Source organism: Enterobacter cloacae complex sp. S3, from assembly GCF_014930495.1.
Taxonomy (GTDB): Bacteria; Pseudomonadota; Gammaproteobacteria; order Enterobacterales; family Enterobacteriaceae; genus Enterobacter; species Enterobacter asburiae_B.
On sequence record NZ_JADBRD010000016.1, the window covers coordinates 55915 to 113289 of the forward strand.

Here is a 57375-nt window from a genome sequence, read left to right on the forward strand (position 1 = left end):
ATTCTGATTCCGACTGTAAACGACGTAAAAACCGAGCATGAAGTGGCGTTAGGTCGTATGCTGACGGTGGCTGCCAGAATCGCTGAACAGGAAGGGATTGCAGAAGACGGTTACCGTCTGATCATGAACTGCAACCGTCATGGTGGCCAGGAAGTTTATCATATTCACATGCATCTGCTGGGTGGACGTCCTCTGGGGCCGATGCTGGCACATAAAGGTCTTTGACATGCTGAAAGGGCGTATTGCAGCGCTGGTAATGGCGATGATGATTGTGGGGTGCAGCTCGCGTCCGGCGATCCCCGTGAATGATGAACAGACGCTGGTCATGGAGTCCTCCGTGCTTGCCGCGGGCATCACGGCGCAACAGCCCGCGTTGACCATCAGTGAAATCAACTCATCTGCCTCCTCTACGCTCTTTAATGAAAGACATGAACCGGTGACGGTCCACTACCGTTTTTTCTGGTATGACGTAAGAGGTCTTGAAATGCATCCGCTGGAGGCGCCGCGCAGCGTCACCATTCCGGCCAGGTCGTCGGTAACGCTCTATGGCAGCGCCAACTATCTGGGTGCGCATAAGGTGAGACTTTATCTTTATCTCTGAGGGGTGAACCTTGATTAAAAATTTGAGCCGCTATGCGCTCGTGACAGCTTTCGCTCTGTTTCTTGCAGGGTGTGTGACCCGAACTGAACAGCCTGCGCCTGTGGAAGAGGCTAAACCGGGTACTGAACAGCCGACACCGCCAACGCAGCAGCAGCCAACCGTGCCGTCTGTACCGTCTATTCCGGCGCAGCCAGGCCCGATTGAACATCCGGACCAGACGTCACAGCCCACGCCGCGCGTGCGCCATTACGACTGGAACGGGGCGATGCAGCCGATGGTAGGCAAAATGCTGCAGGCGCAGGGCGTGACGGCGGGCAGCGTATTGCTGGTCGACAGCGTGAACAACCGTACCAACGGTTCGCTGAACGCGGGTGAAGCCACGGAAACCCTGCGTAATGCTCTGGCTAACAACGGCAAGTTTACGCTGGTCTCGGCTCAGCAGCTCGCCGTCGCCAAACAGCAGCTGGGCCTGTCGCCGCAGGATAGCCTCGGTACCCGCAGCAAGGCGATCGGCATTGCACGTAACGTTGGCGCGCAGTATGTGCTTTACTCTAACGCCACCGGTAACGTGAATACCCCAGCCCTGCAGATGCAGCTGATGCTGGTTCAGACAGGCGAAATTATCTGGTCAGGTAAAGGTGCGGTTACGCAACAATGACGGCACGCGTGAAGAGATTCTGACGCGCTATTTTCCTCAGTACCGCCTTATCGCGCCGCAGGCCCATTCCGGGCTTGGCGGCGCGAGTTGCATTATAGAACAGGGCGAACGACGTCTGGTCTTGCGGCAAAATCACGACCCCGACGCGCCTGCCTCCCATTTCCGTCGTCAGTTTCGTGCCCTGAGACGTCTTCCGGCGGATCTCGTACCTGCCCCTCGTTTTTTCAGACAGGGCTGGATGGCCGTCGACTATCTGGAAGGTGAAGTTAAAAGCGCGCTGCCGGACACGCCGGAGCTTGCGGCGGTGCTGTATCATCTGCACCGGCAGCCACGTCTGGGATGGCGAATTACGTTATTCCCACTGCTGGAACATTACTGGCAGCAAGCCCTGCCTGACAGGCGTACTCCAGTGTGGCTGGCACTTCTCAGGCGGTTGCGTAAAACGGGCGAGCCGCAGCCGATTCGGCTCACGCCGCTGCATATGGATGTTCATGCCGGGAATATTGTTCATACGCCAGCGGGGATCAGGCTTATCGACTGGGAGTATGCCGGAGATGGCGATGTGGCGCTGGAGCTGGCGGCCGTCTGGACGGAGAGTGAAGCCGCGCGGCAGATGCTCATCAGGGAATACGCCCGGGTGGCACATATTGACCCCGACGCGCTGAGGCGTCAGGTCAGGCGCTGGCGACCCTGGGTCATCATGTTAATGGCTGGCTGGTTTGAAATGCGCTATCGGCAGTCCAGAGACAAACAATTTATTGCGCTGGCGGACGATGCCTGGCGTCAGTTACAAACGAAAGGATAAGAGAGGTGGATGTGGGTCCAGTCATGTTGGATGTTGAAGGGTTTGAGCTGGATGCGGAGGAGCGTGAAATTCTGGCGCATCCGCTGGTGGGTGGCCTGATCCTGTTTACCCGCAACTATCACGATCCGGCGCAGCTGCGCGAGCTGGTGCGTCAGATCCGCGCCGCGTCGCGTAACCATCTGGTGGTAGCCGTCGATCAGGAAGGCGGGCGCGTGCAGCGTTTTCGCGACGGTTTTACCCGTCTCCCGGCAGCCCAGTCATTCGCCGCGCTGCTCGGCACGGAAGAGGGTGGAAAACTGGCGCAGGAGGCCGGCTGGCTGATGGCCAGCGAAATGATTGCTATGGATATCGACATCAGCTTTGCACCGGTGCTGGATGTAGGGCATATCAGCGCTGCCATTGGCGAGCGCTCATACCATGAAGACCCGCGTATTGCGCTGGCAATGGCGACCCGGTTCATCGACGGCATGCACGACGCAGGCATGAAAACCACCGGGAAACACTTCCCGGGTCACGGGGCGGTGACGGCGGATTCTCACAAAGAGACCCCGCGCGATCCGCGCCCGGAAGCGGAGATTCGCGCCAAAGATATGTCGGTTTTCCAGTCGCTTATCACCGATAACAAGCTGGATGCCATTATGCCCGCGCACGTGATTTACAGCGACGTCGATCCGCGTCCTGCCAGCGGCTCTCCGCACTGGCTGAAAACCGTTCTGCGCCAGGAGCTGGGCTTCAACGGCGTGATTTTCTCTGACGATTTGTCGATGGAAGGGGCCGCGATCATGGGCAGCTACGCTGAACGCGGTCAGGCATCGCTGGATGCGGGTTGCGATATGATCCTGGTCTGCAATAATCGTAAAGGTGCCGTTAGCGTGCTGGATAACCTGTCGCCGATCAATGCAGAGCGTGTTACGCAATTGTATCATAAAGGTTCATTTAGCCGTCAGGAGCTGATGGATTCGGCGCGCTGGAAGACGGTCAACGCCCGGCTTGAAGACCTGAATGAGCGCTGGCAGGCACATAAAGCCAGCCTGTAAACCCTCCCGGAAGGCGTAGCGTGGTGAGAAGACGATGATCATCTATTTACACGGTTTTGACTCAAACAGTCCTGGTAATCATGAGAAGGTGCTGCAGCTGCAGTTTATCGATCCGGATGTACGGTTGATCAGCTACAGCACGCGTCATCCGAAGCATGATATGCAGCATCTGCTCAAAGAGGTGGACAAGATGTTGCAGCTCAACGTCGACGATCGCCCGTTGATTTGCGGCGTAGGGCTGGGCGGCTACTGGGCGGAGCGGATTGGCTTCCTGTGCGACATTCGCCAGGTGGTGTTCAATCCTAACCTGTTCCCGAACGAGAACATGGAAGGCAAAATTGACCGTCCGGAAGAGTATGTCGATATTGCGACCAAGTGCGTGAGCAACTTCCGTGAGAAAAACCGCGACCGCTGCCTGGTGATCCTTTCCCGTAATGATGAAGCGCTCAACAGCCATCGGGCAGCAGAGCTCCTGCATCATTACTATGAGATCGTCTGGGACGAAGAACAGACCCACAAGTTCAAAAACATCTCCCCGCATCTGCAGCGTATCAAAGCGTTTAAAACGCTGGGTTAATCAATTTCCCGCATGCATCAAAGCCCGGCCGCGAAAGCGTGCCGGGCTTTCTTTTTGACCAGAATTGTCTACTTTTAAGCCATCAAAACTTGATGCATATCAATTTTGGTATGACCAATGCGCCTGACGTGGTATTCTCAATGCACCTGAATGGTTTCAGTGCTGTAACCTGTTGTTAATTAAGGGTTATTTTTATAACTTTTAATTAACAATTGGTTAATAATTTGAGGGGGTCACGTTGACTACGCCATTGAAAAAGATAGTGATTGTAGGCGGTGGTGCTGGCGGGCTGGAGCTGGCTACACAGCTGGGCAAGAAGCTGGGTCGCGGTAAAAAAGCCAAAATTACGCTGGTGGATCGTAACCACAGCCACCTGTGGAAACCGCTGCTGCACGAAGTGGCGACCGGTTCTCTGGATGAGGGCGTGGACGCGCTCAGCTATCTGGCGCACGCGCGCAACCATCATTTCCAGTTCCAGCTGGGCTCGGTGGTGGACATCAACCGTGAAAGCAAAACCATCACCCTGGCAGAGCTGCGCGATGAAAAAGGGGAGCTGCTGGTTCCCGAGCGTAAACTGGCGTACGACACGCTGGTCATGGCGCTGGGCAGTACCTCCAACGACTTCAACACGCCGGGCGTGAAAGAGCACTGCATCTTCCTCGATAACCCGCACCAGGCGCGTCGTTTCCATCAGGAAATGCTGAACCTGTTCCTGAAGTACACCAGCAATATGGGTGCGAACGGTAAGGTGAATATCGCTATTGTCGGCGGCGGCGCGACGGGCGTTGAGCTGTCAGCGGAGCTGCACAATGCGGTGAAGCAGCTGCACAGCTACGGCTACAAAGGGCTAACTAACGAAGCGCTGAACGTGACGCTGGTTGAAGCCGGTGAACGGATCCTGCCTGCGCTGCCTCCGCGTATTTCCGGTGCGGCGCACAATGAGCTCACCAAGCTGGGCGTGCGGGTGCTGACGCAAACCATGGTGACCAGCGCCGACGAAGGCGGCCTGCACACCAAAGACGGCGAGTATATCAAAGCGGATCTGATGGTCTGGGCGGCTGGTATCAAAGCGCCTGACTTTATGAAAGAGATCGGCGGTCTGGAAACCAACCGCATTAACCAGCTGGTAACCGAGCCAACGCTGCAAACCACGCGCGATCCTGAAATCTTTGCCATCGGTGACTGTGCCTCCTGCGCGCGTCCTGAAGGTGGATTCGTGCCGCCGCGCGCGCAGGCCGCTCACCAGATGGCAAGCCTGGTGCTGCACAATATTCTGGCGCAGTACAAAGGCAAGCCAATGAAAGCCTATGTCTACAAAGACCACGGTTCACTGGTGTCATTGTCAAACTTCTCTACCGTCGGCAGCCTGATGGGCAACCTGATGCGCGGCTCAATGATGGTAGAAGGGCGCATTGCCCGCTTCGTGTATATCTCCCTGTACCGCATGCACCAGATTGCGCTGCACGGCTACTTCAAAACCGGGCTGATGATGCTGGTGGGCAGAATCAACCGCGTGATCCGTCCGCGTCTGAAGCTGCACTAATCTTTCACTCCCTCCGGGCCCTCCGGAGGGAGTTTTTAGCATTTCATGCTGTAGATCACAGTTTGACTGCTTAAGAGTTCTCCTAAATACAATATATCTCCTCTCAACGCCCCTTTTTTGATCCTTTATCTTATTGGCGAAGCCGTGCCTCCATTGCAAAATTGTTACCAATAGCAACAAAGGAGGAAGTCCCGTGAATAAATCAATGTTGGCGGGTATAGGGATTGGCGTCGCGGCTGCGTTAGGTGTGGCTGCCGTTGCCAGTCTCAACGTATTAGATCGCGGCCCGCAGTATGCACAGGTGGTTTCTGCTACACCGATTAAAGAAACCGTAAAAACGCCTCGTCAGGAGTGCCGTAACGTCTCCGTGACGCACCGTCGTCCGGTGCAGGATGAAAACCGCATTGCCGGTTCTGTTCTGGGGGCAGTAGCGGGTGGCGTTATTGGTCACCAGTTTGGCGGCGGCCGGGGTAAAGACGTGGCGACCGTGGTCGGCGCGCTGGGTGGCGGCTATGCCGGTAACCAGGTGCAGGGCGCGATGCAGGATAATGATACCTACACCACGACTCAGCAACGCTGCAAAACCGTCTATGACAAGTCGGAAAAAATGCTGGGCTATGACGTGACGTACAAAATTGGCGATCAGCAGGGCAAAATCCGCATGGATAAAGACCCGGGCACGCAAATTCCACTGGATGGAAACGGCCAGCTGGTTCTGAATAACAAAGTGTAAAAAAGATGTTCTCTGAATTTAGCTCCTCATGCGCTCAGGCTGAGGAGCTTTTTTTTTGCTTCAGATTTTCAGTAGCTCAGGCCACAGCCGCAGCGTGGTTTCGCTAATATGCTGCAGTTTTTCCAGCGTGGCTCCTTCACGGGCGCTGATCGACATCCCCTGCAAAATACAGCTCAGGTATTGCGCCAGCAGCTGAGGGTTGCATTGCGCCGGGATTTCACCGCGCTGCTGGCGCTGAGCCAGAAATGCGCTGAGGGTCTCTTCCTGCATGGCATGCCGTGATTTCACCGTATTGGCAATCTCTTTAGAGGACGCCGCAAGGGTGGCAGAGGTGTTAATCATAAAGCAGCCCGCAGGCGTCTCTTTACTGGTAAAGCAGGTCGCGACGGCGGTGAAATAGTCCCGGAGCGCCTGTTCAACGCTTTTCTCTTCGCAGAACAGCTGGGCTTCGTGTTTCGCCGCAAAGCGCGAAATGTATCTGTCCAGCACCGCCCTGAACAGCCCCTCTTTATTGGTAAATTCGGCATACAGCGTCGGCGCTTTGGCTCCGGTGGCTTCTACCAGATCGGAAAGCGAGGTTGCTTCATACCCATGTTGCCAGAAGAGAGTCATGGCCTTATCAAGCGCTGCATCCCTGTCAAACACTTTTGGTCGGCCACGGCTTTTCTTCGCACAACTCGTGACATCGGTTGTCATTTGCCGTTGGTCCTCTATTGGTTTGGTGAATGACCATTATAAAAATAAACGCAACCCACCACCAGTGCAGAATGCTTAAAAATAAATTAATCATATATGTATGAAAAATAACAATTTTAAAATTAAGTTAACGATCGTTATAAAATTATGTTGACGCGTGACATGGATCACATTTATGATTTACCTATCGATCGTTAACTAAATGATTAACGACCTCCAAATTCATCTGCTAAAGGTAAACATCATGAAAAACGTAAAAACTCTCATCGCTGCCGCTGTCCTGAGTTCACTCTCTTTCGCAAGCTTTGCTGCTGTACAGGTGCAATCCACCCCAGCCGACCAGCATAAAGTCGGGACAATCTCTGCGTCTGCAGGTACTAACCTGGGTTCCCTGGAAGATCAGCTGGCGCAAAAAGCGCAAGAGATGGGTGCAAAATCTTACCGCATCACCTCAGTGACCGGTCCTAACACTCTGCACGGCACTGCGGTCATCTACAAATAAGCCGGGCATAAACCCTCATTTATGCCGCTGCAATAAAAAACGCCCTGCTGAGCAGGGCGTTTTTTATTTCCGATTTACATCGACTGCGGGACGACATCGTGATGCCGGGTGACATCGGTCGGCATGCCTGACCGGGCTTCCATCGCACGCTCCATCACCACGCTGTTGGTATTCGCATTCGTTTTGAAGCTTACCATCGCGGCATTCAGGTTGATGGGCAGCGTCTGCGGATCGTCGCCGATATTTTTCGATAACGGCTGATGGATCTCAACCAGCCGCACGCCGCCGGGCTCCTCTGAAACTTTAATCGGCGTATTGATAATATTCACTTTGGTTCCCGGCGTAACGACGTTAAACAGCGTTTTGATATCGTCATCGCGCAGACGAATACAGCCGGAGCTGACGCGCATGCCGATGCCAAAGTCCGCATTCGTTCCGTGCAGCAGGTAGACGCCGCCGTATGCCGCGAGGCGTATCGCGTGGTGCCCCATCGGGTTATCCGGACCAGCCGGCACCACGGCAGGAAGATCGATCCCCTGGGCCTTATAGCGGGCACGAATGTTCGCCGTTGGGGTCCAGGTTGGATTCGCGCGTTTATCCGAGACGGTGGTGACCATCGTCGGCGTCAGCGTGTCGCCGCCCAGCTGACCAATACCGATAGGGTAGACGGTGACTTCATTTTTACCCGGCGGGTAATAGTACAGACGCAGCTCGGCCAGGTTTATCACCATCCCCTCGCGCGGGGCATCCGGCAGGATAGTCTGTAACGGGATGGTCAGTACGCTGCCCGCGCGCGGGACATACGGGTCGACGCCGGGGTTCGCCTGCAGCAGGGCCAGAAAACCGACGTTATATTTTTTGGCAATCGCTTCCAGTGAACCACCATTGTTTTCAACCACATGAAAGCGGTTTTCCCCCACCACCTTGCTGCCGGGAGGGGGAAGGGGCCAGGTGTTTGCCCGGGCGGGAAGCGCCACCGCGACGGTGGCTGCCAGCGCCAACAGGGTCATCCAGCGAGTAAAACGCGAAGAGGTCATCATCACCATAATCCATGCAAATGATAAGGTTATTGTTTTATAAGACGTTAAACATAATTATGGCGAATGGGTATGTCGGGAAGATCGGGTGAAGTGCAAAGAGTTTGTAAATTGTCCCCCCGTAGCGCCGGGCTAACAGGGGGAAGGGATCCCCATAAAATAATGCCTGAACGGACGACCCCCTCTCCCTTGAGGGAGAGGGTTGGGGTGAGGGGGAACATACGGCTCTGGTGGTCATTCCGTTCACTTCATGTTCCTTGCTACTCTTTAACGACATAACCGGTGAACGTGCCAGGGGGCTCAATCGCCACCACCCTGGCGACCCAGGCTCCCGGCGGTAAATCGCCGCTTCGCGGTGCCCTCGGCTTATTCCTTCCGGCTTATCGGGGACGGGCGGAGGCAACGTCCATGTAAAGCCCGCCCTCTCGGCGCATCCCTGCGCCTCGCCCCGGCCTACAGGAAACGCCTCAGCGATTTACAGCCGGACCAGGGTGTCGCTGTAAGCTGTTCATTCCCGGAAGCAACTTTCATCGCTTCCGGTTAATAAACTACATGAAACTCCTCAGCTAACAGGGGGAAGGGAGGTTATGCGATCGCGTTCTCTTCCAGCTGGCGCATAAAGTTACGCACCCAGTCCATACGGGTTTTGCGCTCCGTCAGCTCCTGGGTAAATTTCAGACGGGTTGGACCATCCAGACGGAAATGCTGCGGCTGTTTTTGCAGCAGGCCGATCAGCCACATCGGGTTGACGTGATTCTTCTCGGCGAATTCAATCACGCCGCCTTTTTCATTGCCTTCAAGCTTGCGGATCCCCAACTTTTGCGCCTGCTGGCGCAGCCTCGCGATATCCAGCAAATTTCTCGCCGGATCGGGCAGCAGACCAAAGCGGTCAATCAGCTCCACCTTAATCTCTTCCAGCTCGTTCTCCTTCTTCGCGCTGGCGATGCGCTTGTAGAACGACAGTCGGGTATTCACGTCCGGAATGAAATCGTCCGGCAGCAGGGAAGGCATACGCAGCTCGACCTCGGTCTGCTGGCTGGTGAGATCTTCCAGCGACGGCTCGCGTCCGTCCTTCAGGGCATCAACCGCGTTTTCCAGCAGCTCCATATAGAGCGAGAAGCCGATGGTTTCCATGGAGCCGCTCTGGTCTTCACCCAGCAGCTCGCCGGCACCGCGGATCTCGAGATCGTGCGTGGCCAGCGCAAAGCCTGCGCCGAGGTCTTCCAGCGAGGCGATGGCTTCCAGACGCTTTTGCGCGTCGGTGGTCATCGCTTTCGGATGCGGCGTCAGCAGCCAGGCATAGGCCTGATGGTGCGAACGCCCGACGCGGCCGCGCAGCTGGTGAAGCTGCGCCAGGCCAAAGTGATCCGCACGCTCAATGATGATGGTGTTTGCCGTCGGAATGTCGATCCCGGTCTCAATGATGGTGGTGCACACCAGCACGTTAAAGCGCTGGTGGTGAAAGTCGTTCATCACCCGCTCCAGCTCGCGCTCGCGCATCTGCCCGTGACCGATAGCTATGCGCGCTTCCGGCACCAGCTCCGCCAGCCTGTCCGCGGCTTTCTGGATGTTTTCCACGTCATTGTAGAGATAGTAGACCTGACCTCCGCGCAGCACTTCACGCAGAATGGCCTCACGCACCACCAGATTATCGTACTCGCGAACAAAGGTTTTCACCGCCAGACGGCGCGCCGGCGGCGTGGCGATAATCGACAGATCGCGCATGCCGCTCATCGCCATGTTCAGGGTTCGCGGGATTGGCGTTGCGGTCAGGGTGAGGATATCGACGTCGGCGCGCATCGCTTTGATTCGCTCTTTATGACGCACCCCGAAGCGGTGCTCTTCGTCGACGATCAGCAGCCCCAGATCTTTCCACTTCACGTCGCTTTGCAGCAGCTTGTGGGTGCCGATCAGAATATCGATTTTGCCTTCGCTGGCCTGTTCGAGGATCTGCGTCTGCTCTTTAGTGCTGCGAAAACGCGAGAGCATCTCGATACGTACCGGCCAGTTGGCGAAACGGTCGCGGAAGTTATCGAAGTGCTGCTGAGCGAGCAGGGTGGTCGGCACCAGCACCGCCACCTGCTTGTTGTTTTCCACCGCAAGGAAGGCGGCGCGCATCGCCACTTCGGTTTTGCCGAAGCCGACGTCGCCGCAGACTAAGCGGTCCATGGCCAGCGGCTGGCACATGTCGCTCAGCACGGCGTTGATGGCCTGGGCCTGATCCGGCGTGGTTTCAAACGGGAAGCTGTCGCAGAACAGCTGGTACTGTTCTTTATCGTGCTTAAAGGCGAAGCCCTGTTTGGCCGCGCGCTGGGCGTAGATATCCAGCAGCTCGGCCGCCACGTCGCGCACTTTTTCCGCCGCCTTCTGGCGCGCGCGCGCCCAGGCATCGCCGCCCAGCTTGTGCAGCGGCGCATTTTCTTCGGCGCCGCCCGCGTAGCGGCTGATCAGATGCAGGGAGGAGACCGGGACATACAGTTTGGCGTCGTTGGCGTAGGTGAGCATCAGGTATTCACCTTTGATCCCGCCCGCTTCCAGCGTGGTCATCCCCTGATAGCGCCCAACGCCGTGTTCCAGGTGAACAATCGGCTGGCCCGGGTGCAGCTCGGCCAGGTTACGGATCAGCGTGTCCGGGTTGATGGTCCGACGGTTGTCCTGACGGCGGCGCGCGACGCGCTCGCCCAGCAGGTCGCTTTCGCAAATCAGCGCCAGGTTGTTGAGCGTGTCGATGAACCCGTGCTCGGCGGCGCCAATCATCAGATAACGACCGTTTTCGGTCGCTTCGCTCAGACGCAGGATGCGCTTCGGCGCCACCTTAATGCGTCCCAGCAGCTCACCTAACGCTTCGCGGCGGCCTTCACTCTCAACGGAGAACACCACCGGGCCGGTGAAGGACTCCAGGAACTTGCGCAGATTATCCAGCGGGGATTTCTGCTGCGCCTGAACGGCCAGGTCCGGCAGCGTCCGGAAGGCGAGGTTGGTATTGGCGGCCTTGTCGGCAAGCGAATCGGTTTTCAGCTGTATGCGCGGCCAGCGCTTCAGCTCGGCGTTGAGCTCGTCGGTGCGCAGCCACAGCGCTTCCGGTGGCAGCAGCGGACGCATTGGGTCAACGCCACGGTTTTCAAAGCGGGCGCGGGTTTCGCTTTCAAAGCGGCTGGCGCTGGCGTCGATATCCCCGGTGTTGACAATCAGCGTATTCGCCGGGAAGTAGCTGAACAGGGCAGGCAGCGGCTCGTTGAAGAACAGCGGCTGCCAGTATTCGATCCCGGCAGGAAGCGTGCCTTTACTGACCTGCTGATAAATATGTTCCGCGTCGCGCTTCACCTCGAACTTATCGCGCCACTGGCTGCGGAACAGCTCGATAGCGGTTTTGTCCGTGGGGAACTCATGCGCGGGCAGTAAATTGATCGACTCGACTTCCTCCAGCGTGCGCTGCGTGTCGGCGTCGAATACGCGCAGGCTGTCGATTTCATCATCAAAGAAATCCAGACGATACGGCTGGTCGCTGCCCATCGGGTAAAGGTCGAGCAGCGCGCCGCGGGTCGCGTATTCCCCGTGCTCCATCACCTGGTCGACGTGGCGATAGCCGGCACCGTCAAGCTGCGCGCGGAGGGCATCTCGGGAGAGGCGCTGGCCTTTTTTCATCACCAGCGCGTGACCGTGCAGATAGCTGTGCGGACAGACGCGCTGCATCAGGGTGTTCACCGGCACAATCAGCACGCCGCGCTGCATGGTCGGCAGCTGATAGAGCGTCGACAGGCGCGAGGAGATGATCTCCTGATGCGGAGAGAAGCTGTCATACGGCAGCGTCTCCCAGTCGGCCAGGCTGAACACCAGGCTATCGGTGAACTGGCGAATTTCGTCGTGCAGGCGCAGGGCGTTTTGCATATCCGGGGCAACCAGAATCACCGGGCCTGGATGACGCTCGGCGATTTCCGCCACCAGCGTGGCGCACGCCGCGCCCGTGAGTTCACCCAGCTGGCGCTGGTCGCCCGCTTTGACAGGCAAGGAATAACGATAGTGTTCAGGCATGGCTATGTCAGAGTCTCTTATGGATATACCAACAGTATTGGGGCATATCACTGATACGCAATGTCTTTATTATCCTCGATCGTTTTACATAAGCAAATCGTAACCGCACGGCGGGGCTAAACGCCCCCGAAACGGGGGCGGAGAGGGCATTAACGCGTTGAAGGTGACAGGGTTAGCGTAGACGGAGGAGAGAAGAAAACGTCCCCAAACAGCGCGGTGGAGATTTTACGCACTCCGAGCCCGGCAAGGGTACAGATAAGCAGGCTGGCAAACGGGTAGACCAGCACCAGGGTGAGCTCTGCCCAGACCGGCCACGAGGCGGCATTCATTTCGCCAATCAGGAACAGGCTAAAGGCCTCAATCAGGATGCGGTGGGTGGTATAAATCGCAATGGTATTGGAGCCAATCACGTTCAGCAGATTGTTCGGGTTAACGGCGTAGCGCTGCTCAAGGCTGTAGAACAGCTTCATGATCAACACAATCGACAGCAATGAGAGGAGCAGCGGAACGTTAGCAAACCACAGCACCACGGAGACGGCGGCGAAAGCGCCGGTTGCCAGCCAGATGCGGCGCAGGTTGACGCTTTTCATCCACGTCATCAGCGCTGCGCCATACCACGCCCCGAGGCTGTAGTAGATCATGTTGCGGACCACGCTGTTCATTCCCCACCACGGCAGCGGCAGGAAGTTAATCGCGATGCTCGCCAGCGCCAGCAGTCCCAGAACCGGCAGCTTCCAGCGGCTCAGCAGTTTACACAGCGTGAAGTAGACCACCAGGGCATACAGATACCACAGGCTGGTGCTGGCGGTGAGCATACCCCGTACAAATCCTGAGAGCGAGTCGGCGTAGGCCGCGTTCGACGCGGTGGCAAGCTCACGCTCGGGCGCCAGCCAGGCGTTCAGGTGGGTCAACGCCTGCCATTGCAGAACGCCCCACAGCGCCAGGACCCAGACAATGCTCCAGATCCGTTTATCGAGACTGGTTCGCCAGTCCACTTCGTCAATATAACGACGGATCAGATAGCCGGAGATAAAGAAGAAGACCGGCATACGAAACGGTGCGAGATAGAGGTTAAAATAGACCCAGCATTTGGCGAGAAGGCCGGAGAGCGGGTGCTGCAGCCCGATCAGATGCGGATAAAACGTGATAACCGAATGATAGATAACCACCAGGCAGATACACAGCCCTTTTATCTGGTTAATCCATAATGCTTTTTGCTTCATTGTTCGCCACTACCTTATTGCCATAAACGAACGAGCAATTGTTGTAAAACGAAGCCGGGATGTAATGGGTAACAGTCTGTATCCGGCGGTTTTTCGGAAAAGGTGGAGGTTGCGAGGTGGGTATTCAGACAATAGTACCCTGATTTATCTGAATTTTTCGGAAGAATGATTACCAAAGCTTACTGTTTCAGTCATTTACGCTTAACGGATTCGCTTATATACTCGTGGGTCTGCTATCAGCAAACAGACGGATTTCATGTATCAACCTGTCGCACTCTTCATAGGCTTACGTTACATGCGTGGGCGCGCCGCGGACCGCTTCGGTCGCTTTGTCTCCTGGCTTTCGACTATTGGCATTACGCTTGGCGTGATGGCACTGGTGACGGTACTTTCCGTCATGAATGGCTTTGAGCGCGAGCTGCAAAACAACATCCTGGGGCTGATGCCGCAGGCCGTTCTTTCATCATCCAACGGTTCGGTTAACCCGCAACAGCTGCCGGAAAGCGCGGCGAAGTTACAGGGCGTCACGCGCGTCGCGCCGTTGACGACCGGCGACGTGGTGCTGCAAAGCGCCCGCAGCGTGGCGGTCGGCGTGATGCTGGGTATTGACCCGGCGCAAAACGATCCGCTGACGCCGTATCTGGTTAATGTGAAGCAGACCGATCTGGAAGCCGGGAAATACAACGTGATTCTGGGTGAACAGCTTGCCGGACAGCTTGGCGTCAACCGTGGCGATCAGCTGCGCGTGATGGTGCCTTCTGCCAGCCAGTTTACGCCGATGGGGCGCCTGCCAAGCCAGCGCCTGTTTAACGTGATTGGTACCTTTGCCGCCAATAGCGAAGTCGATGGTTACCAGATGCTGGTTAACATTCAGGACGCTTCACGCCTGATGCGCTACCCGGCAGGGAACATCACCGGCTGGCGCCTGTGGCTCGATGCGCCGCTGAAGGTCGATACCCTCAGCCAGCAAAAACTGCCGGACGGCACCAAATGGCAGGACTGGCGCGAGCGTAAAGGCGAACTGTTCCAGGCCGTGCGGATGGAAAAAAACATGATGGGGCTGCTGCTGAGCCTGATCGTGGCCGTGGCCGCATTTAACATCATTACCTCGCTGGGCCTGATGGTGATGGAGAAGCAGGGCGAAGTCGCCATTCTGCAAACCCAGGGGCTCACGCCGCGCCAGATTATGGCGGTGTTTATGGTGCAGGGAGCCAGCGCAGGCATCATCGGCGCGCTGCTCGGCGCCGTGCTGGGGGCCTTGCTTGCCAGCCAGCTTAATAACTTAATGCCGATCATCGGCGCTCTTCTCGACGGCGCGGCGCTGCCGGTGGCTATCGAGCCGCTGCAGGTGGTCGGTATTGCGCTGGCCGCGATGGCCATTGCGCTGCTTTCTACGCTTTATCCTTCCTGGCGCGCTGCCGCCACTCAACCCGCTGAGGCTTTACGTTATGAATAAGATCCTGTTGCAATGCGACAACCTGTCCAAACGCTATCAGGAAGGCACTGTGCAAACCGACGTGCTGCACAATGTGAGCTTCAGCGTGGGCGAAGGCGAGATGATGGCGATTGTCGGCAGCTCCGGCTCGGGTAAAAGTACGCTGCTGCACCTGCTGGGCGGGCTGGATACGCCAACTAACGGCGACGTGATTTTCTCCGGCCAGCCGATGAGCAAAATGTCCTCCGCGGCGAAGGCCGAGCTGCGCAACCGCGAGCTGGGCTTTATCTACCAGTTCCACCACCTGCTGCCGGATTTCACGGCGCTGGAAAACGTGGCGATGCCGCTGCTGATTGGCAAAAAGAAACCGGCAGAAATTAACGCTCGCGCCAGCGACATGCTGAAAGCGGTAGGGCTGGGCCATCGCGGTAACCATCGTCCCTCTGAGCTTTCCGGCGGCGAGCGCCAGCGCGTGGCGATTGCCCGTGCGCTGGTCAACAACCCGCGTCTGGTGCTGGCGGATGAGCCTACCGGTAACCTGGATGCCCGCAATGCGGACAGTATTTTCCAGCTTCTGGGCGAGCTGAACGCCTCGCAGGGCACCGCGTTTCTGGTCGTAACCCACGATCTGCAGCTGGCAAAACGCATGGGGCGTCAGCTTGAGATGCGCGACGGCCATCTGAACGCGGAACTGACCCTGATGGGAGCAGAGTAATGGCGTCACCGTTATCGTTACTCATCGGTTTACGTTTTAGCCGCGGCCGCCGTCGCGGCGGCATGGTGTCGCTGATCTCCGTCATCTCGACCATCGGTATTGCGCTCGGTGTGGCGGTGCTGATTGTGGGCTTAAGCGCCATGAACGGTTTTGAGCGCGAGCTGAATAACCGCATTCTGGCGGTAGTGCCGCACGGGGAGATCGAGCCGGTTAACCAGCCGTGGACGAACTGGAGCGATGCGCTCGCCAAAGTCGAAAAGGTGCCGGGCATTGCCGCGGCCGCGCCCTACATTAACTTTACCGGGCTGGTGGAGAGCGGGGTAAACCTGCGCGCCATTCAGGTAAAGGGGGTTAACCCCGCCCAGGAAGCGCGTCTCAGCGCGCTGCCAAACTATGTGCAGAACGGCGCATGGGCCAACTTTAAGGCCGGCGAGCAGCAGATCATCATGGGTAAAGGCGTGGCCGATGCCCTGAAGGTGAAGCAGGGCGACTGGGTGTCGATCATGATCCCGAACGCCAGCGCCGACCACAAGCTGCAGCAGCCTAAGCGCGTGCGCCTGCACGTCACCGGTATTCTTCAGCTGAGCGGTCAGCTTGACCATAGCTTTGCGATGGTGCCGATGGAGGATGCGCGCCAGTATCTCGACATGGCCGACAGCGTGACGGGCATTGCCATCAAGGTGAACGACGTCTTTAACGTCAACAAGCTGGTTCGCGACGCGGGCAGCGTGACCAATAACTATGTCTACATCAAAAGCTGGATCGGCACTTACGGCTATATGTACCGTGATATCCAGATGATCCGCGCCATCATGTATCTGGCGATGGTGCTGGTGATTGGTGTGGCGTGCTTTAATATCGTCTCGACGCTGGTGATGGCGGTCAAGGACAAGAGCGGCGACATCGCCGTGCTGCGTACGCTGGGGGCGAAAGATGGTCTTATTCGCGCCATCTTCGTCTGGTACGGTTTGCTGGCGGGGCTGTTCGGCAGCCTGTGCGGCGTGGTGATTGGCGTGGTGGTTTCCCTGCAGCTGACCCCCATTATCAACGGGATCGAAAAGCTTATTGGTCACCAGTTCCTGTCGGGTGATATCTACTTTATTGACTTCCTGCCGTCTGAACTGCACTGGCTGGACGTTTTTTATGTGCTGGTTACAGCACTTTTACTGAGTCTGCTGGCAAGCTGGTATCCGGCGCGTCGCGCAAGCCGAATTGATCCGGCGAGGGTATTAAGTGGCCAGTAATTACGTCATGATCTAGCGGCTTTCTGGCCGCCAGGTTAAAAGAGGAATGCGTTATGTATTACGGATTTGATATTGGCGGCACCAAGATTGCGCTAGGCGTGTTTGATAAAGACCTCAGGCTGCAGTGGGAAACCCGCGTTCCCACGCCGCGCGAAAGCTATGACGAATTTTTAACCGCGATTGCCGCGCTGGTGGCTCAGGCCGATGAACGCTTTGGCGTGAAAGGCAGCGTCGGCATCGGCATTCCGGGTATGCCCGAAACCGACGACGGCACGCTGTATGCCGCCAACGTGCCTGCCGCCAGCGGTAAACCGCTCCGCGCCGATCTCTCTGCCCTCCTTGAACGCGACGTGCGTTTAGACAATGATGCTAACTGCTTTGCGCTCTCCGAAGCCTGGGACGATGAGTTCCGTCAGTATCCGCTGGTGATGGGGCTGATCCTCGGTACCGGCGTCGGCGGGGGAATTGTGATCAACGGGAAGCCAATCACCGGGCGCAGCTACATCACCGGCGAGTTTGGTCATATCCGTCTCCCGGTGGATGCCCTGGAGGTAGTGGGGCGCGATTTCCCGCTGACTCGCTGCGGCTGCGGCCAGTACGGCTGTATTGAGAACACCCTCTCCGGCCGCGGGTTTGCATGGCTTTACGAACACTTCTATCATCAGAAACTTGAGGCCCCTCAAATCATTACCCTGTGGGAGCAAGGGGATGCGCAGGCGCGTGAGCACGTCGAGCGTTATCTGGATCTGCTGGCGGTGTGTCTGGGAAATATTCTCACCATCGTCGACCCGGATCTGCTGGTGATCGGGGGAGGGCTGTCAAACTTTACCGCGATTACGGAACGGTTGTCCGGGCGTTTGCCCCGACATTTATTGCCGGTTGCCCGCGTGCCGCGTATTGAACGCGCGCGACACGGGGACGCAGGAGGCATGCGCGGAGCCGCATTCCTTCATCTCACCGATTAGTTTACGAGGTTTCTATGCTGTCGCGTCGCCAGGGTCGACTCAGCCGTTTTCGCAAAAACAAACGCCGCTTGCGTGAGCGCTTGCGCCAGCGGATCTTTTTCAGAGACAGAATGATGCCAGAAGCGATGGATAAACCCAGAGTGGTGGTGCTGACCGGGGCGGGGATCTCCGCCGAGTCAGGAATTCGAACCTTCCGCGCGGCGGACGGGCTGTGGGAAGAGCACCGCGTGGAGGATGTGGCCACGCCGGAAGGCTTTGCCCGCGATCCGGATCTCGTGCAGGCGTTTTACAACGCTCGCCGCCGTCAGCTTCAGCAGCCTGACGTCGCGCCGAATGCGGCGCATCTGGCGCTGGCGAAGCTGGAAGAGGCGCTGGGCGATCGTTTTCTGCTGGTGACGCAGAATATCGACAACCTGCACGAGCGGGCCGGTAACAAGAACATCATCCATATGCACGGCGAGCTGCTCAAGGTTCGCTGCGCCTGGAGCGGTCAGGTGCTGGACTGGCAAGAGGACGTGCTGCCTGAGGATAAGTGCCACTGCTGCCAGTTCCCGTCGCGCCTGCGTCCGCACGTGGTCTGGTTCGGTGAAATGCCGCTGGGAATGGATGATATCTACAGCGCGCTGGCGATGGCCGACGTATTTATCGCCATCGGCACATCCGGTCATGTTTACCCGGCGGCGGGGTTTGTCCACGAAGCGCGCCTGCACGGTGCGCATACGGTAGAACTCAACCTTGAGCCAAGCCAGGTGGGCAGCGAGTTTGAAGAGAAACACTACGGTCTGGCAAGCACGGTCGTCCCGGAGTTTGTCGACAAGCTGCTGAAAGGGCTGTAACGGCAATCGCCTAAAAGGCACCCGTCCAGCGGGTGCCTTTTTATTTATGAATGGAAGAACGCCAGCGTCTTCTCGAGCGATTTAGCCTGCTCATCCAGCGAGAGCGCCGCCGCAGAGATCTGCTGAACCAGAGAGGCGTTCTGCTGGGTCGTGCTGTCCATCTGGTTAACGGCGGTGCTGACCTGGCTAATCCCGCGATTTTGCTCGTCCAGCGCCTGAACGATATCGTTGATGACCAGATGCACATGCGACACCGCTTCAATCACCTGTTTCATCATCACGCCGGTTTCATTGACCAGCTCAACGCCTTTGCTCACGCGCCCTGAGGACTCGGCAATCAGCTGAGAGATCTCTTTTGCCGCGTTAGCGCTTCGCTGGGCAAGATTGCGCACTTCCCCTGCGACGACCGCGAAGCCGCGCCCCTGTTCGCCTGCCCGTGCCGCTTCAACGGCAGCATTCAGCGCCAGGATATTGGTCTGGAAGGCGATGCCATCGACAATGCTGTTAATCTCGCCGATCTTACGCGCGCTCTCATCAATCTCCCCAATCACCACGACCACGTCGTTCACCAGCGTTTCGCCATGCCCGGCGAGGCTCGCGGCGCGATCGGTCAGCGTGGTCGCCTTGTGGGCGTTGTCGGCGTTATTCTTCACCGTGACCGAAATCTCTTCCATGCTGGCTGCCGTTTCAACAATCGCAGCCGCCTGTTCCTCGGTTCGCGAGGCGAGGTCAAGGTTGCCCGCCGAAATTTCGCTGGTGCCGCCGTGTACGGAGTGGCTGGCTTCGCTGATATTGTCGACGATGCGCTTGAGCTGCATCTGCATGGTGTGCAGGGCATAAAAAATGCTGTGGGTATCTCCGGAACGCACCGGGATGGTGTTGTTCAGGTCTCCCCGGGCAACGGCCAGGGCGATCCCGGCCGCCTCCGAAGGTTCTCCCCCAACCGGACGGTCAACTTTGCGGGTGAAGATCTGTGCCATGACCAGGCTAACCGCCACGATGCTTAGCACCATCATGATGATGGCTTTCAGTAAAAATGCGCGCGCTTCGGCCATCACTTCGCTGACCGGCGTGATAATGGCAAGTTTCCACGGCGTCTGGCTGTTACCGACGGCGATGTCCTGCCAGGTGATAAACACGTCCTCCTTCAGCAGCGGATCGTTAATGCGGGTGACGTCATGACCGGCAATCTGACCGGCGTAAGGCTTGCCCGCCGCGCGCTTGTCCGGGCTGGACACCACGTTATGACCTGCGGAGAGGAGCAGGGCATAGCCCGTGCCGTTCCACGGTTTAATCGCGCCGATCGTCGATTGCAGCGTGGCGAGGGAGAAGTCAGAGGTGACCGAGCCCAGAAACTGACCGTCACGCATGATGGGGGCGGCAATCGAGGTGAGCATCACGTCCACGCCGTTGTAGGGATAGATATAGGGTTCGATGATCACATCTTTATGGCGTTGTTTCGGCAGCAGATAATAATCGCCGCTGCCGGGCGTTTCGATATCCGTCAGCAGGTGTAATGCCGGTTTGCCGGTGGCGTCCCGGTCAACGTAGCGGGCGTAGCGCCCGGCAGGATCTTCACCGCTTTGACCGGCCCAGACGGCATCTTTATCGTCGAACGCGTTGGGCTCAAAGGCCATCGACATGGAGAGAAACTGTGGGTGAGCCGAAAGGTAGTGGATGAGCAGCTGGTTCAGGCTCTGGCGATCGGTCACGCCCGCCTCGCGCAGCGCCAGGGCGCTGTTGCCCATATCCCGGGCGGCAGTCAGGGCAGAATCCAGCTGTTTACTGACCTGCAACGCTTGCACCTCGGCAATCTGGCGGATATGCTTTTTGGCCAGAACCTCCTGCTGTGCCATCCACTGCCACATCATAAACCCGATCGTTGCCGTAAAGCCCACCGTTACGGTGAGGAAAATGGACAATAGCATCAACGTCTTGACTCTTATTTTTTTTCTTTGGACCACGGCGTCTTTCATTCTCATCTCCCGTAATATCGTGCATGTCGGGCAGGCACATATTCCTTATCGGATATTTTCTCCTCTTTCTGTAGAGCGCCAGGGATATTTAATTTAAATTTTGATTTGTAAATCCGGTTAATTAGTGTGGATGCTTTTATTTTGTGCATTCAATCAAAATAGTGCTCGATAAAGCTCGTTATCGTCGTGTAGAAAGAGGATGCTAATAAATATAAAGTTGTAGAGGAGGATGGGATATGTACGGATTTATTGCGCGACAACCCATTTTTAACCCTGAGATGAAGACGGTGGCCTATGAACTGCTCTTCAGAGATGGGATGACAAACCGTTTTCCGGACGTGTCGGCGGAATATGCCACCTCCAGGATGATATCAGATCAGTTTTTATGCGTGCCGTCCCAGCGCATCGCCGGGGCACATACGTCGTTTATTAATTTCCCTTCGCGGATGGTCATAGACCGCAGTGGAGAAGCGCTGGATAAAGAGAGCGTGGTCATTGAGATCCTGGAAGATGCTGTGCCGGGAGCGGAGCTGTTGCAGGCCGTCAGGGAGATGAGTGCGGATGGTTATCAGTTTGCGCTTGATGATTTCACCCTTGCTCCAGAATGGGATGCTTTTTTACCCTATATTTCAATACTGAAATTTGACGTCAGAAATTATACCTTAGCGCAAATTAAACAGTATCTGAAAGAGCGTAAACATTTAACCGGGCATATTAAATATCTCGCTGAAAAAATTGAGACTAAAGAGGAATTCAGCCAATACAGGGAAGAGGGATTCTCGCTGTTTCAGGGCTATTTTTTCTGCCGTCCGGAGGTCATTAAATATAAACGGCTATCGCAAAATCAGCTGGCAATTTTTCGGCTGCAAATGGAGGTTGGGCGCAATAAGCCTGATTTTCGGATCGTCGAGTCGTTGATTAAAACCGATCTCACGCTGTCCTGGAAAATCATGCGCTACATGAAGCACACCGCATTTAAACATATCGGTGCCTGTAATTTCAGCAAGTTAACCCTGAGCGAAGTCCTCAGATATCTCGGGGAAAATCAGCTGAGACGGTTTGTTGCCGTCGTGGTCCTGGCGAGCGCGGGCAATGACACCGTCAGCGAGCTTTACCCGTTGAGCATGATGCGCGGTAAGTTCTGTGAACTGATCGCAGAGACGATGAACGAACCGACGCTGGCTGAAAATGCCTTCATGTGCGGCCTGTTTTCTCTGCTCGATACACTCCTCGAACAGCCGATGGCCGAGTTGATGAAGCAAATTGCGGTCCCGCAGAGCGTGAGCAATGCCTTGTGCCATCAGGAGGGACGGTTAGCCGATATGGTGAGCCTGTGCCGATACTATGAACAGCAGCACTGGGACGAGGCGACCCGGGTTCGTCAGGCGCTGGGTCTGTCGGATGAGGATGTGGTTGAGGCGATGAGAAAGGCGACGATCTGGGCTGGGGAGAACGCGGTCAGTTAATCCTCCTCACGCCGCACGTACGGCGTGAGGAAGAACGCGATACCGTTTATCGGCCCGCTTTTAATTTCTGGTAATACTCTTCGTAGAGGCGGCTGGCGTCACCGACATCGTTCTGCCATTCACCTTTGCTGATGGTTTCGGCATCCGGATAGAGCGATTTATCGTTAGCCACTTCAGGCTTCAGCAGCCTGCGTGCGGCGAGGTTTGGCGTGGGGTAGCCAATCGTCTCGGCAACCTGTTTCGCCACGTCCGGGCGCAGCAGGAAGTTAATCAGCTTGTGCGCCCCTTCAACGTTTTTCGCGTTGGCGGGGATCGCAAGGCTGTCCATCCAGAAGATCCCCCCTTCTTTCGGCCAGACCACCTCAAGCGGCGTACCGGCCTGGCGGGCGACATACGCGGAGCCGTTCCACACCATCCCCAGGTTCACTTCGCCTTCCATATACGGGTTTGCCGGGTTATCAGAGTTGAACGCCGCCACGTTAGGCATCAGCTTTTTCAGCTCGTTATACGCCGCTTCAATCTCTTTAGGATCCGTCGTGTTGCCCGAGTAGCCCAGCGTGCGCAGCGCGACCTGGAACACTTCACGCGCGTCGTCGGTTAACAGCAGGCTACCCTTGTATTCCGGTTTCCACAGGTCGGCCCAGCTTGTCACTGTTTTCGGATCGACGGCATCGCTATTCACGCCAATCGCGGTTGCCCCCCAGATGTACGGAATGGAGTAGTCGTTATTGGGGTCGAACGGCTTGTTGAGCATCTCTGGATCGAGGTTTGAAAAATGGGTTAGCTTCGTTTTGTCGATCTTCTGGATCATGCCCTCTTTGCGCATTTTGTCGACAAAGTAGGTGGAAGGCACGACCAGATCGTACGCGCCGTCTTTGTAGGTTTTCAGCTTGGCGTACATGGTTTCATTCGACTCGTAGGTCGAGTAGATAACCTTGATGCCCGTCTCCTTCGTGAACTGTTCCAGCAGGCCCGGCGGCACGTACTCGGTCCAGTTGTAGAAGTAGAGCGTTTTGCTGTCATCAGCGTGCGCGGCACCCATGCCAAGCACCAGCGCCGCAGCGGCGAGCATTTTTTTCATTTCATTGTCCCCTGAGATTTTGTTTTATCACGAGCAATAACCTGGCTGGCGATCACCAGCACCAGCGAAAACACCAGCAGAATGGTCGCCAGCGCGTTCACCTCCGGTGAGACGCCGACTTTCACCATTGAATAGATCTTCAACGGCAGAATTTCATAGCTCGGACCGGTGACGAAGGAGGACACGACCACGTCATCCATCGACAGGGTGAAGCTAAGTAGCCATCCGGCCGCCACGGCGGGCATCGCCAGCGGCAGGATGATTTTGCGCAGGATGGTCATCTCGCTGGCGCCCAGATCCTTCGCCGCCTCCAGCATGCGCACGTCGAACCCTTTCAGGCGCGCGAAAACAGTCACCACCACAAACGGCAGGCAGAAGGTGATGTGTGAGAACAGCAGCGACCAGAAGCCAAGCTGTACGCCCAGCAGCATAAACAGCACCAGCAGCGAAATGGCCATCACGATGTCCGGCGACATCATCACCACAAACAGCATGCCGCTGACAAACGGTTTGCCGCGAAAGCGATAGCGGTAGAGCGCCACGGCGGTGAGCGAGCCAATCAGCGTCGCGAAGGTGGCGGAGAAGATCGCCATCGTCAGCGAGTGCTGAGCGGCCTGCAGGAGGCTATCGTTGTTCATCAGCAGGCTGTACCAGCTGGTGGTAAAACCCTGCCAGTTAATCCCGAAGCGTGAGCTGTTAAACGAGTTCACGATCAAAATAACGATCGGGATATAGAGATAGGCATAAATGGCGGTCATAAAACCGCCGCGAAGCAGTCGACCGATCATTCGAGTTCCACCTTTTTATTCAGCAAGCGTGAGGCGCGCCAGTAGACCAGCAGCATCAGGCCCATGATCACCGTCAGCGTAATGCTGGTCGCGGAGCCGAACGGCCAGTCGCGGATGTTCAGGAACTGGCTCTTGATTACGTTACCGATCAGCAGGTTTTTCGCGCCGCCCATCAGATCCGACACGTAGAACAAGCCCATCGCCGGGAGCATTACCAGCAGACAGCCCGCGATAATGCCGGGCATGGTCAGCGGGATAATAATGCGGATGAAGGTCTGCAGCTTGTTAGCGCCCAGATCTTTTGCCGCCTCCAGCAGCGGTTTATCCAGCTTCTCGATGCTGGAGTAGAGCGGCATCACCATAAACGGCAGCAGGATATAGACCAGGCCGACAATCACCGCGCTCGGGGTAAACATGATGCGGATCGGCGTATCAATCACTCCCAGCCACAGCAGAAACTCGTTGAGATAGCCTTTAGTGCTAAGGAAGATTTTCAGCCCGTAGATGCGGATTAACGAGTTGGTCCAGAAGGGAACAATCAGTAAAAACAGCAGCAGGGGCCGCACCTTTTGCGGCAGGCCCGCGAGGAACCATGCGAAAGGATACCCCAGCACCAGACAGGCAAGGGTGGCAATCAGCGCCATGTTGAGCGAGTGCAGCAGCACGTCAAAATAGAGCGGATCGAGCAGGCGCGCGTAGTTGTCCAGCGTAAAGACCAGCGAAACGAAGCTAGCGTCGTCGCGGGTCAGAAAGCTGGTGGCAACGATCATCAGGTTGGGTAAAAAGACAAACAGCACAAGCCAACCGACGATCGTGGCGATCACCACATTCTGGAATTTACTTGTGTTCTTCATCAGCCAGCACAACCTCCCAGCTTTCTACCCAGTTGATAACCATTTTCTGGTCGAGAGAGTGGTCGAAGTCAGGATCGTCTTCGTTAAAGAATTCGCTGACCATCACCATCTTGCCGTTCTCCAGCTCGACAACGGACTCCAGCGTCATCCCTTTGTAGTTGCGCTCGCGGATATAGCCGATTAACCCTTCGGCCTCGGTATTGCCGTGAATTTCATCGACGCGCAGATCTTCCGGGCGCAGCAGAACGTTGAGTTTTTGTCCCTTTTCGACGGGGAAATTCACCGTGATATTACACTCGCGTCCTTCGACGCTGGCGCGCACGCGCTGGTCGTCCAGACGCTCAATCACCGTAGCGTCGAAGATATTGATCTCGCCAATGAAGCTGGCGACAAACAGATTCTTCGGCTCTTCGTAGATTTCGCGCGGCGTGCCGTCCTGCTCGATTTTGCCGTCGCGCATTACCACGATGCGGTCGGACATGGTCAGGGCCTCTTCCTGATCGTGGGTGACGAAGACAAAGGTAATGCCGAGCTTGCGCTGCAGGGCTTTAAGCTCGTTCTGCATCTGCTTGCGCAGCTTGTAATCCAGCGCGGAGAGGGATTCATCCAGCAGGAGCAGGCGCGGCTTATTGACCACTGCGCGGGCGATGGCCACGCGCTGCTGCTGGCCGCCGGAAAGCTGATGGGGTTTACGCTGGGCAAACGTCTCAAGCTGCACCATGCGCAGGGCGTCGGTGACGCGCGGTTCGATCTCATTCGCCGGCGTTTTTTGCATCCGCAGGCCAAACGCCACGTTTTCAAACACGGTCATGTGCGGGAACAGGGCGTAGCTCTGAAAGACGGTATTGACGTGGCGATCTTCGGCAGGAACTTGGGTGATGTCCTGGTTTTCAAGATGGATATGGCCGTTATCGACGCTTTCCAGCCCGGCGATAAGGCGCAGTACGGTTGTTTTGCCGCAGCCCGAGGGGCCAAGCAGCGTCAGAAACTCACCGTCATTGATGGTCAGAGTGAGGTCGGAAATAACGTCTTTACCATCAAAACTTTTACGAATTCGTTCCAGTTGCACCAGCGGTGAACGTGAACGGGATTGTGTATTCAATTTTTGCGCTGTCCCATATAGACGCCTCAGGCAGCAGACTGAAGCGGGGTTTGTGTGTAACCACCTTGGTGACTCGTAATGAGGGCGGACATTCTACGGCAATCCCCTGCGAACGCCAAACCTTGTCACTGATTCATAAGCTACATTTACTAACGCATAACCATATAAACGGAAAATATTCTCGTTTGCGGGATAAAAGTGACCTGACGCAATATTTGCGTTTTGATGCTTATTGATAATGTTGTCACGAAAAGTGAGGGTGACTGCATGGATAAATTACTTGAGCGTTTTTTACAGTACGTTTCGCTGGATACCCAATCTAAGCCGGGTGTTCGCCAGGTGCCGAGCACTGAAGGCCAGTGGAAGTTATTAAACCTGCTTAAAGAGCAGCTTGACGACATGGGGCTGGTCAACGTCACGTTAAGCGAAAAAGGCACTGTGATGGCAAAGCTGCCGGCGAATGTCCAGGGTGATATTCCGGCAATTGGCTTTATCTCCCATGTCGACACCTCTCCGGATTTTAGCGGTAAACATGTGAACCCGCAGATTGTGGAAAATTACCGCGGCGGCGATATTGCGCTGGGCATTGGCGACGAGGTGCTCTCGCCGGTGATGTTCCCCGTGCTGCACCAGCTGCTGGGCCAGACGCTGATCACCACCGACGGTAAAACGCTGCTGGGGGCGGATGACAAGGCGGGTATCGCGGAAATTATGACGGCGCTGGCGGTGCTGAAGGGCAAAAACATCCCGCACGGCGATATCCGCGTGGCCTTTACGCCGGATGAAGAGGTCGGCAAGGGCGCGAAGCACTTCGACGTGGAAGCTTTTAACGCGCAGTGGGCCTATACCGTCGACGGCGGCGGCGTCGGTGAACTGGAGTATGAAAACTTCAATGCCGCGTCCGTCACGATCAAAATTGTCGGCAACAACGTTCACCCCGGCTCGGCGAAAGGCGTCATGGTGAACGCGCTGTCGCTGGCGTCCAGAATTCATGCAGAAGTCCCGGCGGAAGAGAGCCCTGAACAGACCGAAGGGTATGAAGGTTTCTATCACCTGACCAGCATCAAAGGCACCGTGGACAGCGCGCAGATGCACTACATCATCCGCGATTTCGACCGAAAAGCCTTTGAGGCGCGCAAGCGCAAGATGATGGAGATCGCGAAGAAGGTCGGTAAAGGTTTACACCCTGATTGCTATATTGAGCTGATCATTGAAGACAGCTACTACAACATGCGCGAGAAGGTGATGGCGCATCCGCATATTCTCGATATCGCCCAGCAGGCGATGCGCGACTGCGATATTGAACCGCAGCTGAAGCCGATTCGCGGCGGCACCGACGGTTCTCAGCTGTCGTTTATGGGGCTGCCGTGCCCGAACCTGTTTACCGGTGGCTACAACTACCATGGCAAGCATGAGTTTGTGACGCTCGAAGGAATGGAAAAAGCGGTGAAGGTGATAGTGCGGATAGCGGAGTTGACCGCGAAGCGGTAAGAAAAAGCCCGGTGGCGCTACGCTTACCGGGCCTACGGGATCGTGCTTTTGTAGGCCGGGTAAGGCGAAGCCGCCACCCGGCAAATATCACGACTTAGTCCTCAAAGAACCAGTACCCGCTGTTGACCAGTGCGGCGAGCATCGCGAGGAAGGAAGGATCTTCCAGCGCATCGCCAAAGGTGTCGGCAGTCAGCACCAGATGGCTGGCAATGGCTTCCAGCGCCGGACGGTGCGGAGAGTCCAGCTTCTCGCCGTTAACGAACACCTCTTCACCAATGCGCAGCACGCGCAACCCGCCCAGACGCGTCAGCTTGTCGCCCTGCTGAAGCGCATCATAAATCTCGTCAGCCTGATAAGGTGGCTCCGGCGGCGCAACGTCCAGCTCATGACGAGACTGGCTGATAAACTCACCAAACCACTGTTTGAAATGTTCCGGCTCGTTGATCAAATCCAGCATCATGCCGCGCAGCTTATCGAGTTCTTCTGGCAGAATATCCGCCGGATGCTCGCGTGCAGGCACATCAGGGTCGCTGTAACGATAGCTGCCCAGCTCGCGTTGCAGAACGTAGTCGGCAAATCCGCTGATCATCTCGCGGCCGCTCGGCGCGCGGAACCCCACGGAGTAGTTGAGTGAGTTTTCCAGGGAGTAGCCTTCGTGAGGGAATCCCGGCGGAATGTAGAGAATATCACCCGGCTCCAGCTCTTCGTCGATAATCCCTTCAAACGGGTCAACCTGAAGCAGGTCAGGATGCGGGCAGTGCTGCTTCATCGGCACTTTTTCGCCCACGCGCCAGCGGCGGCGGCCCGTACCCTGAATGATGAACACGTCGTACTGGTCAAGATGCGGACCTACGCCGCCGCCCGGCACGGAGAAGGAGATCATCAGATCGTCCATGCGCCAGTCGGGCAGGGCGCGGAACGGGCGCATTAAGGCGGCAGTGGGCTCGTGCCAGTGGTTGACCGCCTGCACCAGCAGCGACCAGTTGTTTTCACCGAGGTGATCGTAGCTTTCGAAAGGACCGTGGCTAACCTGCCATTTCCCGTCCTGGTGGCTGACCAGACGGCTGTCGACTTCGTTTTCCATGGCCAGACCTGCCAGCTCGTCAGGCGAGATAGGGTCGACAAAATTGCTGAATCCGCGTTTCAGAACCACCGGGCGTTTTTGCCAGTAACGTTCAATAAACTCGGGCCAGTTAAGCGTTAAGTGATAATCCATATTTTTTTATTCCGCAGGCTCTTACTGACTCGGATTATAACGGAAGCTCAGCCCCTCGGCTGCGAGATCCTCGCATTTTTCACATAACGGGTTAACTATCGTTCAATGTGGGCTGCTGGCGGCCAAAAATAACCTCCATTCTGGCGCCGCCCAGCAGACTTTCGCTGGTTTCGATTTTTCCGTCGTACTGGTCGACGATCTCACGGGCGACGGCCAATCCTACGCCCTGGCCAGGACGTAGCGTATCGGCGCGCTGACCGCGATCGAACACCACGTCGCGTTTATTTCGCGGGATCCCCGGGCCATCATCCTCAACGATAATATGCAGTTCGGTTTCCGTCTGACGCGCAGACACTTCCACGAACTCCAGACAGTATTTGCAGGCGTTATCCAGCAGGTTACCCATCACTTCCATGAAGTCATTTTTTTCACCCACAAAGCTTATCTCTGGCGAAATATCGAGGCTGATGTTCACCCCTTTACGCTGATACACCTTGTTGAGGGCGGACGTGAGGTTATCCAGAAGCGGGGCTACCGGGTGCAGCTCGCGGCTCAGAAGCGCGCTGCCGGAACGCATGCTGGCGCGGTGCAGGTAATAGCCAATTTGCTGGGAAATACGGCTGATCTGCTCCAGCATCACCGGCTCGGCATCATCGACGCTCAGCTTCGAACTGCGCATTGAACGCAGGGTACTTTGCATGACGGCCAGCGGAGTTTTCAGGCTGTGGGTCAGGTCGGTAAGGGTGGTACGGTATTTATCGTAGCGTTCACGTTCACTTTTCAGCAGGCGGTTGAGGTTACGCACCAGGCTGGTGAGCTCTCGGGTGGTCTCCGGGTTCAGCTTCTCGCGATGATGTTCTTCCAGCTCACGAACCTCTTTCGCCAGTGACTCAATGGGGCGCAAGCTCCACCACGCCGCCACCCACAGCAGCGGGATCACCAGCAGGAGATTCGCAGCCAGAACGTAGATGAACCAGCTCCAGACCATATAAGAACGCTTCAGCTCGACCGGAATGGTGTCGATCACCACGATGGTCAGCTGCGGCATGTTCAGCGTCGCCGGATAGAGGTTAATCGCGACGGAGTGCGTCATCTCCGTTTCGGCGTTGTCGGCGCGGATCTCGTTCAGCTTTTGCTGCAGGGAACGATCTTCACGGATCAGCGAGCTGGTGGTGTTGAGATCGGCTTCAATTTCATGAAACCCGTTGGTTTTGAGCCAGTCCGGACGAATGCTTTTAACCAGCCAGGGGATATCACGCTGCGCCCACAGTAATTTCCCTTTTTCGTTATAAATCAGGGCCAGCGTTGGGCTCTGCTGGTTAAGGTTTTCCGGCATTTCGACGGTGATTCGGTTGTTTTCCCACTTCGCCAGGGTATAAAACAGATTGCTTTCGCCGCGCAACAGCCGAAAGGTTGTTTTATCAAAGCTGACGCTGTAGCCCACCAGGGCGACCATGCCGTAGGAGAGCGACAGCACCAGCACGACGGCGGCTGTTGCCAGTAAGAAACGAACCCGCAGCGAGAGGGGCAGAATGTGGCGTAAAATCCCTCTCATTTAGCGTAATTCGAACAGGTAGCCCTGGCCACGGACGGTGGTAATCACATCCTGCGGATACTGCGCCTGAATTTTCTTACGTAAACGTCCCATCAGCACGTCAATGGTATGGCTCTCGCGCAGTTCAGCATCAGGATAAAGCTGGAGCATTAAGGAATCTTTGCTCACCACTTTGCCATTGTTACGGATCAGCGTTTCCATGATGGTGTATTCGAAGGCGGTGAGCTTAATCACTTCCTCATTGATCGCTAATTCCCGGCGGGAGAGATCGACCTGGAATGGCGGGATGGAAATAACCTGTGAAGCCAGCCCGCTGTTGCGGCGTAACAGCGCCTGCATGCGCGCCGCCACCTCTTCAATATGAAACGGCTTGGTGACGTAATCGTCTGCACCCGCGCTGAGCACTTCGACCTTATCCTGCCAGCCTTCACGGGCGGTCAGAACCAGAACCGGCAGGGAGACATCGTGGCTGCGCCAGCGGCGAATTAACGACAGACCGTCTTCGTCAGGCAACCCTAAATCGACAATGGCGATATCCGGCAGGTGTTCATTGAGATAATAATCGGCTTCTTTTGCATCTTCAGCATCGTCCACCTGATGTCCCATCTCCTGAAGCTGAACCTTCAGGTGATGGCGTAGCAATGCGTTATCCTCAACAACCAGTACGCGCATCATCTCTTCTCCCTAAATAATTGGTATGAATAGTTTAACGCTGATTATGTTGTTGTGGGGATAAACATTGAGTAAACCGGGGAAAAGCATCCCCCTTTTCGGGCGAAAAGGGGGAGAGGGGCGTTACTTCAGCTCGTCGACCATGGTGATGGCGCGGCCAATGTAGTTCGCCGGGGTCATCGCCTTCAGGCGCGTTTTCTCTTCTTCCGGCAGCGCCAGACCGTCGATAAACTGCTTCATGCCTTCGGCGTCAACGCGTTTGCCGCGGGTCAGCTCTTTCAGCTTCTCGTACGGTTTTTCGATACCGTAACGGCGCATCACGGTCTGGATTGGCTCCGCCAGCACTTCCCAGTTGTGATCCAGCTCGTCCAGCAGACGGTCACGGTTCACTTCCAGTTTGCTCACGCCTTTCAGGGTGGACTGGTACGCGATCAGCGCGTAGCCAATGCCCACGCCCAGGTTACGCAGTACGGTGGAGTCGGTCAGGTCGCGCTGCCAGCGGGATACCGGCAGTTTGCTTGCCATATGCTGCAGCACGGCGTTCGCCAGGCCCAGGTTGCCTTCGGAGTTTTCGAAGTCGATTGGGTTCACTTTGTGCGGCATGGTGGAAGAGCCGATTTCACCGGCGATGGTTTTCTGCTTGAAGTGGTTCAGGGCGATGTAGCCCCACACGTCACGATCGAAGTCGATCAGGATGGTGTTGAAGCGCGCGATGCAGTCAAACAGTTCGGCGATATAGTCGTGCGGCTCAATCTGCGTGGTGTACGGGTTCCACTGAATGCCCAGAGAGGTCACGAACTCTTCGCTGAACTGGTGCCAGTCCACTTCCGGGTAAGCGGCGATGTGGGCGTTATAGTTACCGACCGCGCCGTTGATTTTGCCGAGGATTTCAACCTGCTCCAGCTGACGGTACTGGCGCTCCATACGGTACGCGACGTTCGCCATCTCTTTACCCATCGTGGATGGGGTGGCCGGCTGGCCGTGGGTACGGGAGAGCAGCGGAATGTCGCGGTATTCCACGGACAGCGCTTTTACCGCGTCGATGATTTTACGCCAGTAAGGCAGCACCACCTCTTTACGCGCGGTGGAGAGCATCAGCGCGTGAGACAGGTTGTTGATGTCTTCAGAGGTACAGGCGAAGTGAATGAACTCAGACACGGCATGCAGCGCAGGGACGCTTTCCACTTTCTCTTTCAGGAAGTACTCAACCGCTTTCACGTCGTGGTTGGTGGTGCGTTCGATGGTTTTAATGCGCGCGGCGTCTTGTTCGCTAAACTCGGCAACGATTTTATCAAGGTAATCGTTTGCCTTTTCGTCAAAAGCAGGAACTTCCTTGATTGCTGCCTGGGCGGCCAGCTTTTGCAGCCAGCGTACTTCAACCTGAACACGGAACTTCAGCAAACCATATTCGCTGAAGATCCCGCGCAGCGCGCTGACTTTATCGCCGTAGCGTCCATCGACAGGGGATACGGCGGTCAGTGAGGATAATTCCATAATTCGCAACTCCGGGAGGTTAACAATGAGCAAGAATTTGTTTTGCCTGAGTGGTCAGGCGATTACGAGAAAACATTAACTGCAGGCGGCCACCGCCCACCTGGTGCCACAGCACGGCGGCGCGGATACCTGCCAGCAGGGACGCGCGCACTTTTGCCTGTACCTGCGGACTTTGCAGCACGGCAGGGGATCCGGTGACCTGAATACGCGGGCCCAGCGGGCTGATGACGTCAACATAAATACCGGCCATAGCGCTCAGCAGCGTTTCGGACTGCAGGTCAAAATGGTCAAGCTGGCGCTGTAACCCGGCAATACGATCGCCCAGGGTATTCATTGCGCCTTTTGCAGCGCTCAGCTTACGCTCCAGCACCATCAGGCTCAGCGTGTAGCGGGTCAGCTCCGCGTTTAATCCCTGACGGCTGCTGGCGTTAAGCACGCCGAGCAGGGTTTCAAGACCGAGACGAAGATTGGTTTCACTGCCGCCGAACACGCCCAGGGTCGAGCCGGGGTTGAGATCGATAACGCTGTTCAGTGAAACGTGCAGGGCATCTGCGTCGCAATGACCCTGATGCGCCAGCTGTTGCACCAGACGGGCTGACTGGCAAATTCCCGCCAGCGCCAGGGTGATGTCATAGTAGTTCTTCGCCACACGGTCTCCTTTATGTGTGCAATCGTATTAAACAGCAGGCAGCGGCAGGCGCTGTTCAATGATCCCGCCGCCCAGGCAGATTTCGCCGCTGTAGAAGACAGCAGACTGACCCGGGGTGACGGCCGCGACCGGCTCGTCGAAACGCACGTCAATGCGATCGTCATCGAGCGCGGTAATGGTGCAAGGAATATCGGTCTGACGGTAGCGTGTTTTCACCGTGCAGCGCAGGGTGCCTTTCAGCGGCTCACGATCGACCCAGTGAAGCTGCTGCGCGATAAGGCCAACGGACATCAGACGCGGATGATCGTGACCCTGGGCAACAACCAGAATATTGTTTTCGACGTCTTTGTCGACAACATACCATGGATCTTCGCTACCTTCTTTGGTCCCGCCAATACCCAGCCCTTTACGCTGGCCGAGCGTGTGGTACATCAGCCCCTGATGCTGGCCAATCTCTTCCCCGTCGACGGTGACAATTTTACCCGGCTGAGCAGGCAGGTAACGTCCCAGGAAATCGCGGAATTTGCGCTCGCCGATGAAGCAAATGCCGGTAGAGTCTTTTTTCTTCGCGGTGATCAGGTCCAACTCTTCGGCGATTTTACGCACCTGCGGCTTTTCCAGCTCGCCGACCGGGAACAGGCTCTGGGCGATTTGCTCGTGGCTCAGCGTATAGAGGAAATAGCTTTGATCTTTGTTGCCGTCCAGACCGCGCAGCAGCTGGCTTTTGCCATTCACGTCTGCGCGACGCACGTAGTGACCGGTCGCGATGTAGTCAGCGCCCAGATCTTCCGCGGCGAATTCCAGGAAGGCCTTAAATTTGATCTCTTTGTTGCACAGAATATCCGGGTTCGGCGTGCGGCCCGCTTTGTACTCTTCCAGGAACAGTTCAAAAACGTTGTCCCAGTATTCTGCGGCAAAGTTAACGGTGTGCAGTTCAATGCCGAGCTTATCGCATACGGCCTGCGCGTCGGCGAGATCCGCTGCGGCGGTGCAGTATTCCTCGCCATCATCTTCCTCCCAGTTCTTCATGAACAGGCCCTCCACCTTATAGCCCTGTTGCTGTAACAGGTAGGCGGAAACGGAGGAATCGACACCGCCGGACATGCCGACGATCACTTTTTTCTGGCTGTTATCTGACATGGAATACTCACGACATTGAACTTCAAGGCGGCGTATTCTATCACGCCCCCCCACCATTGACACCCTCTGTAAACGGCCAGTTAAATGCGCCGATGACATCCAGCGGTAAGCGGCCAGCAGACTGCCAGCAGCGAATGCTTTCCGCAACCAGCGGCGAGCGCAGGTTTGGCGCGTTCAGGATCTCGTCGGCGGTGACCCAGAGACAGCGATCGATATCGTCATCCTGCGGCTCTGTGGCGCACGTTTCGCTAAGCTCAACGGCGAATAAAAAGCGCAGAAACGGGGTGTGATCCGGCGCGATCCACTGGTGCATACGGATGAAGTGCTGGGGCTCAGCGTGAATGCCGGTCTCTTCCCACAGCTCGCGTTTTGCTGCCTGCAGCAGGGTTTCATTGGCTTCAAGGTGTCCGGCAGGCTGGTTCCACAGCGCTTTGCCGTTAATGCTCTCTTCAACAACAAGGAATTTACCCCTGGCGTGGACCACGCAGGCAACCGTGACATGAGGTTTAAACATAGTGACTCCTTAAGGGGTGACGTCGCGCCATTCGCCGTTTGCCAGCGTTTCCAGAGTGTAGCTGCCCATGGCGTAGCGAATCAGACGCAGGGTAGGGAAGCCGACGTGTGCGGTCATGCGCCGAACCTGGCGGTTGCGGCCTTCATAAAGGGTGATTTTGAGCCAGCTTGTCGGGATGGATTTGCGTTCGCGAATCGGCGGGTTGCGCGGCCACAGCCACTCCGGCTCATTCACGCGTTCAATACCTGCGGGCAGGGTTGGGCCGTCGTTCAACGTCACGCCGCTGCGTAGTGCTGCCAGCGTCGCGTCATCCGGCTCGCCTTCCACCTGGACGAAGTAAATTTTGCCGGTGCGTTTGCCCGGCTGCGTGAGCTTCGCCTGCAACGCGCCGTCGTTGGTTAAGACCAGAAGGCCTTCGCTGTCGCGGTCCAGGCGCCCGGCCGCGTAGACGCCCTGAACGGGAATGTAGTCCTTCAGCGTGCTGCGCCCGGCTTCATCGGTAAACTGCGGCAAAACATCGTAGGGTTTATTGAACAAAATAACCCGCTTCGGCTGGGTTTCCTGCGGTCTTCTGGCGGCTTGTCGCGAGCTGAATCGCTCAACCCGGTGTTTTGTAAAAGAAGTTTTCTTCATGGTATTTTCAGGCGTTATCAATTGCCGCATTATAGCCTAATAACGAAGACCTTTCATGGCGCAGGACAATCAGGTACTATCGAAGGGCTCATTACAATTTATTAACATAAGATCAGTAACAACCAGAAGCGCTCGAAGGAGAGGTTAATGGAAAGCAAAGTAGTTGTTCCGGCGGAAGGTAAAAAGATCACCCTGCAAAACGGCAAGATTAACGTTCCTCACAATCCGATTATCCCGTTCATCGAAGGTGACGGTATCGGTGTAGACGTTACCCCGGCGATGCTGAAAGTGGTTGATGCCGCTGTTGAGAAAGCCTACAAAGGCGAGCGTAAAATTTCCTGGATGGAAATTTACACCGGTGAGAAATCTACTCAAGTTTATGGCCAGGACGTCTGGCTGCCAGCAGAAACGCTGGACCTGATCCGCGACTACCGCGTTGCTATTAAAGGCCCACTGACGACGCCAGTTGGCGGCGGTATCCGTTCCCTGAACGTGGCACTGCGTCAGGAGCTGGACCTGTACGTGTGTCTGCGTCCGGTTCGTTACTATCAGGGCACCCCAAGCCCGGTTAAGCACCCTGAACTGACCGATATGGTTATCTTCCGCGAAAACTCAGAAGACATCTACGCGGGTATCGAATGGAAAGCGGACTCTGCTGACGCAGAAAAAGTGATTAAATTCCTGCGCGAAGAGATGGGCGTGAAGAAGATTCGCTTCCCAGAGCATTGCGGTATCGGCATCAAGCCATGCTCTGAAGACGGTACTAAACGTCTCGTGCGTGCGGCCATCGAATACGCGATCACCAACGACCGTGACTCTGTGACTCTGGTTCACAAAGGCAACATCATGAAGTTCACCGAAGGCGCGTTCAAAGACTGGGGCTACCAGTTGGCGAAAGAAGAGTTCGGCGGTGAGCTGATCGACGGTGGCCCATGGCAGAAGATTAAGAACCCGAACACCGGCAAAGAGATCATCATTAAAGATGTGATCGCCGATGCGTTCCTGCAGCAGATCCTGCTGCGTCCTGCAGAATACGACGTAATTGCCTGTATGAACCTGAACGGTGACTACATCTCTGACGCCCTGGCAGCACAGGTTGGCGGTATCGGTATCGCCCCTGGCGCGAACATCGGTGACGAGTGCGCCCTGTTCGAAGCAACCCACGGTACTGCACCTAAATACGCGGGTCAGGACAAAGTGAACCCAGGCTCTATCATCCTGTCCGCAGAGATGATGCTGCGTCATATGGAATGGTTCGAAGCCGCAGACCTGATTGTTAAAGGTATGGAAGGCGCGATCAACGCGAAAACCGTAACCTATGACTTCGAACGTCTGATGGAAGGCGCTAAGCTGCTGAAATGCTCAGAGTTTGGCGACGCGATTATCGCGAACATGTAATCCAGATTCTGGGTTAAACAAGAGCGGGGGCCTGAGGGTTCCCGTTTTTTTTGCCTCTGCCTGCGGGAGACAACACGATGTTAGCCACCGTCCTTATCGCTGTCGTTGCTTTCATTCATCTCTACATTCTTGTGCTGGAAATGTTCCTGTGGAATACCAAAACAGGACACAAGGCCTTTAATCTGCGTCCTGATTTTGCGCGCGAGACCCGCGTGCTGGCCGCGAATCAGGGGCTGTATAACGGTTTTCTGGCGGCCGGTCTGCTCTGGAGCCTCTGGCTCGGGGAAAAGGGGATTCAGGTGGCCATCTTCTTCCTTACCTGCGTGCTGATCGCCGGACTCTTTGGCGCAGCCACCGCCAGCCGAAAAATTTTGTATGTACAGGCCGCGCCCGCTCTCGCAGCGCTGCTTGCGTTACTCATCTGAAGCAATGCTTTGGTTGAGATTAGGCGTCCGATATACTGATGGCTTTACCCGTAAAAATTAGCGACGAGACAGTTATGAACAACGATATCCCACTGAAATATTATGACATTGCCGATGAGTACGCGACGGAAGCCGCTGAACAGGTCGCTGAGTCAGAGCGTGACGCGCTGGCACATTATTTCCAGCTGCTGCTCACCCGTTTATCGAATAATGAGGAGATTAGTGAGGAAGCCCAGCAGGAGATGGCCACTGAGGCCGGGATCCGTGCGGGTCGCGTTGATGATATTGCGAACTTCCTCAATCAGTGGGGAAATGAATAGTCTGCTTCAAAAACCGTTATGCTGATGCTTTGCGATACAGCTCAGCATCACGCTATCGGACCACATGCATTTTTTCCGCAGAATATGCGAAGCGGGGGCGTCGATAAACAGCGCGAAAATAACGGTCAGACAAAAGAGTACCACTGGGAATAGTAAGGATAATTTCACGTTTTAACCAAAATATGAGTGTGCTTCAGGGTAATCTACCGTCTGAATGTGACGACTATATGTTTTTGCGTAAAAAATAGAAATGCCCGACTGGAAAAAAACGGACGCGCAAGGCTTCGGGTTACGGTGCGACCCCGGTGAGTCGCTTCGCCAGCTCGCTCCGGGTGAGTGCTTTTGAAAAATACCATCCCTGAATCAGCGCATCGGGATATCTGCTTGCAATAAAGCGATATTGAATTTCATTTTCCACGCCCTCGAAAACAAGCGTTTTATTCAATCTTGCAAGGGCATCGCAGAAGATTGCAAAGATGTTTTGCTTATAATGCTCGCTGATGCCGTCCACCAGCGACTTATCAATTTTGATTTCATCATATTCAAGCAGCGACAGGCGGGCGAGATTGGAGTTTTGCACGCCAAAATCATCTATTGATATTTTAACGCCGAGCGATTTCAGCTCCTGACAGAATCCCTCGAGGATATCTGCCGTGGAAACGGCTTTCTCAGAAAGTTCGACCTTCATCAGGGAAAGGGGAAGGTGATTGGCAAAACACGCACGACGCAAAATGGTAATGAACTGTCCATCTTCAATTTCCTTGTGCCCAACGTTTATTGAGACTATCAGCTGGTGTTTTATCGCCAGAGGGGCAATTTCGGAAAGGGATTTTTCGATAATGTTACTGTAATATTTTTTATACAGACCGATCTTCTTAATTAATGGGATAAACAGCTCCGGAGAGACGTCCCCGTGCTTTTGGTCACGCCATCTCGACAGAACTTCTACACCCACGATTTTTTGATCGTGAATGCGAATAATGGGCTGATAGTTAACACTGATGGTATTCGTGAGGACGGCTTTTATCAGCGTACGTTCCAGAGAAAAACGGTCTTCATAGATACGGAAGATAAATAACGTTATCGCAATCCAGATAAAACAGAGAATGACCGCGAGAAGCGCAAAGATAAACGGAGGCAACGAGGCGAGCCCGGCGTCGTGATGCTTCACGATGACGCACAGGTCCCAGAAGGCGCTGCACTGTGTCAGGGTCAGGGTAAACAACGTCGAATGCAGCCAGCTCTGCTGATTTAGCTCCGTGGCGGCCGAAAAAAAGACTCTGCCGAAGTCTTTGGTGGTAGCACTGAGCGAATAGCTTGCGGTAACCGGGGTGAATTTATCGTAAGCATAGCGGGAGGTGAAGATAATAATATTATTATAAATTGCCGCATTGCCCGTGAAAAAGTCTTTTCTCGAAAACTGGGCCAGGAGAAAGCCCCTCGGCGTTTTATGCAGTTCTGCAGGAAGTGCAACGGGCGTCGCGAGTTTCCCCCAAAAAGCGGTACAGACTATTTTTCCCTTCTCAATAAAGCCGATATCGGCAAAATAAAGATTATTAAGCTTAATTTGTCTGTAGCGATCGAGGCTGGTTTTATCGCATCCCTGCGTCGTGATGCTTTTGAGACCCAGCGCCACGCTTTGGGACACGTCTTCTGAATAATGTAAAAGGGTACGGGATATTTCACGCTGTTTGCTCTTCTGCTGACCAATGATTACAGCATTGACCGCATAAAGAGACAGGAAGACCAGAAGCGATGAAACAATAGCAACGGCAATGAGCTTTTTCATTTTCCAGTTATCCAGTCCGCTCCCTGATTTCACAAATCTTAACACAGCCAGGGCAGGGAACAAGCCTGATAGTCACGTCATGTGAGTAAATGCCGGCAGGTGAACTCATACGAAAGTATCAGTTTTTTAAGACAATTCTCAGCTAAGCTATTTTCATTGTTATAAGCAATACCGGGTTAGCACAGGCTCTTCTACCAGAACATCCATACTTGTTTTTTCTATTAAGGAAAACATCGTGCGCAACGTGATGATCCCTATTCTTAGCGCTCTGTTTCTTTTTCTGAGCGGCATTTTGATTATTAACTGGCAGCTATGGCAGATGGCGAAGCTGAGTAATAGTCATACCGCCACGGCCAGCACCCAAAAAATAGAAAAGATTCTGGCTGAAGCCGTCAGTGCGGCCAGCACGGCAAAGCGCGTTGCGGCTCAAGGGTGTACCAGTAGCGGACAGCTGGCGCTGGGGACAGAGGCAGCGCTAAAACCGCATCTGCGCGCCATCATGATCGAGCTGCAGGGGAAAATCATCTGTACTTCCCTTCCCGGGAATGGCGTGTTGATTATTCATCCTGAGACGTTACCTGCCGAAAAATTGATGCTGTTACCCGGCAATCGACTGGTGAACGGCATTCCGGTGCTTATCTTCCAGATGCCCATCGCGGGAGGGCGCGTCATCGTCAGCATCAGTGACGCGCATTTGCAGGACGTCATTGCAAGCGCATCGAACAGCGTGGATCTGGGGCTGGTTGTCGGCGAAAGCATGCTTGTTCGCAACGGCGATGTGAGGGGCTGGAAAGCGGCCTCCTGGACGGGGTCGCTTAAGGCATCAACGCAATTTCCCTTTAGCCTTGCCTGGCAACCTCCTGCCTTTTTCAGCCTGACGCGGCTTTTGCAACAGGGATGGAGCCTGATACTGCTTATTCTCGCGCTATCGGTGGCGGTGGGTATTTTGATCCGCCGATACAAGGGGAAAAGTACCTCATTTGAAGACGATTTGCGTAAAGCGATTTTGCAGGGGGAGATCGAGCCTTATTACCAGCCGATCGTGAACGGCGATACCGGCGGGCTGTACGGCGTTGAGGTCCTGGCAAGATGGAAGCATCCAAAGTCAGGCTTTATCCCGCCGGATGTCTTTATTCCGATTGCTGAACGTAGCGGGTTGATTATTCCGCTGACCAAAGGATTGATGGCGAAAGTGGTGACCCAGCTTAAGCCGCTTTTGCCTAAGCTACCGGACGGGTTTCATATTGGGGTGAACATCAGCGCCAGGCATATTAATGCGCCTTCATTTATCGGTGACTGTCGCGTTTTCGGGAAGGGGTTTCAGGGTAAAGAGGTCAAACTGGTTCTCGAGGTGACCGAGCGTGAACCGCTGGTCGATAATCCTCACCTCGTGGAGAACCTTAACATGCTGCATAACGCCGGCTTTGTTATTGCCCTGGATGATTTTGGTACGGGTTATTCCGGGCTGTCATGCCTTAATGCGCTTGCCATTGATTATATTAAAATTGATAAAAGCTTTGTGAACCGGGTTTCAGAGGAAAAGGACTCAACGATCCTGCTGGACTGCGTCATTGACCTGGCGAAAAAACTCTCTTTGCGCATTGTCGCTGAAGGTGTAGAAACAAAAGAGCAACTGGAGTATCTCAACCGTAATGAGATAACCCTGTTACAGGGATATTATTTTGGTAAACCCGTCTCCTATATCGATTTTATTAAAGTCATTTTATCTAAACCCCGGGAGACCGTTAGTTTGTAAAACGAAATAAAGACGAGCTTCTGTTGTATGCTTAAGTGCAATTCATTTTCCTCTTATCCCCAGCTTTGTTACAGTGACAAGAGTTGTCAGCCAGGGATGTCAGGCGTGATAAGGTGGAAAAGCTCGTGCATGTGAAAAATACTTTTTACACAACAACCATTACCGTCATCATTGTCTCATTGATCATCTCGCTGTCGCTTGCCGTCCAAATTGCCACGTCCAGACAGCAGTCAATTCAGCAAATTAATACCAGCGTTGCTAACCTGAGCCATACCCTTGATGTCTACACCGAGGGGATCATGCGCCAAAGCGAAATGTTAATTACTACCGTTTCCGACATAATCGAAATTTATGGCATGACGCCGCAACAGGCGACCAATATTCAGCGGATGATAAATAATCAGGATAATCTTCTTACCCAGATTAATAATGTGGTTGTTTACGACGCTCAGGGCGATATCTTTACCGCGTTGCACGAAACTTTTACAGGCCCACGCAAAGGATCGGACAGGTCATTTTTTATCTATCACAAGGAAAATAAAAATCAGCAGATTTTTATTGGTGAGCCCGTGGTAAGCAGAACCAATGGCAAATGGGTCATTACCATTAGTCGTCGCCTTGAAACCCACACCGGGGCATTTAACGGTGTCGTGGTGGTGACGCTGGGTATCGAGAATTTTCTCGCGCTTTACGGGCAGATTAATATTGGTCACCTGGGCGTCATTGGCTTAACGACACAATCCGGCGTGCTGCTGGTCCGTCACCCCTTTAAAAATACCTACGTCGGCACGATTTTTTCTGATTCACCCCTCTTCAGGAAATACCTAAAGGTACAAAATACCGGGATAGCCAGTTCCGTTTCGCGGTTTGATAAAATCGAACGCATTTACGCCTATGAGAAAAACCGACGCTACGGGCTGGTGACCACCGTGGCCGTCAGCATTGATGAAGCCCTCGCACCGTGGCGCAAGCAGGCCATTCAGCTGGCGCTGCTCATTTTCGTTTTCACTGCGATACTTATCGTCGCGTCATACTTCCTGTATTCCGACTTATCCAGAAAAACCAGAGATAATAAGGCGCTGAAGATTATCGCTTCCGAGGATGCGTTGACCGGGCTGTATAACCGTCGCATTTTTGATGAAAGAATCCTCTCGGAAATCGCGACTTGTGCCGCGCATGACGCAGCAATTTCGATACTGATTGTGGACGTGGACTACTTCAAAAAATACAACGATAACTACGGCCATCCGGAAGGGGACCGGTGTCTGACGCTGCTGGGAAACAGTCTCAGGGAGAGCCTTACCCGTGATAATCAGATTGTGGCGCGCTACGGCGGAGAGGAGTTTGCGCTGATATTGCCTGATACGGATATTCAGGAGGCGCTTCGACTGGCGCAGACGATTATTCGCAACGTGTTCTCCCTGCAAATCACGCATGATTTTAGCCCCTTCGGACGGGTGACGGTAAGCGTCGGGATTTCCACCGCGCGTGCGGTCGACATCGCGGGCAGCCAGCAGAATATCATTATTGCCGCTGACCAGGCGCTCTACCAGGCAAAACGCGCAGGACGTAACCGGTACGCGTTTGTTGGGGTATGAACAGAAAAAAAGCCCACTCAGGAGTGGGCAAGAAATACTGGAAGCAATGTGAGCAATGTCGTACTGAATACCTGAGTGTTACGCTCAGCTATTCAGTGTTGAGAAAGATAATCTTTCTCAACAAAAGATGCAACCCCACAGTTTATGCGGCTGAACCCTTTTGTTGATGAATAATTGCGCACTCTCTCATTGTGATGCTTATCACAAATTTCCTTTCTGAAATCCTGTGCTATTCTTTTTTGTGTCGTTGATTTAATGACAAAAACCATACAGAGAGGAAAGTTATGGGAATTTTATCCTGGATTATCTTTGGGCTTATTGCGGGTATTCTGGCGAAGTGGATCATGCCGGGCAAAGATGGCGGTGGGTTTATCGTCACCGTAATACTGGGTATTATCGGCGCGGTAGTCGGCGGCTGGATCAGTACGCTGTTCGGTTTTGGCAAAGTCGATGGCTTTAACTTCGGCAGCTTTGCCGTCGCGGTCATCGGTGCGCTGGTTGTTCTGTTTATCTACAGAAAAATCAAAAGCTAAGGCTTACAAGCGTGAAAAAAGGCTGCCAGATGGCGGCCTTTTTACGTAGTGGCGTTTACCACCAGCCAAGCTGCGTGCCGGCAAACGCCGCGATGGCAACGATCAGCATAACGAGGGTCGTTTTTCTCATTTATGCCCCAGGCGCCGCGTAACCACCGACAAAAAACCATGCTAAAAAAATCACCGCCGTTATAAAAATAACGACCGGGAAGAGGATCCCTATTCTCATATCATCACCTGTTTCGGTTTTTGTAACGCCGTAGAGTGTACGGGGTTAATCCATAGTGAGAAAGCGTGTTTTGCTTTTTCCTTTCTTATCCTGATACATCGCGACATCCGCATCGCGTAATGCGCCGTCCGGATCGGTTACCCGAGGGTCCACTTCGATAACGCCGACGCTGGCTCCGGGGTAAATGAGGTTGACGCTACCCAGCCAGTATTCACCGGCAATACAGGCGCTGAGGCGCGTTTTGAGCAGCGTGACCTGCGCGTTATCTCCTTCGCTGTGGGATGTGCTCAACGACGCCACCAGAAACTCATCGCCGCCCAGCCTGCCAATGATATCGTCCTGCTGTTTTTCTTCCGTCAGACGCTTGCCCACTTCAATCAGGAACTGGTCGCCAGCCTCGTGGCCGTAGCGATCGTTAATCAGCTTGAAATCATCCAGATCGATGAACGCGATGACGGTGTTACGTTTAAGGTGACGCGCCAGGGAAAACAGCGTGGTCAGATCTTCAAAAATGGCGCGACGGTTGGGTAAACCGGTAAGGGCATCCGTGTAAGAGTGCGCGATGAGGGCCGCGTTGGCTTCGCGAAGCTGGGTTACCAGCGACTCTTTCTGAATGGACTGGGCAATCAGACCGGCGAATAACTTCAGGACCTGTTCACCGCGCTCGCTAAGCGGCTTTCTGGCCGTGCTGGTGGCACAAAGCGTTCCGTAGAGTGAACCATCCGCAAGATGGACAGGAATACTCATGTAGGTCGTAATGCCGAGCGCTTTCGCCGCCTCGCATTCCGGCCAGCGTTCGGGAACGTCGTTGCTGAATACGGTGTCGCTATCCAGCGCGCGCTTGCACAGTGTTTCATCCCATGGGACGCTCAGCCCCTCAGGAATTGTCATCTGCTTGCTGTTGCGGGCGTAGAGGATATGCTGCAGTCGGGCTTCGATATCTACCTTGGTGAGGTAAGTCGACTCCATGTCAGTCACAATCTCCAGCATCTCCAGCAGCTGGCGAACGAGACCTTCAAGGGATTGTTCAGTGGCGAGGGTTTCTGAAACACGGGCAAGGATAATATCCGACATGACGTAGAATGACTCCCAGGCAGAAGACGTCTGCATCTGCATGTTATGCTGAATTTTTAGACTTCAGGCATAGTAAAACATGAATATAAAAAATTTAATATATGCAGGGAGAGGGCAGCAGCAGAGAAAAAAAGGCCCCGTTGTTGAGACCGGGGCAAAGACATCTTGATTACGGAATGATGTTCTCTGGTCATATCGAGAACATGCCACACTATAGTGTTGAAAAGTGCAGTTAAAATGGAGAAATCATGGAGAAAGGGGCGATGACCCGTTAACCTTAGATTGTCATGATGTCACAAGGATCAATGAGATGAGATTTCTGCTTCTGGCGCTGGCGCTTCCCCTGGCTGCCTGCACCGCGAAAACAACCCCACCCGATGCCCCGAAACCACCGCACGCTATCGGTATGGCGAACCCGGCCTCCGTGTACTGCCTGGAGAAAGGTGGGGAACAGATCCCGGTTCAAAGCCCGCAGGGCGTACGCACGGAGTGCAAACTACCGGGGGGCGAAGTGATTGATGAATGGACGCTCTACCGTCGCGATCGTCCGCAACCCACCAGGTGACAGACCTATATTGCCTGCGATACACTTCTCTTTAGGATTATTCTTAGCCAGTCCCTGGCTATCGTTACCGTGAGAGAAGTATGTTTCAGCTTAAACCGGGCAGCATGGCGATGATCATCGGTGCCCGCACGGCGTCAGGCCGTCGCAATATTGGTAAATCTGTTGAGCTGTTTGGCCTGTGTCAGCCCGGCCTGCGTTTCGTTAACCCGGTCAACGGCGTGATGACGCAATTACCCTCTACCGCCGATCGCGCGCTTTGGCTGGTGACAGGTGATGTTTACGCCTTTGACAATCAGCACGGCTTTGCCTTTGTCCGCGCCGAACATCTGATGCCGCTCACCCCCGATGAAGCGCCGCAAATGCATGACGAGCTGGCGATCGGCTGATCAGAGATGGCGCAGCCAGTCGGCTAATACCAGGGCGTGATTTTGCTTCGTGTCTTTGGCAGCAAAGAGCAGGGTGACGGTCTGCCTGTTCGCCAGCGTCGCCAGACGCATTCCCTCGTCAGCATGCTGCGCCAGCTCTTCCCGATAGGCTTTGCTGAAGGCGGCGAAATCAATGGTTTCGCTATGAAAGGCCTTGCGTAATTCATTCGAGGGCGTGAGCACTTTGCACCATTCATCATAGACGAGGTCCGTTTTTTTAACCCCGCGCGGCCACAGCTTGTCTACCAGCACCCGATAGCCGTCGTCCGGACCAGCCTGCTCGTATACGCGTTTGCATTGAATCATAATTCCACCCTCCCAATTTAAGGTATTGTGATAATTGCAGAAGATCGGTAGTCTGAGGTTCCTTATGTTATCTGATAATACTCTGGCATAAGGAACCTTTCATGGAACACCTCCCGGTTAAAACGACGCTGCGCATTGCGCTGGTTGGCGATTACAATCCCAGTGTTATTGCGCATCAGGCGATCCCGCTGGCGATTGACGACGCCGCCGCAGTCCTTGACCTCACCGCCGATTACGACTGGCTTGCCACCACGGAGCTGACGAGCCCTGAAGATCTGGTGGGCTACGATGCCATCTGGCTGGTGCCTGCCAGCCCCTATAAAAACACCGAGGCGGCCTTTATCGCCGCGCGCTACGCGCGTGAAAACGGCGTACCGTTCCTGGGCACCTGCGGTGGATTCCAGCACGCGCTGATTGAGTATGCCCGTAATGTGTTGGGCTGGGCCGATGCGGCACATGCCGAGACGGATACCGAAGGCACCATGGTGATTGCGCCGCTGACCTGCTCGCTGGTGGAAAAAACCGATGCCATTGAGCTGCGCAAAAATACGCTGATCGCGAAAGCGTACGGCAAGCCGGAAATAGAAGAGGGTTATCACTGTAACTATGGCGTGTCGCCGGCGTTTGCACAGGCGCTGGAAAGCGGTGACATGCACGTTACGGGCTGGGACGAACAGGGGGAAATTCGCGCCGCAGAACTGGTTACGCACCCGTTCTTCGTGATCACCTTATTCCAGCATGAGCGTGCCGCGCTGGAAGGCCGTCCGGTCGTGCTGGTGCAGGCGATGCTGCGCGCGGCTCGCGGGTAGGAAAAGGCAGACCCGATGGTCTGCCAGAGTCTTTAACGGGGCGCGATCTCGCGGTCTCGCCCGGCAAGCACGCCGCAGAGCGCCATTATCACGGCGGCCAGAGCGCAGCCCAGAAGCGGGATTTGCCAATTTCCCGCGCTATCGTGAATTTTCCCCATCAGCGGAGGGCCGCAGGCGGCGAGCAGATAGCCAATCGACTGCGCCATGCCGGACAGCGCCGCAGCCTGGTGCGCGGAGCTGGCGCGCAGACCGATGAACGTCAGGCCGAGGGTCATCGTTGCTCCGGAGCCAAAGCCAAACACCAGCGTCCACATCACCGCCATGTCAGGCATAAACCATAGCCCTGCCGCGCTTACCGCGCACATCAGCGCCACCGCGCCGGCGATCCCCCGCTGATCTTTCAGACGGTGAAGAACCAGCGGAACGGCAAGCCCCGGCACGGCCGTGGCCAGCTGCAACAGCCCGTGCACCGAGCCGGCCTGCGCTTCGCTGTAGCCGTGGCTGAGCAATATCGCCGGCAGCCAGCCGATGATGACGTAGTAAATCAGCGAGTTAATCCCCAAAAAGAGCGTCACCTGCCAGGCGAGGGCCGAACGCCAGATGGCGCGATTATGCAGCGCGCCAGCGCCCGTTACCGTCGCAACGTGTTTCTGGCGCCACTGCGGCAGCCAGAGCAGCAGCGCGACCAGCGGAAACGCCATCAGCATCAGCAGCGCGCCATGCCAGCCCGCGCTACCCTGCGCCAGGGGAACAATCATCGCTGAGCCAAACGCCGCCGAGACGCCCATCGTCAGAGAATAGGCCCCGGTGAGTCGGGCTACCAGGCCCGGGAAGTCACGCTTAATTAATCCGGGTAACAGCACGTTCCCGAGCGCAATTCCGCAGCCGATGACCGCGGTTCCGATGAAAAGCAGCGCGGCGGAAGGCAGCGAGCGAAGTGCAATTCCGGCGCAAATCAGCAGCAGGGCGACAAACAGGCTGCGCTCCATGCCGATACGTCGGGCAACGCCTGCGGCGAGCGGCGAGACAAGGGCGAAAGCCAGCAGGGGCAGGGTAGTCAGCAGACCGGTTTGCGCCGTGCTTAAGCCATAATCAAGACGAATAGTGTCGAGCAGCGGAGCTGCGCCGGTAAAGGTGACGCGAAGCGTAGTGGCAATCATCAGGATGCCTGCAATCAACAGCGCGCCGTGTTTTCCTGAGGTGCGAATAGCAGTAGTCATTATGTTCTCATACGTTCAAGCGAGCGCACACAATACCGATTTTCCCGGCGGTTGAAATCAGGCTAAAATGACAGTTTATCGCTAAAATCGGACAAACTGATGATTGGTCTGGGACTGGACGGCTATGATCCCGATAGCCAGCACGACGCGGCCGTCGCATTTCGCATCCGCGTGGTGGCTGAGGAACAGTATATTCCCCGGCATCATCACCGTAAGGGGCAGCTGATTCTGGCCCTCGGCGGCGCGATCACCTGCGAAGTGGAAAATGCCATGCTGATGGTTCCGCCCCAGTACGCCGTCTGGATCCCCGGCCAGATGCCGCACAGCAACAGGGCCACCCCGGGCGCGCAGCTCTGCTTTTTGTTCATTGAACCGGGGGCGGCAAGCTTGCCCGACCGCTGCTGCACCCTGAAAATCTCCCCTCTGGTGCGGGAGCTGATTTTATCCCTGGCGGAAAAATCGCGTGAACAACTCTCTCTTGCGGCCACGTCGCGCCTGGTAGACGTTCTGTTTGACGAGCTGCCGCTCCAGCGTCAGGAGCATCTGCAGCTGCCCGTCTCGCCCCATCCTAAAATTCGGCTGATGAGCGAGAAAATGGCGGAAGAGCCCGCCGCCTGGCAGACGCTGACGCAGTGGGCGAGCCACTTTGCCATGAGCGAACGCAACCTGGCGCGGCTGGTGGTGAAAGAGACCGGCTTAAGCTTTCGCCGCTGGCGTCACCAGCTGCAGCTGATCGTGGCGTTACAGCATTTGATCGGTGGGAAATCGGTACAGCAGGTGGCACAGACACTCGGCTATGACTCTACCACCGCGTTTATCACCATGTTCAGAAAGGGACTGGGCCAGACGCCGGCGCGTTATATGGCCAGCCTGACTACGACTTCCCAATAAACAGAGAGACAAGGCCTGCCGCAATCAGCGGCCCCACCGGAACGCCGCGAAAGAGCGCCACGCCAAGCACGGTGCCCACCAGCAGGCCCGCCACCAGAGAGGGCTGGCTGCTCATCAGCGTAACGCCGCGCCCGCCCAGCCACGAAACAAAAATCCCCACCGCGATCGCCACCAGCGATTTCCAGTTTACAAACGAGTGCAGCAGGGTTGAAGCGGGAAGCGTGCCGCTGGCGATAGGCGCCATTACCCCGATGGTTAAAATAATGATCCCGATGGTAAGGCCTTGTTTTTCTATCCACGGGAAGAAGGTATTTAACGGGGTCACGCGAACAATAATCAGCACCAGAATCGAGATGGCGACCGTGGTGTTATGGCTGACAAAGCCGAGCGCGGCGAGTGCCAGAAGAATGAGCAGAGTAGTGTCAAACATAGGGAATCCTTGCCAAAATAATCAACTTGCTTACTTTACGCGCAAACGCGGCGGAGGACAGTTTTAAAAAGATTTTATTGCTGTCATAACCTTGTCATTTACGCGGATTAAAACGAAGGCAGATATCGCAAAAGGGGTCGCCATCATGAACGATCACATGTTTGTTGAAACGCTGATTATCTCCTCATCGTTTTTCGCTATTGCCATTATTCTCGTCGCCTCCGTGCTGTTTCTGGAAAGAAAAGGCTGACAGGGGCGTCAGCCATCGCGGTTACGCTTTGTGGAAGGTCACCAGCTCAGGACGGGCGATGCGCAGGTAATCCTGGGTATCCATAATCACGGATTTCTCCAGCAGGCCGGCGTTAAAGGCGATTTCGTCAAAGCGCTCGAACAGCAGCGGGTCGGCAACCAGTGCCAAATCAGGATGGAAGCTAAAGGGCGGGATAGCGCCGAAAACGCAGGCGGTCAGGGTATCGACCTCGGCCGGGCTGGCGAGGGAGGCCTTCAGCCCGCCAAAATGGCTGGCAAGCTGGCCCAGGTCGGCCTGCAGATCGGCGGCGAGGATCGCCAGAACGTGTTTTTTTACGCCGTTGCCCTTCACCTTGCAGACCAGGGCTTTGGCGCCTTGCCGCAGATCGGTTCCGCGAATTTCACTTACCGCTTCACATTTCCCGACCGCCGCATGCTCCATAACGCGAAACCGCGCGCCCTGTTCGGTGAGTAAGGTAATCAGCTGCTGGTGGGTTCCTGCCCCAATAACGTCGTCAGTCATAACGATTTCCCGGTGATAATCCATTTTGCAGGGTTCTACATTAGCACGGGATGAACGAGGTCGAAAGAAAACAGCCAGCGGGTTCGCTGGCTGTTGGATTATGCGTTGCTGGTAGCAGATTGCTTGTGGAACAGCTCCCTGAACACCGGATAAATATCATCCTGGTCACGGATATGCTGCATGGCAAAATTATCGAACATTGCTTGCAGATGTTCATACTCCCGCCACAGGGTCTGGTGCGCGCGACGGGTAATTTCGATATAGCTGTAGTAACGCACCACCGGCAGAATTTTCTTCGCCAGAATCTCGTGACACAGCGGTGAGTCATCGGCCCAGTTGTCGCCATCGGACGCCTGCGCGGCATAAATGTTCCACTGCGCCGGGTCGTAACGCTCTTTCACCACTTCATCCATCAGCTTCAGGGCGCTTGATACGATGGTCCCGCCGGTCTCCTGCGAGTAGAAGAACTCATGTTCATCCACCTCTTTCGCCTGAGTGTGGTGACGAATATAAACCACCTCCACGTTCTTATAGGTTCTGCTCAGGAACAGGTAGAGCAGAATATAAAAACGCTTCGCCATATCCTTCGTGGCCTGGTCCATCGAGCCGGAAACGTCCATCAGACAGAACATTACCGCCTGGCTGGAGGGCTCAGGGCGTTTTTCGTAATTCTTGTAGCGCAGGTCGAAGGTGTCTATAAACGGTACCCGTTCGATCTTCGCTCTTAGTTCCGCAATCTCTTTACGCAGACGCTCCTCTTCCAGCAGTTGCGCCGGTTCCGTGTTTTCCACGACCTTCAGGCTGCTCTCCAGCTCGCGCAGTTCGCGCCGTTTGCCCGCCGTCATGGCCGTTCGTCGCGCCAGCGAATTCTGCAACGAACGCACGACGCTGATATTGGCGGGCACGCCGTTGGCGGTATAGCCCGCGCGATGGGTTTTGTATTCATTAAGCTGACGATGCTGATTCTTTTTCAGATTCGGCAGCGCCAGGTCTTCAAACAGCAGGTCGAGATATTCGTCTTTCGAAATCTGGAAGACAAATTCGTCCTGACCTTCACCGTCCTGGCTGGCCTGTCCCTGACCGCTTCCTGAACCACCGCCGCCGCCCTGAGGACGCTCAATTCTGTCGTTCTGAACGAAGTGGTCATTACCTGGGTGTACGCGATGGCGCAGGCCGCCTCGCCCCTGATGAAACATCGGTTCGCTGATGTCATCGGTGGGGATGGAGACAGACTCGCCGCTGTCGACGTCGGTCACCGAGCGTTTGTTGATGGCCTCGGAGATAGACTGTTTAATTTGCGCTTTATAACGACGCAAGAAGCGCTGGCGGTTCACCGTGCTCTTGTTTTTGCCGTTAAGACGCCGGTCAATAAACCAGGTCATATACCCCCCGTACTGCATTTGCCAACTTGCATTTTGTAGGCCCGGTCAGCGCTAACCGCCACCGGGCACTTGTTTTTAAGACGATTTACGCACGCGCAGATACCATTCGCAGAGCAGACGGACCTGCTTGCGGGTGTAGCCTTTTTCCATCATACGGTCGACAAAGTCGTCGTGTTTTTTCTGCTCATCGGTTGAGGTTTTGGCGTTAAACGAGATCACCGGCAGCAGCTCTTCGGTATTGGAGAACATTTTCTTCTCAATGACCGTGCGCAGTTTCTCGTAGCTGGTCCAGTTCGGATTGCGCCCGTTGTTATGCGCTCTGGCGCGCAGGACGAAGTTCACAATCTCGTTACGGAAGTCTTTCGGGTTGCTGATCCCGGCAGGCTTCTCGATTTTTTCCAGCTCCGCGTTCAGGGATTCACGGTCAAACAGCTGGCCGGTATCCGGGTCCCGGTACTCCTGATCCTGGATCCAGAAGTCAGCATAGGTGACATAACGGTCGAAAATGTTCTGCCCGTATTCTGAATAGGATTCCAGGTAGGCCGTCTGGATCTCTTTGCCAATGAACTCGGCGTATTTCGGGATCAGGTAACCTTTGAGGAACTCAAGGTAGCGTTCAGCCTGCTCCTGCGGGAACTGCTCGCGTTCGATTTGCTGCTCCAGCACGTAGAACAGATGAACCGGGTTGGCCGCCACTTCCGCATGGTCGAAGTTAAAGACGCGGGAGAGGATCTTAAACGCGAAACGCGTGGACAGACCGTTCATCCCCTCATCAACCCCGGCATAGTCGCGGTATTCCTGATACGACTTCGCTTTCGGGTCGGTATCTTTCAGGCTTTCACCGTCATAGACGCGCATTTTCGAATAGATGCTGGAGTTTTCCGGCTCTTTCAGACGCGAAAGGATGGAGAAGCGCGACAGCGTTTCCAGCGTGCCGGGCGCGCAGGGAGCGTGCACCAGCTCGCTGTGGTTAAGCAGTTTCTCGTAAATTTTGATCTCTTCGGAGATCCGCAGGCAATAAGGCACCTTGACGATGTACACGCGGTCAAGGAAGGCCTCATTGTTTTTGTTATTACGGAAGGTCACCCATTCAGATTCGTTCGAGTGGGCGAGAATAATCCCGTTGAACGGCAGGGCGGAGATACCTTCCGTCCCGTTGTAGTTGCCTTCCTGGGTAGCCGTCAGCAGAGGATGCAGCACTTTAATCGGTGCTTTAAACATCTCGACGAATTCCATAATCCCCTGGTTCGCACGGCACAGCGCGCCTGAGTAACCGTAGGCATCCGGATCGTTTTGCGCGAAGTTTTCCAGCTTACGGATATCGACTTTACCTACCAGCGCCGAGATATCCTGGTTGTTCTCATCACCGGGTTCTGTTTTGGCGATGGCGATCTGCTCAAGGATAGACGGCCAGACCTTCACCACGCGGAATTTGGTGATGTCGCCACCAAACTCGTGCAGGCGTTTTGCCGCCCACGGCGACATGATGGTGCCGAGGTAGCGACGCGGGATGCCATACTCTTTATCCAGAATCTGCGCGTCTTCCTGCGGATTGAACAGGCACAGCGGATGGTCGTTCACCGGGCTGCGTTCACCGTTGGCGCTCAGCACATAAATAGGAACGCGCTGCATCAGCGACTTCAGGCGTTCAGCCAGCGAGGATTTACCGCCACCCACCGGGCCGAGTAAATAGAGGATCTGTTTCTTCTCTTCCAGACCCTGAGCGGCATGCTTCAGATAGGAGACAATCTGTTCAATGGCATCTTCCATACCATAGAACTCTTCAAACGCCGGGTATCGGGCGACCACCCGATTCGAAAAGAGACGGGAAAGCCGAGGCTCCAGGGCAGTGTCAACCATGTTTGGCTCACCAATAGCCATCAATAGCCGTTCTGCCGCATTGGCATAGGCACTGCGATCTTGCCGACAGATGGTAAGAAACTCCTGCAGTGTGAACTCTTCGTCCTTGGCAGCTTCATAGCGCTGGCGATAGTGATCGAATATATTCATGGCATGCCGTCCTTTCGTTTTTTAGCACAGGATAAGAGCCGTTCGTATGAGTAGTGGAGGCTCCCGGAAGAGAATCTCTCGCACCTCACTGCCAGAGCAGCAACCTGTGTGCCAGGTCAGACGCTAAGAACCGCAGGGTGTTCAGGAAAACTCTTCTTAAATTAAAGCGTAGATGGCATTTGCAAAACTTGCATGCCCAGAAAATCTACTTTCAATGACATATCAATAACTCATCCAAAAATTTCCACTGTCGTTATAAGACAAATGCACGTTTTTCATTCAGTGGTCATATAAATGAAAGCGTGTTGTCATCTGAAAAGTTAAAAATAACGGGTTAATTAGACTGATTAGCAGGCAAAAAATTTTGGGATGTACGGGAATGGCGGTTACACTTCATCCGCTGATTATTTGACTACAGGAAAGAATGGATTGTGACCAAACTCAAACTTCTGGCATTAGGCATCCTTGCCGCAACCGCAGTGAACACCGCGCAGGCGGAAAGTCAGTGGACGGTTGGCGCGGGTGTTGGCGTCATTAACAGCCCGTATAAACAGTATGACCGTGATGTTTATCCTGTTCCCGTTATCACCTATGAAGGCGACAACGTCTGGTTCCGCGGGCTCGGCGGCGGCTACTATCTCTGGAACGATAAGGCCGATAAGCTTTCCATCATGGCCTACTACGATCCAACGCACTTCAAGCCGGGTGACAGCGACAGCCATGCGCTTCGCCAGCTCGACAAGCGTAAAAGCACCATGATGGCCGGGCTCTCGTATGTACATAACACCGAGTATGGCTTCCTGCGTACGGCACTGGCGGGTGACACGCTGGATAACAGCAACGGCTTTATCTGGGATCTGGCGTGGTTGTACCGCTACACCAACGGTGGGCTCACGCTGACGCCGGGTATCGGTGTGCAGTACAACAGCGAGAACTACAACGACTACTACTACGGCGTCTCTAAAAACGAGTCCCGCCGTAGTGGTCTGAAAAGCTACAGTGCAGATGACGGCTGGGATCCTTACCTGGAGCTGACCGCGAGCTACAACTTCCTTGGCGACTGGAGCGTGTACGGTACCGGCCGCTATGAGCGTCTGAGCGACGAAGTGAAGGATAGCCCGATGGTCGATAAGTCCTGGGCAGGCATCTTCTCTGTGGGTGTGAGCTACAAGTTCTGATTGTGCATTAATTTAGTGCAATCTATGCATCAAAACGGGGCGCTTGCGCCCCGTTTGCTTTAGCGTGGTGCAGTGAATTTATCGCTTAACAATGCGAATCGTCTGCCCTAAACGAGACGGTTTTTCCTCACTCGCTTTTTGCGGGTTGCTCACGCAAGCGGTTTCCACGCAGACAAACGTTTTGTAGCCATCATCCGTCATGTCGGCCATGCTGACGGACAGCGCAGGGCCCGGGTTCCAGCCCACCACGTCGCTGTGATGATGATGGACCACTTCAATGCCGCGGTTCAGGGCGCCGTCGTGGATCACGCTGCACGCTTCCGGGTGCAGGTAAACGCGGTCGGTACGGTCAGGGAATGCCTGAACGCCGTCGCTCAGTTTGCCTTCTTTCGCGTTATCCACTTTGTCGATATAGGTATCGCCCAGGCCGCTCACCTTCACGGCGCTGATATCACCCACGTTGAAATAGGTGTGCAGGGCAGAGGTGGTTTCGAACTCGCCGTGAGCTTCCAGTTCGATTTCACAGGTTCTACCCAGCTTGAAGCGGGCATACAGGGTGAAATCGTGCGGCCAGAGGGCGCGGGTTTCATCATTAGCCTGCAGCTCAAAGGTCAGCACTGCGCCGTTGTCATCTTCGTTATGCGCTTTCAGCGTCCACTGCTGGTTACGGGCAAAACCGTGAGACGGCAAACCCGGCTGTGCGGACGGGCCGAACCACGGCCAGCAGATCGGTACGCCACCGCGGATTGCGGCCCCTTTTTTGAAGGAGGTCGCATCGCTCAGCCATAAGCCTTCTGCTTCGCCTTCCGGTTTCCAGGAGAGCAGGTGGGCGCCGTTGAGCGCTACGGAGGCTTTAACGCGTGGGTGGTCAACGACGATGACATCAGCACCGTCAATCTGACGGCGGGAGAGCACAGGGGTAAGTTGTTCGACTACCGGAAGTGCAAAAATTTTATTAGTCATTAAGCAATCCTCTGTCTTATAAATAAAAAAAGGCGACCGAAGTCGCCTTTTTGGATCAAACACTCATCTCAACTTATTTGGAGATGTGAGCGATCAGGTCCAGTACTTTGTTAGAGTAGCCAGTTTCGTTGTCGTACCAGGAAACCAGTTTCACGAAGTTGTCGTTCAGTGCGATACCTGCTTTAGCATCGAATACTGAAGTGCAGATTTCGCCGTTGAAATCGGTAGATACAACGTCGTCTTCGGTGTAGCCCAGAACGCCTTTCATTGCGCCTTCGGAAGCAGCTTTGATCGCTTTCTTAATTTCTTCATAAGAAGCAGCTTTTTCCAGACGAACGGTCAGGTCAACAACGGATACGTTAGGAGTTGGAACGCGGAACGCCATACCAGTCAGTTTGCCATTCAGTTCTGGCAGTACTTTACCTACAGCTTTAGCAGCACCGGTAGAGGATGGGATGATGTTCTGAGCCGCGCCACGGCCGCCGCGCCAGTCTTTGTGAGACGGGCCATCAACGGTTTTCTGAGTAGCGGTAGTCGCGTGAACGGTAGTCATCAGACCTTCGATGATGCCGAAGTTGTCGTTGATAACTTTAGCCAGCGGTGCCAGGCAGTTGGTGGTGCAGGATGCGTTAGACACGATATCCTGGCCAGCGTAAGTTTCGAAGTTTGCACCACGAACGAACATTGGGGTGTTGTCTTTGGAAGGACCAGTCAGAACAACTTTCTTCGCACCAGCGGTGATGTGTTTACGCGCAGTTTCGTCGGTCAGGAAGATACCGGTTGCTTCAGCAACAACGTCAACACCGATTTCGTTCCATTTCAGGTTAGCTGGGTCTTTTTCAGCAGTAACGCGGATGGTTTTGCCATTAACAACCAGGTGGCCGTCTTTCACTTCAACGGTGCCGTCGAAACGACCGTGAGTTGAGTCGTACTTCAGCATGTACGCCATGTATTCAGCGTCCAGGAGATCGTTGATACCAACGATTTCGATGTCAGAACGTTTCTGAGCAGCACGGAAAACAATACGGCCGATACGGCCAAAACCGTTGATACCTACTTTGATAGTCATATATTCCACCAGCTATTTGTTAGTGAATAAAAGGTTGCCTGTAAAATTACAAAAACCTTACGCAGCGTCAAGCGGAATCGTGTCAATCATTGCGACAAATCAATCCTGTGACTAACGTTTGTGCGACTGACTCGCCTCACTTTCCCTTTGAGCTTGCACCCATATGGGGGCTGAGCCGGGATTTTAAAGTCCTCGCAGGATAAAAATGTGAACGTGATCACAATTGCCTGACCGCTTATTCGCGACACATAAGTTTAGATCAAAAGTGCACGCAAGGGTGTTAATGTTTTGTTAGAATCCGGGTTGAAAGATGTCTGTTTCTACAGCGAGATGTAAGCATATGTCGAACCAACGTAACCCTGACGATTTGAAAAAAAACCTCACAGAAATGCAGTTTTACGTGACGCAGAATCACGGAACGGAACCGCCGTTCACCGGGCGTTTACTGCACAACAAGCGAGACGGCGTCTACCACTGCCTGGTCTGCGATGCGCCTCTGTTCAATTCACAAACGAAATTTGATTCTGGCTGCGGCTGGCCGAGTTTCTACGAGCCGGTGAGCGATGAGGCCATCCGCTACCTGACCGACTCGTCGCACGGTATGGTGCGTACGGAAATTCGCTGCGGCAACTGCGATGCGCACCTTGGGCACGTCTTCCCGGATGGCCCCCAGCCTACGGGCGAGCGTTTCTGCGTAAATTCGGCCTCAATGAGCTTCACCGATGATGAAAACGGTGACCAGATTAAGGGTTGAAAAAACGATTCAGCAAATTATTCCTTTGAAAGGGCGCGAGAGTGAATATTGATGACATGATTAGCGGCATGACGCCGGAGATTTATCAGCGTCTGGTGACCGCCGTAGAACTGGGAAAATGGCCCGACGGCGTTGCGCTGACGCCGGAGCAAAAAGAGAACAGTCTTCAGCTGGTGATGCTGTGGCAGGCGCGCAATAACACCGACGCG

58 protein-coding genes (2 of these 58 cut by a window edge) are annotated in these 57375 nt (G+C 55.0%); 30 read left to right on the forward strand and 28 right to left on the reverse strand.

Going from position 1 to position 57375, the window contains the following annotated elements; all coding sequences use genetic code 11:
• The 8 genes from hinT to IM317_RS08920 all read left to right on the forward strand — a co-directional run.
• Window positions 1-225 carry the 3' portion of a purine nucleoside phosphoramidase gene (gene hinT / locus IM317_RS08885; protein WP_033145218.1) on the forward strand. 135 nt of this gene lie to the left of the window's left edge, so 225 of the gene's 360 nt are visible here — the last part of the coding sequence; its start codon lies beyond the left edge, outside the window; it ends in the stop codon at window positions 223-225.
• A 1-nt stretch (window position 226) separates the two neighbouring features.
• Window positions 227-601: a YcfL family protein gene (locus IM317_RS08890; protein ID WP_023311159.1), complete on the forward strand. Its 375-nt coding sequence runs from the start codon at window positions 227-229 to the stop codon at window positions 599-601.
• 10 nt (window positions 602-611) lie between these two features.
• A complete protein-coding gene (lpoB, locus tag IM317_RS08895) occupies window positions 612-1259 on the forward strand; it encodes a penicillin-binding protein activator LpoB (protein WP_023311160.1) in 648 nt (215 codons plus the stop codon).
• The gene (gene thiK, locus IM317_RS08900) at window positions 1240-2064 is read left to right on the forward strand and encodes a thiamine kinase (RefSeq protein WP_033145219.1); all 825 of its coding nucleotides are present in this window, start codon (window positions 1240-1242) and stop codon (window positions 2062-2064) included. The genes lpoB and thiK overlap by 20 nt, the downstream gene beginning before the upstream one ends.
• Before the next feature lie 11 nt (window positions 2065-2075).
• Complete coding sequence (gene nagZ, locus IM317_RS08905; RefSeq protein WP_023311162.1) at window positions 2076-3101, forward strand: beta-N-acetylhexosaminidase; 1026 nt, start codon at window positions 2076-2078, stop codon at window positions 3099-3101.
• A gap of 34 nt (window positions 3102-3135) precedes the next feature.
• Window positions 3136-3678: an alpha/beta hydrolase YcfP gene (gene ycfP / locus IM317_RS08910; RefSeq protein WP_008500781.1), complete on the forward strand. Its 543-nt coding sequence runs from the start codon at window positions 3136-3138 to the stop codon at window positions 3676-3678.
• Between the two features lie 238 nt (window positions 3679-3916).
• Window positions 3917-5221, forward strand: a complete 1305-nt coding sequence (locus tag IM317_RS08915; RefSeq protein WP_023335290.1) for an NAD(P)/FAD-dependent oxidoreductase — start codon at window positions 3917-3919, stop codon at window positions 5219-5221.
• A gap of 193 nt (window positions 5222-5414) precedes the next feature.
• On the forward strand, window positions 5415-5954 hold the full coding sequence (locus tag IM317_RS08920) for a glycine zipper 2TM domain-containing protein (protein ID WP_008500779.1): 540 nt from the start codon (window positions 5415-5417) through the stop codon (window positions 5952-5954).
• A 60-nt stretch (window positions 5955-6014) separates the two neighbouring features.
• Here IM317_RS08920 and IM317_RS08925 read toward each other — a convergent pair whose 3' ends face one another.
• Window positions 6015-6650 carry a TetR/AcrR family transcriptional regulator gene (locus IM317_RS08925; RefSeq protein ID WP_029739866.1) on the reverse strand — a complete coding sequence of 212 codons (636 nt, stop codon included), beginning with the start codon at window positions 6648-6650 and terminating at the stop codon, window positions 6015-6017.
• Window positions 6651-6894: 244 nt separating this feature from the next.
• Here IM317_RS08925 and bhsA point away from each other — a divergent pair, with 244 nt between their 5' ends.
• The gene (gene bhsA, locus IM317_RS08930; protein ID WP_023616599.1) at window positions 6895-7152 is read left to right on the forward strand and encodes a multiple stress resistance protein BhsA; all 258 of its coding nucleotides are present in this window, start codon (window positions 6895-6897) and stop codon (window positions 7150-7152) included.
• Between the two features lie 74 nt (window positions 7153-7226).
• Here bhsA and IM317_RS08935 read toward each other — a convergent pair whose 3' ends face one another.
• From IM317_RS08935 to IM317_RS08945, 3 genes are all read right to left on the reverse strand, one after another.
• Window positions 7227-8192, reverse strand: coding sequence for a L,D-transpeptidase family protein (locus tag IM317_RS08935; protein ID WP_033145220.1), 966 nt, complete (start codon window positions 8190-8192; stop codon window positions 7227-7229).
• Between the two features lie 582 nt (window positions 8193-8774).
• Window positions 8775-12221, reverse strand: a complete 3447-nt coding sequence (mfd, locus tag IM317_RS08940) for a transcription-repair coupling factor (protein WP_033145221.1) — start codon at window positions 12219-12221, stop codon at window positions 8775-8777.
• A 149-nt stretch (window positions 12222-12370) separates the two neighbouring features.
• On the reverse strand, window positions 12371-13444 hold the full coding sequence (locus IM317_RS08945; protein WP_033145222.1) for an acyltransferase family protein: 1074 nt from the start codon (window positions 13442-13444) through the stop codon (window positions 12371-12373).
• A gap of 256 nt (window positions 13445-13700) precedes the next feature.
• Here IM317_RS08945 and lolC point away from each other — a divergent pair, with 256 nt between their 5' ends.
• From lolC to cobB, 5 genes are read left to right on the forward strand one after another with little or no spacing between them, the layout of a single operon-like run.
• A complete protein-coding gene (lolC, locus tag IM317_RS08950) occupies window positions 13701-14900 on the forward strand; it encodes a lipoprotein-releasing ABC transporter permease subunit LolC (RefSeq protein WP_032668182.1) in 1200 nt (399 codons plus the stop codon).
• Window positions 14893-15594, forward strand: a complete 702-nt coding sequence (gene lolD, locus IM317_RS08955) for a lipoprotein-releasing ABC transporter ATP-binding protein LolD (protein ID WP_008500772.1) — start codon at window positions 14893-14895, stop codon at window positions 15592-15594. Before lolC ends, lolD begins: the two co-directional genes overlap by 8 nt.
• Complete coding sequence (gene lolE, locus IM317_RS08960) at window positions 15594-16838, forward strand: lipoprotein-releasing ABC transporter permease subunit LolE (protein WP_033145223.1); 1245 nt, start codon at window positions 15594-15596, stop codon at window positions 16836-16838. Before lolD ends, lolE begins: the two co-directional genes overlap by 1 nt.
• Window positions 16839-16891: 53 nt before the next feature.
• Entirely contained in the window at window positions 16892-17803 is a 912-nt protein-coding gene (nagK, locus tag IM317_RS08965; RefSeq protein ID WP_033145224.1) for an N-acetylglucosamine kinase, read from the forward strand.
• Window positions 17804-17817: 14 nt separating this feature from the next.
• On the forward strand, window positions 17818-18639 hold the full coding sequence (gene cobB, locus IM317_RS08970; RefSeq protein WP_023311172.1) for a Sir2 family NAD+-dependent deacetylase: 822 nt from the start codon (window positions 17818-17820) through the stop codon (window positions 18637-18639).
• Window positions 18640-18683: 44 nt separating this feature from the next.
• On the opposite strand, the gene IM317_RS08975 is transcribed toward cobB, so the two are convergent.
• Window positions 18684-20615, reverse strand: coding sequence for a methyl-accepting chemotaxis protein (locus IM317_RS08975; protein WP_033145225.1), 1932 nt, complete (start codon window positions 20613-20615; stop codon window positions 18684-18686).
• 236 nt (window positions 20616-20851) lie between these two features.
• Here IM317_RS08975 and IM317_RS08980 point away from each other — a divergent pair, with 236 nt between their 5' ends.
• A complete protein-coding gene (locus tag IM317_RS08980; protein ID WP_033145226.1) occupies window positions 20852-22081 on the forward strand; it encodes an EAL and HDOD domain-containing protein in 1230 nt (409 codons plus the stop codon).
• Window positions 22082-22127: 46 nt separating this feature from the next.
• Here IM317_RS08980 and potD read toward each other — a convergent pair whose 3' ends face one another.
• Genes potD through potA form a run of 4 tightly spaced genes read right to left on the reverse strand, consistent with a single transcriptional unit; the run spans window position 22128 to window position 25936 of the window.
• Window positions 22128-23162 carry a spermidine/putrescine ABC transporter substrate-binding protein PotD gene (potD, locus tag IM317_RS08985; protein WP_033145227.1) on the reverse strand — a complete coding sequence of 345 codons (1035 nt, stop codon included), beginning with the start codon at window positions 23160-23162 and terminating at the stop codon, window positions 22128-22130.
• A complete protein-coding gene (gene potC / locus IM317_RS08990) occupies window positions 23159-23950 on the reverse strand; it encodes a spermidine/putrescine ABC transporter permease PotC (RefSeq protein ID WP_033145228.1) in 792 nt (263 codons plus the stop codon). The genes potD and potC overlap by 4 nt, the downstream gene beginning before the upstream one ends.
• Window positions 23947-24804, reverse strand: a complete 858-nt coding sequence (gene potB, locus IM317_RS08995) for a spermidine/putrescine ABC transporter permease PotB (protein WP_033145229.1) — start codon at window positions 24802-24804, stop codon at window positions 23947-23949. Before potB ends, potC begins: the two co-directional genes overlap by 4 nt.
• On the reverse strand, window positions 24788-25936 hold the full coding sequence (gene potA / locus IM317_RS09000; RefSeq protein ID WP_172421426.1) for a spermidine/putrescine ABC transporter ATP-binding protein PotA: 1149 nt from the start codon (window positions 25934-25936) through the stop codon (window positions 24788-24790). Before potA ends, potB begins: the two co-directional genes overlap by 17 nt.
• Before the next feature lie 237 nt (window positions 25937-26173).
• Here potA and pepT point away from each other — a divergent pair, with 237 nt between their 5' ends.
• Complete coding sequence (gene pepT, locus IM317_RS09005) at window positions 26174-27397, forward strand: peptidase T (RefSeq protein WP_033145231.1); 1224 nt, start codon at window positions 26174-26176, stop codon at window positions 27395-27397.
• Window positions 27398-27491: 94 nt separating this feature from the next.
• Here pepT and IM317_RS09010 read toward each other — a convergent pair whose 3' ends face one another.
• From IM317_RS09010 to rluE, 8 genes are all read right to left on the reverse strand, one after another.
• Window positions 27492-28613 carry a cupin domain-containing protein gene (locus tag IM317_RS09010; protein WP_023311180.1) on the reverse strand — a complete coding sequence of 374 codons (1122 nt, stop codon included), beginning with the start codon at window positions 28611-28613 and terminating at the stop codon, window positions 27492-27494.
• Window positions 28614-28704: 91 nt separating this feature from the next.
• Window positions 28705-30168 (reverse strand): two-component system sensor histidine kinase PhoQ, encoded by a 1464-nt coding sequence (phoQ, locus tag IM317_RS09015; protein WP_033145232.1) that lies wholly within the window; start codon window positions 30166-30168, stop codon window positions 28705-28707.
• Window positions 30169-30840, reverse strand: a complete 672-nt coding sequence (gene phoP / locus IM317_RS09020; protein WP_033146521.1) for a two-component system response regulator PhoP — start codon at window positions 30838-30840, stop codon at window positions 30169-30171.
• A gap of 123 nt (window positions 30841-30963) precedes the next feature.
• The gene (gene purB / locus IM317_RS09025; protein ID WP_008500757.1) at window positions 30964-32334 is read right to left on the reverse strand and encodes an adenylosuccinate lyase; all 1371 of its coding nucleotides are present in this window, start codon (window positions 32332-32334) and stop codon (window positions 30964-30966) included.
• A 19-nt stretch (window positions 32335-32353) separates the two neighbouring features.
• Complete coding sequence (gene hflD / locus IM317_RS09030; protein ID WP_032657965.1) at window positions 32354-32983, reverse strand: high frequency lysogenization protein HflD; 630 nt, start codon at window positions 32981-32983, stop codon at window positions 32354-32356.
• Window positions 32984-33010: 27 nt separating this feature from the next.
• A complete protein-coding gene (gene mnmA, locus IM317_RS09035) occupies window positions 33011-34123 on the reverse strand; it encodes a tRNA 2-thiouridine(34) synthase MnmA (protein ID WP_032657963.1) in 1113 nt (370 codons plus the stop codon).
• Between the two features lie 40 nt (window positions 34124-34163).
• Window positions 34164-34637, reverse strand: coding sequence for an NUDIX hydrolase (locus tag IM317_RS09040; RefSeq protein ID WP_033145233.1), 474 nt, complete (start codon window positions 34635-34637; stop codon window positions 34164-34166).
• 9 nt (window positions 34638-34646) lie between these two features.
• A complete protein-coding gene (gene rluE / locus IM317_RS09045) occupies window positions 34647-35300 on the reverse strand; it encodes a 23S rRNA pseudouridine(2457) synthase RluE (RefSeq protein WP_023311239.1) in 654 nt (217 codons plus the stop codon).
• 117 nt (window positions 35301-35417) lie between these two features.
• On the opposite strand from rluE, the gene icd reads away from it, so the two are divergent.
• The 3 genes from icd to IM317_RS09060 all read left to right on the forward strand — a co-directional run bounded on the left by icd (window position 35418) and on the right by IM317_RS09060 (window position 37413).
• Window positions 35418-36668, forward strand: coding sequence for an NADP-dependent isocitrate dehydrogenase (icd, locus tag IM317_RS09050; RefSeq protein WP_032657958.1), 1251 nt, complete (start codon window positions 35418-35420; stop codon window positions 36666-36668).
• A 77-nt stretch (window positions 36669-36745) separates the two neighbouring features.
• Window positions 36746-37093 carry a DUF1304 domain-containing protein gene (locus tag IM317_RS09055; protein WP_023311240.1) on the forward strand — a complete coding sequence of 116 codons (348 nt, stop codon included), beginning with the start codon at window positions 36746-36748 and terminating at the stop codon, window positions 37091-37093.
• A 74-nt stretch (window positions 37094-37167) separates the two neighbouring features.
• The gene (locus IM317_RS09060; protein WP_033145234.1) at window positions 37168-37413 is read left to right on the forward strand and encodes a DUF2543 family protein; all 246 of its coding nucleotides are present in this window, start codon (window positions 37168-37170) and stop codon (window positions 37411-37413) included.
• 289 nt (window positions 37414-37702) lie between these two features.
• Here IM317_RS09060 and IM317_RS09065 read toward each other — a convergent pair whose 3' ends face one another.
• On the reverse strand, window positions 37703-39202 hold the full coding sequence (locus tag IM317_RS09065; RefSeq protein ID WP_033145235.1) for a cyclic diguanylate phosphodiesterase: 1500 nt from the start codon (window positions 39200-39202) through the stop codon (window positions 37703-37705).
• A 235-nt stretch (window positions 39203-39437) separates the two neighbouring features.
• Between IM317_RS09065 and IM317_RS09070 the strand changes: the two genes are divergently transcribed.
• From IM317_RS09070 to IM317_RS09080, 3 genes are all read left to right on the forward strand, one after another.
• Window positions 39438-40958, forward strand: a complete 1521-nt coding sequence (locus IM317_RS09070; RefSeq protein WP_080277767.1) for a cyclic diguanylate phosphodiesterase — start codon at window positions 39438-39440, stop codon at window positions 40956-40958.
• Window positions 40959-41071: 113 nt separating this feature from the next.
• Window positions 41072-42556 carry a diguanylate cyclase gene (locus tag IM317_RS09075; protein ID WP_373276177.1) on the forward strand — a complete coding sequence of 495 codons (1485 nt, stop codon included), beginning with the start codon at window positions 41072-41074 and terminating at the stop codon, window positions 42554-42556.
• Window positions 42557-42840: 284 nt separating this feature from the next.
• Complete coding sequence (locus tag IM317_RS09080) at window positions 42841-43089, forward strand: GlsB/YeaQ/YmgE family stress response membrane protein (RefSeq protein WP_006174788.1); 249 nt, start codon at window positions 42841-42843, stop codon at window positions 43087-43089.
• A 130-nt stretch (window positions 43090-43219) separates the two neighbouring features.
• Here IM317_RS09080 and IM317_RS09085 read toward each other — a convergent pair whose 3' ends face one another.
• Together IM317_RS09085 and IM317_RS09090 are read right to left on the reverse strand one after the other, a co-directional pair.
• On the reverse strand, window positions 43220-43318 hold the full coding sequence (locus tag IM317_RS09085; protein WP_029739841.1) for a YoaK family small membrane protein: 99 nt from the start codon (window positions 43316-43318) through the stop codon (window positions 43220-43222).
• A 45-nt stretch (window positions 43319-43363) separates the two neighbouring features.
• Entirely contained in the window at window positions 43364-44392 is a 1029-nt protein-coding gene (locus tag IM317_RS09090; RefSeq protein ID WP_033146523.1) for a sensor domain-containing diguanylate cyclase, read from the reverse strand.
• Between the two features lie 310 nt (window positions 44393-44702).
• On the opposite strand from IM317_RS09090, the gene IM317_RS09095 reads away from it, so the two are divergent.
• Entirely contained in the window at window positions 44703-44957 is a 255-nt protein-coding gene (locus IM317_RS09095) for a DUF333 domain-containing protein (protein ID WP_023311246.1), read from the forward strand.
• Between the two features lie 80 nt (window positions 44958-45037).
• A complete protein-coding gene (locus IM317_RS09100) occupies window positions 45038-45343 on the forward strand; it encodes a periplasmic protein (RefSeq protein ID WP_033145237.1) in 306 nt (101 codons plus the stop codon).
• Here IM317_RS09100 and IM317_RS09105 read toward each other — a convergent pair whose 3' ends face one another.
• Window positions 45344-45688, reverse strand: a complete 345-nt coding sequence (locus IM317_RS09105) for a DUF488 domain-containing protein (RefSeq protein ID WP_033145238.1) — start codon at window positions 45686-45688, stop codon at window positions 45344-45346.
• Between the two features lie 101 nt (window positions 45689-45789).
• On the opposite strand from IM317_RS09105, the gene IM317_RS09110 reads away from it, so the two are divergent.
• Window positions 45790-46497, forward strand: a complete 708-nt coding sequence (locus IM317_RS09110) for a CTP synthase (protein WP_033145239.1) — start codon at window positions 45790-45792, stop codon at window positions 46495-46497.
• Window positions 46498-46529: 32 nt separating this feature from the next.
• Here the strand turns inward: IM317_RS09110 and IM317_RS09115 are convergent, their stop codons facing one another.
• On the reverse strand, window positions 46530-47717 hold the full coding sequence (locus tag IM317_RS09115) for a CynX/NimT family MFS transporter (protein WP_033145240.1): 1188 nt from the start codon (window positions 47715-47717) through the stop codon (window positions 46530-46532).
• A 99-nt stretch (window positions 47718-47816) separates the two neighbouring features.
• Between IM317_RS09115 and IM317_RS09120 the strand changes: the two genes are divergently transcribed.
• Entirely contained in the window at window positions 47817-48608 is a 792-nt protein-coding gene (locus IM317_RS09120) for a helix-turn-helix transcriptional regulator (RefSeq protein ID WP_033145241.1), read from the forward strand.
• Here the strand turns inward: IM317_RS09120 and IM317_RS09125 are convergent.
• Complete coding sequence (locus IM317_RS09125) at window positions 48592-49038, reverse strand: DUF441 domain-containing protein (RefSeq protein ID WP_033145242.1); 447 nt, start codon at window positions 49036-49038, stop codon at window positions 48592-48594. The genes IM317_RS09120 and IM317_RS09125 overlap by 17 nt on opposite strands.
• 145 nt (window positions 49039-49183) lie before the next feature.
• Here IM317_RS09125 and yoaI point away from each other — a divergent pair, with 145 nt between their 5' ends.
• The gene (gene yoaI / locus IM317_RS09130) at window positions 49184-49288 is read left to right on the forward strand and encodes a small membrane protein YoaI (RefSeq protein WP_087822389.1); all 105 of its coding nucleotides are present in this window, start codon (window positions 49184-49186) and stop codon (window positions 49286-49288) included.
• Window positions 49289-49309: 21 nt separating this feature from the next.
• Here the strand turns inward: yoaI and IM317_RS09135 are convergent, their stop codons facing one another.
• From IM317_RS09135 to yeaG, 3 genes are all read right to left on the reverse strand, one after another.
• Window positions 49310-49810: a YbaK/prolyl-tRNA synthetase associated domain-containing protein gene (locus tag IM317_RS09135; RefSeq protein ID WP_033145243.1), complete on the reverse strand. Its 501-nt coding sequence runs from the start codon at window positions 49808-49810 to the stop codon at window positions 49310-49312.
• A 98-nt stretch (window positions 49811-49908) separates the two neighbouring features.
• Window positions 49909-51192 (reverse strand): YeaH/YhbH family protein, encoded by a 1284-nt coding sequence (locus tag IM317_RS09140; protein WP_032651499.1) that lies wholly within the window; start codon window positions 51190-51192, stop codon window positions 49909-49911.
• Between the two features lie 75 nt (window positions 51193-51267).
• On the reverse strand, window positions 51268-53202 hold the full coding sequence (gene yeaG / locus IM317_RS09145; protein ID WP_008500713.1) for a protein kinase YeaG: 1935 nt from the start codon (window positions 53200-53202) through the stop codon (window positions 51268-51270).
• A gap of 431 nt (window positions 53203-53633) precedes the next feature.
• Here yeaG and IM317_RS09150 point away from each other — a divergent pair, with 431 nt between their 5' ends.
• Window positions 53634-54380 carry a MipA/OmpV family protein gene (locus IM317_RS09150; RefSeq protein WP_032657936.1) on the forward strand — a complete coding sequence of 249 codons (747 nt, stop codon included), beginning with the start codon at window positions 53634-53636 and terminating at the stop codon, window positions 54378-54380.
• A gap of 78 nt (window positions 54381-54458) precedes the next feature.
• Here IM317_RS09150 and IM317_RS09155 read toward each other — a convergent pair whose 3' ends face one another.
• Window positions 54459-55343, reverse strand: coding sequence for a D-hexose-6-phosphate mutarotase (locus tag IM317_RS09155; protein ID WP_033145244.1), 885 nt, complete (start codon window positions 55341-55343; stop codon window positions 54459-54461).
• A gap of 73 nt (window positions 55344-55416) precedes the next feature.
• The gene (gapA, locus tag IM317_RS09160) at window positions 55417-56412 is read right to left on the reverse strand and encodes a glyceraldehyde-3-phosphate dehydrogenase (protein ID WP_023311257.1); all 996 of its coding nucleotides are present in this window, start codon (window positions 56410-56412) and stop codon (window positions 55417-55419) included.
• A gap of 340 nt (window positions 56413-56752) precedes the next feature.
• Between gapA and msrB the strand changes: the two genes are divergently transcribed.
• Together msrB and IM317_RS09170 are read left to right on the forward strand one after the other, a co-directional pair.
• Window positions 56753-57166, forward strand: a complete 414-nt coding sequence (gene msrB, locus IM317_RS09165) for a peptide-methionine (R)-S-oxide reductase MsrB (RefSeq protein WP_008500710.1) — start codon at window positions 56753-56755, stop codon at window positions 57164-57166.
• Window positions 57167-57222: 56 nt separating this feature from the next.
• Window positions 57223-57375: the 5' portion of a YeaC family protein gene (locus tag IM317_RS09170; RefSeq protein ID WP_196238666.1), read on the forward strand. Its footprint extends 111 nt past the window's final position; the window shows 153 of its 264 coding nt (coding positions 1-153); it begins with the start codon at window positions 57223-57225; its stop codon lies beyond the right edge, outside the window.

Coding starts and splice junctions, on each gene's coding strand:
- IM317_RS08890 (WP_023311159.1), top strand. CDS start 227: ATGCTGAAAGGGCGTATTGCAGCGCTGGTAATGGCGATGATGATTGTG.
- ycfP (WP_008500781.1), top strand. CDS start 3,136: ATGATCATCTATTTACACGGTTTTGACTCAAACAGTCCTGGTAATCAT.
- IM317_RS08925 (WP_029739866.1), bottom strand. CDS start 6,650: ATGACAACCGATGTCACGAGTTGTGCGAAGAAAAGCCGTGGCCGACCA.
- bhsA (WP_023616599.1), top strand. CDS start 6,895: ATGAAAAACGTAAAAACTCTCATCGCTGCCGCTGTCCTGAGTTCACTC.
- IM317_RS08935 (WP_033145220.1), bottom strand. CDS start 8,192: ATGATGACCTCTTCGCGTTTTACTCGCTGGATGACCCTGTTGGCGCTG.
- mfd (WP_033145221.1), bottom strand. CDS start 12,221: ATGCCTGAACACTATCGTTATTCCTTGCCTGTCAAAGCGGGCGACCAG.
- IM317_RS08945 (WP_033145222.1), bottom strand. CDS start 13,444: ATGAAGCAAAAAGCATTATGGATTAACCAGATAAAAGGGCTGTGTATC.
- lolC (WP_032668182.1), top strand. CDS start 13,701: ATGTATCAACCTGTCGCACTCTTCATAGGCTTACGTTACATGCGTGGG.
- lolD (WP_008500772.1), top strand. CDS start 14,893: ATGAATAAGATCCTGTTGCAATGCGACAACCTGTCCAAACGCTATCAG.
- lolE (WP_033145223.1), top strand. CDS start 15,594: ATGGCGTCACCGTTATCGTTACTCATCGGTTTACGTTTTAGCCGCGGC.
- nagK (WP_033145224.1), top strand. CDS start 16,892: ATGTATTACGGATTTGATATTGGCGGCACCAAGATTGCGCTAGGCGTG.
- cobB (WP_023311172.1), top strand. CDS start 17,818: ATGCTGTCGCGTCGCCAGGGTCGACTCAGCCGTTTTCGCAAAAACAAA.
- IM317_RS08975 (WP_033145225.1), bottom strand. CDS start 20,615: ATGAAAGACGCCGTGGTCCAAAGAAAAAAAATAAGAGTCAAGACGTTG.
- IM317_RS08980 (WP_033145226.1), top strand. CDS start 20,852: ATGTACGGATTTATTGCGCGACAACCCATTTTTAACCCTGAGATGAAG.
- potD (WP_033145227.1), bottom strand. CDS start 23,162: ATGAAAAAAATGCTCGCCGCTGCGGCGCTGGTGCTTGGCATGGGTGCC.
- potC (WP_033145228.1), bottom strand. CDS start 23,950: ATGATCGGTCGACTGCTTCGCGGCGGTTTTATGACCGCCATTTATGCC.
- potB (WP_033145229.1), bottom strand. CDS start 24,804: ATGAAGAACACAAGTAAATTCCAGAATGTGGTGATCGCCACGATCGTC.
- pepT (WP_033145231.1), top strand. CDS start 26,174: ATGGATAAATTACTTGAGCGTTTTTTACAGTACGTTTCGCTGGATACC.
- IM317_RS09010 (WP_023311180.1), bottom strand. CDS start 28,613: ATGGATTATCACTTAACGCTTAACTGGCCCGAGTTTATTGAACGTTAC.
- phoQ (WP_033145232.1), bottom strand. CDS start 30,168: ATGAGAGGGATTTTACGCCACATTCTGCCCCTCTCGCTGCGGGTTCGT.
- phoP (WP_033146521.1), bottom strand. CDS start 30,840: ATGCGCGTACTGGTTGTTGAGGATAACGCATTGCTACGCCATCACCTG.
- purB (WP_008500757.1), bottom strand. CDS start 32,334: ATGGAATTATCCTCACTGACCGCCGTATCCCCTGTCGATGGACGCTAC.
- mnmA (WP_032657963.1), bottom strand. CDS start 34,123: ATGTCAGATAACAGCCAGAAAAAAGTGATCGTCGGCATGTCCGGCGGT.
- IM317_RS09040 (WP_033145233.1), bottom strand. CDS start 34,637: ATGTTTAAACCTCATGTCACGGTTGCCTGCGTGGTCCACGCCAGGGGT.
- rluE (WP_023311239.1), bottom strand. CDS start 35,300: ATGCGGCAATTGATAACGCCTGAAAATACCATGAAGAAAACTTCTTTT.
- icd (WP_032657958.1), top strand. CDS start 35,418: ATGGAAAGCAAAGTAGTTGTTCCGGCGGAAGGTAAAAAGATCACCCTG.
- IM317_RS09055 (WP_023311240.1), top strand. CDS start 36,746: ATGTTAGCCACCGTCCTTATCGCTGTCGTTGCTTTCATTCATCTCTAC.
- IM317_RS09060 (WP_033145234.1), top strand. CDS start 37,168: ATGAACAACGATATCCCACTGAAATATTATGACATTGCCGATGAGTAC.
- IM317_RS09065 (WP_033145235.1), bottom strand. CDS start 39,202: ATGAAAAAGCTCATTGCCGTTGCTATTGTTTCATCGCTTCTGGTCTTC.
- IM317_RS09080 (WP_006174788.1), top strand. CDS start 42,841: ATGGGAATTTTATCCTGGATTATCTTTGGGCTTATTGCGGGTATTCTG.
- IM317_RS09085 (WP_029739841.1), bottom strand. CDS start 43,318: ATGAGAATAGGGATCCTCTTCCCGGTCGTTATTTTTATAACGGCGGTG.
- IM317_RS09090 (WP_033146523.1), bottom strand. CDS start 44,392: ATGTCGGATATTATCCTTGCCCGTGTTTCAGAAACCCTCGCCACTGAA.
- IM317_RS09095 (WP_023311246.1), top strand. CDS start 44,703: ATGAGATTTCTGCTTCTGGCGCTGGCGCTTCCCCTGGCTGCCTGCACC.
- IM317_RS09100 (WP_033145237.1), top strand. CDS start 45,038: ATGTTTCAGCTTAAACCGGGCAGCATGGCGATGATCATCGGTGCCCGC.
- IM317_RS09105 (WP_033145238.1), bottom strand. CDS start 45,688: ATGATTCAATGCAAACGCGTATACGAGCAGGCTGGTCCGGACGACGGC.
- IM317_RS09110 (WP_033145239.1), top strand. CDS start 45,790: ATGGAACACCTCCCGGTTAAAACGACGCTGCGCATTGCGCTGGTTGGC.
- IM317_RS09115 (WP_033145240.1), bottom strand. CDS start 47,717: ATGACTACTGCTATTCGCACCTCAGGAAAACACGGCGCGCTGTTGATT.
- IM317_RS09120 (WP_033145241.1), top strand. CDS start 47,817: ATGATTGGTCTGGGACTGGACGGCTATGATCCCGATAGCCAGCACGAC.
- IM317_RS09125 (WP_033145242.1), bottom strand. CDS start 49,038: ATGTTTGACACTACTCTGCTCATTCTTCTGGCACTCGCCGCGCTCGGC.
- yoaI (WP_087822389.1), top strand. CDS start 49,184: ATGAACGATCACATGTTTGTTGAAACGCTGATTATCTCCTCATCGTTT.
- IM317_RS09135 (WP_033145243.1), bottom strand. CDS start 49,810: ATGACTGACGACGTTATTGGGGCAGGAACCCACCAGCAGCTGATTACC.
- IM317_RS09140 (WP_032651499.1), bottom strand. CDS start 51,192: ATGACCTGGTTTATTGACCGGCGTCTTAACGGCAAAAACAAGAGCACG.
- yeaG (WP_008500713.1), bottom strand. CDS start 53,202: ATGAATATATTCGATCACTATCGCCAGCGCTATGAAGCTGCCAAGGAC.
- IM317_RS09155 (WP_033145244.1), bottom strand. CDS start 55,343: ATGACTAATAAAATTTTTGCACTTCCGGTAGTCGAACAACTTACCCCT.
- gapA (WP_023311257.1), bottom strand. CDS start 56,412: ATGACTATCAAAGTAGGTATCAACGGTTTTGGCCGTATCGGCCGTATT.
- msrB (WP_008500710.1), top strand. CDS start 56,753: ATGTCGAACCAACGTAACCCTGACGATTTGAAAAAAAACCTCACAGAA.